Origin of the sequence: Haloferax sp. Q22, from assembly GCF_001482285.1 — an archaeon.
GTDB lineage: Archaea > Halobacteriota > Halobacteria > Halobacteriales > Haloferacaceae > Haloferax.
Genome location: NZ_LOEP01000023.1, coordinates 56,017 through 112,801 on the forward strand (window position 1 = coordinate 56,017; position 56,785 = coordinate 112,801).

At 66.9% G+C, this 56,785-nt stretch carries 49 protein-coding genes and 1 tRNA gene (2 of these 50 running past the window's edge); 19 read left to right on the forward strand and 31 right to left on the reverse strand.

Annotation, left to right across the window (positions count from 1 at the left end):
• The 6 genes from AM590_RS10435 to AM590_RS10460 form a co-directional block, all read right to left on the reverse strand.
• Positions 1 to 891, reverse strand: the 5' portion of a protein-coding gene (locus tag AM590_RS10435; protein ID WP_058827430.1) for a hypothetical protein. Its footprint begins 51 nt before the window's first position; the window shows 891 of its 942 coding nt (coding positions 1-891); its start codon is at positions 889 to 891; its stop codon lies beyond the left edge, outside the window.
• A gap of 120 nt (positions 892 to 1,011) precedes the next feature.
• On the reverse strand, positions 1,012 to 1,401 hold the full coding sequence (gene fer, locus AM590_RS10440; RefSeq protein WP_004974109.1) for a ferredoxin Fer: 390 nt from the start codon (positions 1,399 to 1,401) through the stop codon (positions 1,012 to 1,014).
• Between the two features lie 140 nt (positions 1,402 to 1,541).
• Positions 1,542 to 2,663: an inorganic phosphate transporter gene (locus tag AM590_RS10445; RefSeq protein WP_172795789.1), complete on the reverse strand. Its 1,122-nt coding sequence runs from the start codon at positions 2,661 to 2,663 to the stop codon at positions 1,542 to 1,544.
• Positions 2,664 to 2,813: 150 nt separating this feature from the next.
• Positions 2,814 to 4,109 (reverse strand): O-acetylhomoserine aminocarboxypropyltransferase/cysteine synthase family protein, encoded by a 1,296-nt coding sequence (locus AM590_RS10450; protein WP_058827432.1) that lies wholly within the window; start codon positions 4,107 to 4,109, stop codon positions 2,814 to 2,816.
• Positions 4,110 to 4,241: 132 nt separating this feature from the next.
• Positions 4,242 to 5,489, reverse strand: coding sequence for a homoserine O-acetyltransferase (metX, locus tag AM590_RS10455; RefSeq protein ID WP_058827433.1), 1,248 nt, complete (start codon positions 5,487 to 5,489; stop codon positions 4,242 to 4,244).
• Positions 5,486 to 6,805 (reverse strand): O-acetylhomoserine aminocarboxypropyltransferase/cysteine synthase family protein, encoded by a 1,320-nt coding sequence (locus AM590_RS10460; RefSeq protein WP_058827434.1) that lies wholly within the window; start codon positions 6,803 to 6,805, stop codon positions 5,486 to 5,488. The genes metX and AM590_RS10460 overlap by 4 nt, the downstream gene beginning before the upstream one ends.
• 178 nt (positions 6,806 to 6,983) lie before the next feature.
• Between AM590_RS10460 and AM590_RS10465 the strand changes: the two genes are divergently transcribed.
• From AM590_RS10465 to ligA, 4 genes are all read left to right on the forward strand, one after another.
• Positions 6,984 to 7,637, forward strand: coding sequence for a helix-turn-helix domain-containing protein (locus AM590_RS10465; protein ID WP_058827435.1), 654 nt, complete (start codon positions 6,984 to 6,986; stop codon positions 7,635 to 7,637).
• Between the two features lie 96 nt (positions 7,638 to 7,733).
• Positions 7,734 to 9,086 carry a cytochrome P450 gene (locus AM590_RS10470; protein WP_058827436.1) on the forward strand — a complete coding sequence of 451 codons (1,353 nt, stop codon included), beginning with the start codon at positions 7,734 to 7,736 and terminating at the stop codon, positions 9,084 to 9,086.
• A gap of 98 nt (positions 9,087 to 9,184) precedes the next feature.
• A complete protein-coding gene (locus tag AM590_RS10475) occupies positions 9,185 to 9,403 on the forward strand; it encodes a hypothetical protein (protein WP_058827437.1) in 219 nt (72 codons plus the stop codon).
• 163 nt (positions 9,404 to 9,566) lie between these two features.
• Positions 9,567 to 11,666 carry an NAD-dependent DNA ligase LigA gene (ligA, locus tag AM590_RS10480; protein WP_058827438.1) on the forward strand — a complete coding sequence of 700 codons (2,100 nt, stop codon included), beginning with the start codon at positions 9,567 to 9,569 and terminating at the stop codon, positions 11,664 to 11,666.
• A gap of 62 nt (positions 11,667 to 11,728) precedes the next feature.
• On the opposite strand, the gene AM590_RS10485 is transcribed toward ligA, so the two are convergent.
• The 4 genes from AM590_RS10485 to AM590_RS10500 form a co-directional block, all read right to left on the reverse strand.
• Positions 11,729 to 12,652, reverse strand: a complete 924-nt coding sequence (locus tag AM590_RS10485; protein ID WP_058827439.1) for an ABC transporter permease — start codon at positions 12,650 to 12,652, stop codon at positions 11,729 to 11,731.
• A complete protein-coding gene (locus AM590_RS10490; RefSeq protein ID WP_058827440.1) occupies positions 12,649 to 13,629 on the reverse strand; it encodes an ABC transporter ATP-binding protein in 981 nt (326 codons plus the stop codon). The genes AM590_RS10485 and AM590_RS10490 overlap by 4 nt, the downstream gene beginning before the upstream one ends.
• 161 nt (positions 13,630 to 13,790) lie before the next feature.
• Entirely contained in the window at positions 13,791 to 14,063 is a 273-nt protein-coding gene (locus AM590_RS10495) for a hypothetical protein (protein ID WP_058827441.1), read from the reverse strand.
• Positions 14,064 to 14,129: 66 nt separating this feature from the next.
• Positions 14,130 to 15,650, reverse strand: coding sequence for a methyl-accepting chemotaxis protein (locus AM590_RS10500; RefSeq protein ID WP_058827442.1), 1,521 nt, complete (start codon positions 15,648 to 15,650; stop codon positions 14,130 to 14,132).
• A 143-nt stretch (positions 15,651 to 15,793) separates the two neighbouring features.
• On the opposite strand from AM590_RS10500, the gene AM590_RS10505 reads away from it, so the two are divergent.
• Positions 15,794 to 17,533: an excinuclease ABC subunit C gene (locus AM590_RS10505; RefSeq protein WP_058827443.1), complete on the forward strand. Its 1,740-nt coding sequence runs from the start codon at positions 15,794 to 15,796 to the stop codon at positions 17,531 to 17,533.
• 9 nt (positions 17,534 to 17,542) lie between these two features.
• Here the strand turns inward: AM590_RS10505 and AM590_RS10510 are convergent, their stop codons facing one another.
• Positions 17,543 to 18,469 (reverse strand): CPBP family intramembrane glutamic endopeptidase, encoded by a 927-nt coding sequence (locus AM590_RS10510; RefSeq protein ID WP_058827444.1) that lies wholly within the window; start codon positions 18,467 to 18,469, stop codon positions 17,543 to 17,545.
• A gap of 111 nt (positions 18,470 to 18,580) precedes the next feature.
• Positions 18,581 to 19,495 carry a malate dehydrogenase gene (mdh, locus tag AM590_RS10515; protein ID WP_058827445.1) on the reverse strand — a complete coding sequence of 305 codons (915 nt, stop codon included), beginning with the start codon at positions 19,493 to 19,495 and terminating at the stop codon, positions 18,581 to 18,583.
• 206 nt (positions 19,496 to 19,701) lie between these two features.
• On the opposite strand from mdh, the gene AM590_RS10520 reads away from it, so the two are divergent.
• On the forward strand, positions 19,702 to 20,394 hold the full coding sequence (locus AM590_RS10520; RefSeq protein WP_058827446.1) for an Sjogren's syndrome/scleroderma autoantigen 1 family protein: 693 nt from the start codon (positions 19,702 to 19,704) through the stop codon (positions 20,392 to 20,394).
• A 92-nt stretch (positions 20,395 to 20,486) separates the two neighbouring features.
• Here the strand turns inward: AM590_RS10520 and AM590_RS10525 are convergent, their stop codons facing one another.
• The 4 genes from AM590_RS10525 to AM590_RS10540 all read right to left on the reverse strand — a co-directional run bounded on the left by AM590_RS10525 (position 20,487) and on the right by AM590_RS10540 (position 25,497).
• Positions 20,487 to 23,066, reverse strand: a complete 2,580-nt coding sequence (locus tag AM590_RS10525) for a DEAD/DEAH box helicase (RefSeq protein WP_058827447.1) — start codon at positions 23,064 to 23,066, stop codon at positions 20,487 to 20,489.
• Between the two features lie 343 nt (positions 23,067 to 23,409).
• Complete coding sequence (locus AM590_RS10530) at positions 23,410 to 24,408, reverse strand: Zn-ribbon containing protein (RefSeq protein ID WP_082677710.1); 999 nt, start codon at positions 24,406 to 24,408, stop codon at positions 23,410 to 23,412.
• 48 nt (positions 24,409 to 24,456) lie between these two features.
• A complete protein-coding gene (locus tag AM590_RS10535; RefSeq protein WP_004044951.1) occupies positions 24,457 to 24,849 on the reverse strand; it encodes a DUF2073 domain-containing protein in 393 nt (130 codons plus the stop codon).
• 6 nt (positions 24,850 to 24,855) lie between these two features.
• On the reverse strand, positions 24,856 to 25,497 hold the full coding sequence (locus AM590_RS10540; protein WP_004974066.1) for an Era-like GTP-binding protein: 642 nt from the start codon (positions 25,495 to 25,497) through the stop codon (positions 24,856 to 24,858).
• A 1,712-nt stretch (positions 25,498 to 27,209) separates the two neighbouring features.
• Here AM590_RS10540 and AM590_RS10545 point away from each other — a divergent pair.
• On the forward strand, positions 27,210 to 28,883 hold the full coding sequence (locus AM590_RS10545) for a Cdc6/Cdc18 family protein (RefSeq protein ID WP_058827449.1): 1,674 nt from the start codon (positions 27,210 to 27,212) through the stop codon (positions 28,881 to 28,883).
• Between the two features lie 41 nt (positions 28,884 to 28,924).
• Here AM590_RS10545 and AM590_RS10550 read toward each other — a convergent pair whose 3' ends face one another.
• Positions 28,925 to 29,803: a S26 family signal peptidase gene (locus tag AM590_RS10550; RefSeq protein WP_172795788.1), complete on the reverse strand. Its 879-nt coding sequence runs from the start codon at positions 29,801 to 29,803 to the stop codon at positions 28,925 to 28,927.
• Between the two features lie 78 nt (positions 29,804 to 29,881).
• On the opposite strand from AM590_RS10550, the gene AM590_RS10555 reads away from it, so the two are divergent.
• Both AM590_RS10555 and AM590_RS10560 read left to right on the forward strand, forming a co-directional pair.
• Complete coding sequence (locus AM590_RS10555) at positions 29,882 to 31,474, forward strand: DNA-directed DNA polymerase II small subunit (RefSeq protein ID WP_058827450.1); 1,593 nt, start codon at positions 29,882 to 29,884, stop codon at positions 31,472 to 31,474.
• A gap of 143 nt (positions 31,475 to 31,617) precedes the next feature.
• The gene (locus AM590_RS10560; RefSeq protein ID WP_058827451.1) at positions 31,618 to 32,745 is read left to right on the forward strand and encodes an NADH:flavin oxidoreductase; all 1,128 of its coding nucleotides are present in this window, start codon (positions 31,618 to 31,620) and stop codon (positions 32,743 to 32,745) included.
• A gap of 124 nt (positions 32,746 to 32,869) precedes the next feature.
• Here AM590_RS10560 and AM590_RS10565 read toward each other — a convergent pair whose 3' ends face one another.
• Both AM590_RS10565 and AM590_RS10570 read right to left on the reverse strand, forming a co-directional pair.
• On the reverse strand, positions 32,870 to 33,679 hold the full coding sequence (locus AM590_RS10565; RefSeq protein WP_058827479.1) for a ZIP family metal transporter: 810 nt from the start codon (positions 33,677 to 33,679) through the stop codon (positions 32,870 to 32,872).
• Positions 33,680 to 33,832: 153 nt separating this feature from the next.
• Positions 33,833 to 34,261, reverse strand: a complete 429-nt coding sequence (locus tag AM590_RS10570) for a hypothetical protein (protein ID WP_058827452.1) — start codon at positions 34,259 to 34,261, stop codon at positions 33,833 to 33,835.
• A gap of 187 nt (positions 34,262 to 34,448) precedes the next feature.
• On the opposite strand from AM590_RS10570, the gene AM590_RS10575 reads away from it, so the two are divergent.
• The gene (locus tag AM590_RS10575) at positions 34,449 to 35,627 is read left to right on the forward strand and encodes an aspartate kinase (protein WP_058827453.1); all 1,179 of its coding nucleotides are present in this window, start codon (positions 34,449 to 34,451) and stop codon (positions 35,625 to 35,627) included.
• A 222-nt stretch (positions 35,628 to 35,849) separates the two neighbouring features.
• Positions 35,850 to 37,196: a tryptophanase gene (locus AM590_RS10580; RefSeq protein ID WP_058827454.1), complete on the forward strand. Its 1,347-nt coding sequence runs from the start codon at positions 35,850 to 35,852 to the stop codon at positions 37,194 to 37,196.
• 1,222 nt (positions 37,197 to 38,418) lie between these two features.
• Here AM590_RS10580 and AM590_RS10585 read toward each other — a convergent pair.
• Both AM590_RS10585 and AM590_RS10590 read right to left on the reverse strand, forming a co-directional pair.
• Positions 38,419 to 39,078: a metallophosphoesterase gene (locus tag AM590_RS10585; protein ID WP_058827455.1), complete on the reverse strand. Its 660-nt coding sequence runs from the start codon at positions 39,076 to 39,078 to the stop codon at positions 38,419 to 38,421.
• Between the two features lie 91 nt (positions 39,079 to 39,169).
• Entirely contained in the window at positions 39,170 to 39,742 is a 573-nt protein-coding gene (locus tag AM590_RS10590) for an IMP cyclohydrolase (protein WP_058827456.1), read from the reverse strand.
• 132 nt (positions 39,743 to 39,874) lie between these two features.
• Here AM590_RS10590 and AM590_RS10595 point away from each other — a divergent pair.
• Positions 39,875 to 39,947 (forward strand) — tRNA-Gln (locus tag AM590_RS10595).
• A 161-nt stretch (positions 39,948 to 40,108) separates the two neighbouring features.
• Here AM590_RS10595 and cgi121 read toward each other — a convergent pair.
• Positions 40,109 to 40,603 (reverse strand): KEOPS complex subunit Cgi121, encoded by a 495-nt coding sequence (gene cgi121, locus AM590_RS10600; RefSeq protein WP_058827457.1) that lies wholly within the window; start codon positions 40,601 to 40,603, stop codon positions 40,109 to 40,111.
• Entirely contained in the window at positions 40,600 to 43,065 is a 2,466-nt protein-coding gene (locus AM590_RS10605; RefSeq protein WP_058827458.1) for an ATP-dependent DNA helicase, read from the reverse strand. The genes cgi121 and AM590_RS10605 overlap by 4 nt, the downstream gene beginning before the upstream one ends.
• A gap of 161 nt (positions 43,066 to 43,226) precedes the next feature.
• Between AM590_RS10605 and AM590_RS10610 the strand changes: the two genes are divergently transcribed.
• Both AM590_RS10610 and AM590_RS10615 read left to right on the forward strand, forming a co-directional pair.
• A complete protein-coding gene (locus AM590_RS10610; RefSeq protein ID WP_058827459.1) occupies positions 43,227 to 43,472 on the forward strand; it encodes a ferredoxin in 246 nt (81 codons plus the stop codon).
• A 253-nt stretch (positions 43,473 to 43,725) separates the two neighbouring features.
• Positions 43,726 to 44,580, forward strand: a complete 855-nt coding sequence (locus tag AM590_RS10615; protein ID WP_058827460.1) for a hypothetical protein — start codon at positions 43,726 to 43,728, stop codon at positions 44,578 to 44,580.
• A 31-nt stretch (positions 44,581 to 44,611) separates the two neighbouring features.
• On the opposite strand, the gene AM590_RS10620 is transcribed toward AM590_RS10615, so the two are convergent.
• The gene (locus AM590_RS10620) at positions 44,612 to 45,190 is read right to left on the reverse strand and encodes an ATPase involved in flagella biogenesis (protein WP_042665303.1); all 579 of its coding nucleotides are present in this window, start codon (positions 45,188 to 45,190) and stop codon (positions 44,612 to 44,614) included.
• Positions 45,191 to 45,285: 95 nt separating this feature from the next.
• Positions 45,286 to 45,744 (reverse strand): DUF2391 family protein, encoded by a 459-nt coding sequence (locus AM590_RS10625; RefSeq protein WP_058827461.1) that lies wholly within the window; start codon positions 45,742 to 45,744, stop codon positions 45,286 to 45,288.
• A gap of 124 nt (positions 45,745 to 45,868) precedes the next feature.
• Between AM590_RS10625 and AM590_RS10630 the strand changes: the two genes are divergently transcribed.
• Positions 45,869 to 46,549, forward strand: a complete 681-nt coding sequence (locus AM590_RS10630; RefSeq protein WP_058827462.1) for a class I SAM-dependent methyltransferase — start codon at positions 45,869 to 45,871, stop codon at positions 46,547 to 46,549.
• 45 nt (positions 46,550 to 46,594) lie between these two features.
• Here the strand turns inward: AM590_RS10630 and AM590_RS10635 are convergent, their stop codons facing one another.
• The 3 genes from AM590_RS10635 to AM590_RS10645 all read right to left on the reverse strand — a co-directional run bounded on the left by AM590_RS10635 (position 46,595) and on the right by AM590_RS10645 (position 50,696).
• Positions 46,595 to 47,731, reverse strand: a complete 1,137-nt coding sequence (locus AM590_RS10635) for an ABC transporter ATP-binding protein (protein ID WP_058827463.1) — start codon at positions 47,729 to 47,731, stop codon at positions 46,595 to 46,597.
• Between the two features lie 94 nt (positions 47,732 to 47,825).
• On the reverse strand, positions 47,826 to 49,541 hold the full coding sequence (locus tag AM590_RS10640) for an iron ABC transporter permease (protein WP_058827464.1): 1,716 nt from the start codon (positions 49,539 to 49,541) through the stop codon (positions 47,826 to 47,828).
• 9 nt (positions 49,542 to 49,550) lie between these two features.
• Positions 49,551 to 50,696, reverse strand: coding sequence for a thiamine ABC transporter substrate binding subunit (locus AM590_RS10645; RefSeq protein ID WP_058827465.1), 1,146 nt, complete (start codon positions 50,694 to 50,696; stop codon positions 49,551 to 49,553).
• A 130-nt stretch (positions 50,697 to 50,826) separates the two neighbouring features.
• Here AM590_RS10645 and AM590_RS10650 point away from each other — a divergent pair, with 130 nt between their 5' ends.
• Complete coding sequence (locus AM590_RS10650; RefSeq protein ID WP_058827466.1) at positions 50,827 to 51,882, forward strand: AI-2E family transporter; 1,056 nt, start codon at positions 50,827 to 50,829, stop codon at positions 51,880 to 51,882.
• A gap of 9 nt (positions 51,883 to 51,891) precedes the next feature.
• Here the strand turns inward: AM590_RS10650 and AM590_RS10655 are convergent, their stop codons facing one another.
• Positions 51,892 to 52,668, reverse strand: a complete 777-nt coding sequence (locus AM590_RS10655) for a sulfurtransferase (protein ID WP_058827467.1) — start codon at positions 52,666 to 52,668, stop codon at positions 51,892 to 51,894.
• A 251-nt stretch (positions 52,669 to 52,919) separates the two neighbouring features.
• Here AM590_RS10655 and AM590_RS10660 point away from each other — a divergent pair, with 251 nt between their 5' ends.
• Positions 52,920 to 53,780, forward strand: coding sequence for a sulfurtransferase (locus AM590_RS10660; RefSeq protein WP_058827468.1), 861 nt, complete (start codon positions 52,920 to 52,922; stop codon positions 53,778 to 53,780).
• A 53-nt stretch (positions 53,781 to 53,833) separates the two neighbouring features.
• On the opposite strand, the gene AM590_RS10665 is transcribed toward AM590_RS10660, so the two are convergent.
• Positions 53,834 to 55,276, reverse strand: a complete 1,443-nt coding sequence (locus tag AM590_RS10665; RefSeq protein ID WP_058827469.1) for a short-chain fatty acid transporter — start codon at positions 55,274 to 55,276, stop codon at positions 53,834 to 53,836.
• 209 nt (positions 55,277 to 55,485) lie between these two features.
• On the opposite strand from AM590_RS10665, the gene AM590_RS10670 reads away from it, so the two are divergent.
• Complete coding sequence (locus AM590_RS10670) at positions 55,486 to 56,085, forward strand: hypothetical protein (RefSeq protein ID WP_058827470.1); 600 nt, start codon at positions 55,486 to 55,488, stop codon at positions 56,083 to 56,085.
• A gap of 144 nt (positions 56,086 to 56,229) precedes the next feature.
• Here the strand turns inward: AM590_RS10670 and AM590_RS10675 are convergent, their stop codons facing one another.
• Positions 56,230 to 56,499, reverse strand: coding sequence for a hypothetical protein (locus AM590_RS10675; RefSeq protein WP_042665326.1), 270 nt, complete (start codon positions 56,497 to 56,499; stop codon positions 56,230 to 56,232).
• 88 nt (positions 56,500 to 56,587) lie between these two features.
• On the opposite strand from AM590_RS10675, the gene uvrB reads away from it, so the two are divergent.
• A protein-coding gene (gene uvrB / locus AM590_RS10680; protein WP_042665329.1) for an excinuclease ABC subunit UvrB crosses the window boundary here: on the forward strand, positions 56,588 to 56,785 show its start. 1,905 nt of this gene lie beyond the right edge of the window; the window shows 198 of its 2,103 coding nt (coding positions 1-198); its start codon is at positions 56,588 to 56,590; its stop codon lies off the right edge, out of view.

The following is a 56,785-nucleotide window of genomic DNA, read 5'->3' on the forward strand; positions in this document are numbered from 1 at the left end:
CAGCGCCATCGCGGCCACGGGAACCCACACTGATTTCGAGCGGTGGTAGCCGAAGGCGGCGAATCCGAACGCGAGCACCCACAGGACGTGCTTGACGCCGCCGGGAACGTCGTCGAAGACGGTGCCGAACGCGACCAAGCCGAGCAGTCCGAAGGCGAACACGGGGGCGAGCGCCGGGCGCGAGAGGGGTCGAAGCGACCGCTCGACTGCACTTCGGTACGTCACGCCGACCGCGACACAGCCGCAGACCGTCGCGACGAGGAGAAGGCCGAGAATAGTGACACGCCACGGTTTCGGGAAGACGACGAGCGTGAACGCGGCGTCCCGAAGCACCGAGTGAAAGAACGCCGCGAGCGCGGTCGCAGCGACGACCGCGCGAGCGGGCGCGAGACCGACCCGCGACGAGGCGAGGTCGAACGCGACCGCGACGAGGAGACCGAACCCGACCCCGGTGAGCACCACGTCTTCGGCGGCCTGAACTGCCGCCGTCACGACCGACGCCTCGGGGTGGTACGTCCACCCGAGAAGCGCGGCGAGCGAGGCGTCGAACCCGACCGCGAAGAGGACGCTCAGTGCGACGACGGCGAACGCGGGAGCGAGAACCGTCGCCGCCGCGTCGGCGAGGCGGGCGCGCTCGGGAAGCCCGAACGACGGCGGGACACCGCGATAGCGCGCGTAGACGAGCGTCGGGACCGCGAGGCCGGCGACGTTCGGCGACGCGAGCGTACCCGCCACCGGGACGCCGAGGAGTCTGAGCGCGGCCCAGTAGCTGACAGCGCTCGTAACCGTGAGACAGGCGAGAAAGAGCCCGAGCCGACCGAGTTCGGTCGCTTCGCTCGGGAGCGAGTCGTCGGGGCGGAGTTTTCGGACGACGGTCGTGACTCTCGACACGGCTGGAGCGACCGGTCGGCGGGACAAATCGCTATCGGCCGCTCGGCTCGGACGGGAGAGAAAACGGCACACCTACCGGTCACGGGCCGGTGCGTCGAAAGAAATGTTCGGATGAGCGCCTTAGATGACGCGGTTCTGCAGGTAGTCGAGGTGCTTCGCGTTGTAGACGATCTTGACCTCGTCCTCGACCGGCGAACCGATGCAGGTGAGACGGACGTTCTTGTCGTTGACTTCCTCGTCGGAGAGAATCTGCTGCATGTCCATCTCGATTTCGCCCTCCTTCAGGATGGACGCACAGTTCGCACAGGCACCTGCGCGGCAGCTGAAGGGCCAGTCGTAGCCCTGCGCCTCTGCGGCTTCGAGGATGTACTCGCCCTGATTAACTTCCATCTCACCGTAGTCTTCGGCGTCGAGACCGGCGTCGGCGGCCTGTTCGAAGAGGTCGTCGTCGTCGAGGTCCCAGCCGTTGTCGTCGAGAACTTCGTAGTTGAGGTAGGTTACCGTGGGCATCGACAGAGGATTCGAAGGCCACCCCATTAGACTTTGCTGTTCCGTGCGCCGAATTCGACCCGCGCCGCGGCGGCGACCGCCCGTTTGTTACATTGTTGACCGTGATAGTTCTGGATTAACAGACGCGGCGATTGAACGCTTCAGATAACGCCAGCGGAGAACAGCGCGTACGATGCGATGGCCGAAAGCGAGGGCGTGAGCATCCAGAAGAAGATGACTCGCCCGGTCGTGCCGGGGTCGAACAGGTCCTGCGCGGAGAGTTCGTCGGGGGCTTCCTCGCCCATCTTCGGCACCTCGTCCTCGCGCTCGGCGGTGAGCGCGTTGACCGATACCTGCGGGGCCTCCCCGCCGCTCAGGGCCTCGCCGAGCGTGACGGTTCGGGTCGCCCGTCCCCAGCCGAGGCCGACGATGCACATCGTCGCGCTCACGGCGAGGCTGGCGGGGATACCGATGGCCGACAGGAAGGAGATGAGTGACGCGCTCACCGTCTCGACGATGAGCGCCGCGAGGATGGGCAACTGCGTGAGGTCGTTTCCGACCGTGTCGAGCGTCCGGCGGGCGATGGTGAACGCGCCGAGGCCGATGGCGCCGCCGGCGACGAGGATGCCCGTGTTCATCTCGAGCGCGCCGTTGCCGACGAGCGGGGCGACCGCGTTGGCGACGTTCGACGCGCCCGCGGAGAACGCCATGTAACAGGCGACGACGACGACGAGGATGGTGCTCCCGAACTCGCGGTACGTCGTGTTCGGCCCGAGTCGCAGCCGCGGGATGCCGCCGTCGCGATCGAGCGTGACGAGCGCACCGGGGCTCTGGTCGAGTTTGAGCCACGCGTCGAGATACGGGTAGATGTACCGCCCGATGACCGCGCAGATCCAGAAAGCGATGACGGGCGCGACGATCCACCACGAGATGATTTCGAGCATCACGCCGGAGTCGAGCGACCCGTTGGCGAGGCCGAGGCCCGCGATGGCCCCGACCGCCGTCATCGACGTGGAGGCGGGGACGCCGAAGGTGTTAGAGACCAACAGCGCGAGGCCGACAAAGAAGAGGACGGCGACGCTCGCCGCGAGCGTGAACTCGCTTTGCGGGACGATTTCGCCGCCCATCTTGGCGACGACCTCTCTCCCGATCGTCCACCCGCCGAGGAGCGCGAACCCCGTCATCAGGGCCGCAGCGGCGAGTTTCCCGAGCACACCGCTCCCGACCGCGGGACCGAAGGCGACCCCCGTGGACGAGCCGCCGATGTTGAACCCGACGAACACTGCCACCAGGAGACCGACGAAGAGGAGTGCTTCTACCACGCAGTCACCTACTGACGCGGGAATAAAAGGGACGGCGGTCGGTGGCCGACCATCCTGCTGACACCGACGCCGACGCGGCGGCCGGAACCGACCCGTCCGCGGCGAGCGCGCTCAGTTCGACGCGGTGCGAATGGCCTGGTCGAGGTCGTCGATGATGTCGTCGACGTCCTCGATACCGACCGACAGGCGGACCATGTCGGGCGTGACGCCCGCGGCGGCCTGTTCGTCCTCGGTGAGTTGCTGGTGCGTTGTGGACGCCGGGTGGATGACGAGCGTCTTCGCGTCGCCGACGTTGGCGAGGAGCGACGCGAGTTCGACGTTGTTGACGGTGCCCTTGGCGGCCTCGTAGCCGTCGGTGAGGCCGAAGGTAATCATGCCGCCGTAGCCGCCGTCGAGGTACTTCGACGCTTCCTCGTGGGTCTCGTGGGATTCGAGGCCGGGGTAGTTCACCCACGACACCTTCTCGTGGTCGTCTAAGAACTCCGCGACGGCCTGCGCGTTCTCGCAGTGCGCGCGCATCCGAAGCGGGAGCGATTCGAGCTTTTCGAGCGTCTGCCACGCGTCGAACGGCGACTGGGCGTTGCCGAGGTCGCGCAGACCGCGGGCGATACCTGCGTAGGTGAAGCCGGCGGGGCCGAACGTCTCGTCGAAGTTGACGCCGTGGTACGCCGGGTTCGGCTTCGCGATTTCGGGGTAGTCGTCGGCGTACTCGTCCCACGGGAAGGTGCCGCCGTCGACGAGGATGCCGCCGATGGTCGTGCCCGCCCCGTGAATCCACTTCGTCGTGGACTGCCAGACGAGGTCCGCGCCGTGCTCGATGGGGTTGCAGAGGTACGGCGTGGCGAACGTGTTGTCCACGAACAGCGGCGTCCCGTGGTCGTGGGCAATCTCGGCGATGGCCTCGATGTCGGGCGTCACGAGCGCCGGGTTGCCGATGGTTTCGAGGTGGACGAACGCGGTGTCGTCGTCGATGGCCTCCTCGTAGGCGTCCACGTCGAGGGTGTCCACGAACCGGGTCGTGACGCCGCGGCGCTCGACGGTGTGAGTGAGGTAGGTGTAGGTCCCGCCGTACAGCGACGACGCGGAGACGATGTTGTCGCCGGCCGAGGCGAGCAGGAAGGTCGCGAGGTCGAACGCGGCCATCCCGGACGAGGTCGCGACCGCGCCCACGCCGCCTTCGAGCGAGGCGAGACGCTCTTGGAGCATCCCGACGGTCGGGTTCATCAGCCGCGAGTAGATGTGGCCCGGCTTTTCGAGGGCGAACTGCGCGGCCGCGTCGGCGGCGTCCTCGAAGACGTACGAGGTGGTCTGGTACAGCGGCGGGGCGCGCGCGCCCGTCGCGGAGTCGGGGCTCTGTCCGGCGTGGAGGCTCCGAGTGTGGAAGCCCGGGCTGTCGTCGTCGCTCATACTCGAACGTCGAATCGAACGGGCGTAAAGCGCGGTGGCGGTCGCAATTCCCGCCGGCTTCTGCGACGCGATAGCAATTGACAAGAAACCCCTGAGAATCGAGGGGAGGGTCTCGAAGCGACCGGCTGCGCCTCAGCGCGAGAACAGCGAGGAGTGGACCGGTGCGAAGTCCTTCTCCTCGTCGGGTTCGCCACCGTCGGTCGCGGTGTCGGTCACCGCGCGACCCGCGACGCCCTCGTCGACGAAGTCGCCGAGCGGCGGCCCGACCTTCTCGGGTTCGACGAGGAAGGCGTCGTGGCCGTGGTCGGACTCGACGACGTGGTGGGCGACCGGCGCGTCGACACGGCGGAACGCGCCCGCCAGCGACTCCGACTGCTCGGTTGTGAAGTGCCAGTCGCCGGTGAACGAGACGAGAAGCGACTCGCCCTCGAAGGCGGCGAGCGCGGCCGCGTCGGACTCGTAGCCCTCCGAGAGGTCGAAGTCGTCCATGGCGCGCGTGAGGTACAGATACGCGTTGGCGTCGAAGCGCTCGGCGAACTTCTCGGCCTGATAGTCGAGGTAGGACTCGACCTCGCGGTACGGGAAGAACGCGGCCGCGGGGTCCGACGGGAAGGCGTCGCCGCGCTCGCCGCGGCCCGCCGAGCGCCGACCGAACTTGCGCTCCATCGAGTCCTTCGAGAGGTACATCAGGTGGCCGAGTTGGCGGGCGAGTCCGAGGCCCGCGTCGGGCGACGGGCGGTCCTCGCCGTAGTAGTCGCCGCCGTTCCAGTTCGGGTCCGAGGTGATGGCGCGGCGGGCGACGGCGTCGATGCCGAGACACTGCGAATCGAGGCGGGCCGCCGAGGCGACGACGACGAGGCGTTCCACGTCGTCGGGGAACTGCACGGCCCAGTCGAGGGCGTTCATGCCGCCGACGGAGCCGCCGACGACGGCGTGCAAGCGACCGACCCCGAGGTGGTCGAGCAGGCGGCGCTGCGCGCGGGTCCAGTCGTGGACCGTGACCGGCGGGAAGTCCGTGCCCCACGGCTCGCCGTCCGGTCCCTCGCTGGCCGGGCCGCTCGTGCCGTAACACGACCCCGGGACGTTCACGCAGATGACGTAGTAGTCGTTGGTGTCGAGCGCCTTACCCGGGCCGACGATGTCGCCCCACCACGCGCGGGCCTGCCCGGAGACGCCCGACTCGGTACCGTGACCGGCGACGTGCTGGCTCCCGGTGAGACCGTGACAGACGAGGACCGCGTTCTGCCCGTCGAACTCGCCGTAGGCCTCGTAGGCGACCTTCAGGTTGGGCAGTATCTCTCCCGACTCGAACTCGTGTTCGCCGATGTCGACGACGTCGGATTCGACCCGGCGACCGGGCGTGGTTCGCGTTCGGCTCATCGCTCCTCCGCGTCCTCGGCCGCCTGCTGACGCAGAGCGTGTTCGATTGCCTGGTCGAGGTCGGCGATGATGTCGTCGGCGTCCTCGATGCCGACAGACAGCCGGAGCATGTCGGGCGCGACGCCCGCGGCGCGCTGTTCGTCCATCGAGAGCTGAGCGTGCGTGGTCGATGCGGGGTGGATGAGAAGCGTCTTCGCGTCGCCGATGTTGGCGAGGAAGCTCACGAGGTCGACCGACTCGCAGACGGTCTTGGCGGCCCCGTAGGCCGCCTCGTCGTCCGCGCCGTCGAGGCCGAACGTGACCATGCCGGCGTAGCCGCCCTGTAGGTACTCGGTCGCAAGGTCGTGGGTTTCGTGGTCCTCGAAGCCGGGGTAGGTGACCCACGCAACGCCGTCGCGGTCGCGGAGGAACTCGGCGACTTGCCGGGCGTTCTCGCAGTGGGCGCGCATTCGGAGCGCGAGCGTCTCGACGCCCTGAAGCGTCTGCCACGCGTCGAACGGCGACTGGCAACTGCCGGTGCTCCTGACGGCGCGCTGGCGGACGGCCTCGGCGAAGGCGCGCTCGCCGAACCGCTCGACGAAGTCGACGCCGAAGGCGGGATTTTCGCCGGAGAGTTCGTCGTAGTCGGCCGCGTCCCACGGGAAGGTGCCGCCGTCGACGACGACGCCACCGACGGTCGTGCCGGAGCCGTGGAGCCACTTCGTCGTCGACTCCCAGACGATGTCCGCGCCGTGTTCGATGGGTCGGCAGAGCGCGGGCGTGGCGAACGTGTTGTCCACGACGAGCGGGACGCGGTGCTCGTGGGCGACCTCCGCGATGGCCTCGAAGTCGGGCGTCTTCAGCGAGGGGTTCGCCACCGTCTCGACGTGGACGAAGGCGGTGTCGTCGTCGATGGCTTCCTCGTAGGCGTCCACGTCGAGCGTCTCGACGGTCCGGGATTCGATGCCGCGTCTGACGGCGGTCTTCGAGAAGTACGAGGCCGTGCCGCCGTACATATCCTCCGAGAGGACGACGTTGTCGCCGACCGACGCGAGGACGGTCGTGAGCGCGTCGAGCGCGCCCATCCCGGAGGCGGTGGCGACCGCGTCGACGCCCGATTCGAGGGCGGCGAGGCGGCGTTCGAGGATGCGGGTCGTCGGGTTGGAGATGCGGGAGTAGACGTCGCCGTCGGCTTCGAGGGCGTACAGGTCCGCGGCGTGGTCCGCGTCGTCGAAGACGTACGACGTGGTCTGGTAGAGTGGCGGGGCGCGGGCCCCTGTCGCCGGGTCCGGGTCCTGTCCGGCGTGGAGGCCGAGCGTGCGGAAGCCTCGGTTCATGTATGAGGTGCATAATCTTCGACAGAGGAATAACCGTCAGTTACGGCAAGCGTTGCCCGTGGTTTGGGGTGAAAAGCGGCGGCCGGTTCGGAGGGGTCGGAGGAGACGAGACACGACGAGATGGTCCGTGCCGGAGGGGAACTTGCATACCTCGGCGGCGCGAGAGTCGGAGTAACCCATGAAGTGTCTCCGGGCTCACTTCGACGCCGACGAGAACCCGTTCGGGAGCCCGTACGACGTGTTCGCGGTCGACGGCCGCCACCCGTGCGGGGAGCTTCGCGACCTGCGGCTCCGTCCCGACGGAACCGTGGTCGAACTCTGCGTCCTCGAGGACGCACCGCCGGACATCGAGGCGCGGCTGGCCGACCACCCCGATATCGTCGATTTCGACGTGGGCGAGACGGCCGACGGCGGCGTCGTCTGCCACGTTCATCTCGTCCCCGACGACGACGTGCGACGGCTGCTCGAACTCGTGGACGAACACGACCTGCTTCTCGACACGCCGATTCGGCTCACCCGCGAGGGCGTCGTCGTCAACGTCCTCGGGAGCCACGCGCAGCTCACGGGCGCGGTCACGTCGCTCCCCGACTCGCTCACCGACGCGTTCTGCGTGGACGGCCTCTCGGACTACGAACCGGTTCGCGGCGGCGTCCGCGCGGACCTCACCGCCCGCCAGCGCGAAGTGCTCGACACCGCCGTCGAGCGCGGCTACTACGACATCCCGCGGCGGGTGTCGGTCGAGGAACTCGCCGCCGAACTCGACTGCTCGCAGAGCACCGCCTCGGAACACCTTCGAAAGGTCGAATCGCGCGTGATGAACCGCCTCGGGTGACCCCCGCCGTCGCGTCGCCGACTTGGTGGGCCACTATATAAAGGGCCGGCCGGCATCGGCAGTAGCGCCATCCCGGTTCCGCCCGTAGTTTCAGCTATGTCAGAAGCGACGCAACCCGGTCGAGAACGACCGCCGAGTCCCCCGTCGAAACCCGTGGTCCACCACACTCTCCGGTACGCGGACGACCCGCTCGCGTTCGTCACCGAAGTCGCTCGCGAGTACGGTCCGGTCGCCGAGTACGACATCGGCGGCATCTCGTTTTACCAGCTGAGCGACCCCGAACTCGTCGAACACGTCCTCGTGCAGGAGAACCAGCGGTATATCAAAGGCGAGCTGTTTCAGGAATCGCTCGGGACGGTCCTCGGCGACGGCCTGCTCACGAGCGAAGGCGAGTTTTGGCGGCAGCAACGCCACCTGATGCAGCCGGCGTTCCTCCCGCAGATGCTGCAGCGCTACAGCGAGGTGATGGTCGACTATACGGAGCGAATGCTGTCGTCGTGGGAGGACGGCGAGACGCGCGACATCCACGAGGACATGATGAGCCTCACCGTCGAAATCGCCGCGAAGACGCTGTTCGACGTGGACATCCGCGAGGAGGAGTCCGCCGTCGGCGACGCCCTCGAAACCGTCATGGACTACTCGTCAACCTCGATGAAGCGACCGGTGGACGTTCCGCGGTGGGTCCCCACCCCGCGTAACCGCCGGTATCAGCAGGCGCTGGACGACCTCACCGAGGTCGTCGGCCGCATCGTGACGGAACACCGCGACGACGACCCCGACCCCGAGGCCAACGACGTCGTCTCGCTCCTGTTGACGTTCCGCGACGACGACGGCGAACCCCTGCCGGACGAGCAGATACGCGACGAACTCGTCACCATCCTCCTCGCCGGCCACGAGACCACCGCGCTGGCGCTCACCTACACGCTCCACCTCCTCGGGACGAACCCCGAACAGGCGGCGACGCTCCGCGAGGAACTCGACGCCGTCCTCGACAGCGATCGCCCCGGCTTCGGCGACCTCGACGACCTGACCTACACCGAGCAGGTCGTCAAGGAGGGGATGCGCGTCTACCCGCCGGTGTGGGAACTCATCCGCGAGGCCGCCGAACCCGACACGGTCGGCGGCTACCGCGTCGAACCCGGACAGACCGTCGCGGTCCAGCAGTGGGTCCTCCACCGCGACCCGCGGTTCTACGACGACCCCCTCGAATTCCGGCCGAGTCGGTGGACGAAGGCGTTCGAACGCGACCTTCCGAAGTACGCGTACTTCCCGTTCGGCGGCGGCCCGCGCCGGTGTATTGGTGACCGCTTCGCCATGCTCGAAGCGCGCCTCGCGCTGGCGACGATTGCCCAGTCATGGACGGTCGACCCGACTCACGACCTGTCGTTCGACCCCTCGATTACGCTCCGGCCCGAAGGGTCGGTCGAGATGGTCGTGAACCGCCGGTAAGCGCCGGTGGAAATCGCGGCGGCGGCGCGTAGTCTCACCCCGTTTTCACCCGCCGTCGTCGCCAACACGCTTATTCGCCGAGGCCGTGGACCGGTTCCATGGCCGGAGACTTCCTCCTCGTCGCCGCCGTCTTTCTCGCCGTCGGCCTCCCGGCGGCGGCGTTCCCCTACCGGGTGTCGAAGCTCGGCGAACAGGTCGACGCCATCGGGAGCAAGACATCCAAAGACGAGGTCGAACCCGCCGAGTGGAACGTGACGCTCACGCGGTTCGTCGGCGTCTTCATGTCCGCGCTCGGGGTCGCCTACCTGTTCGCGTGACGCGGGTCGGCAAGGACCGTCGCCGCCGGCCTGCCACACCCGGCACAGTAGAGGTTTCCTGTTCGCGTGACGCGGGTCGGCAAGGACCGTCGCCGCTGGTCGCACCGGCCCACACGCCGTCACCCCGGAGCGTTTACCCGCCGTCCGGCCGACACCCGAACCAATGAGCGACGCCGACGTCGACGCCGAGTCGAACCCGTACCTCCGCGACCCGCCGACCGAGTTCGAACCCGCCGAGTCGCTCGCGCGCGAGGCGGCCGAGGAGCAGGCCGCGCTCCTCCGCGAGGCCGTCCGCGAGCACGACCACCGCTACTACGTCGAGGCCGACCCACTCATCTCCGACGCGGCCTACGACGCGCTGTTCTCCCGCCTTGTGGCGCTCGAAGGCGCGTTCGACCTCGACACGACCAACAGCCCGACGAACCGCGTCGGCGGCGAGCCAATCGACGCGCTGGAGACGGTCGAACACGTCGCGCCCATGCTCTCGATCGACCAGAGCACCGAGGCCGACGACCTCCGGGAGTTCGACGAGCGCGTCCGCCGCGAAGTCGGCGAAGTCGACTACGTCTGCGAACCCAAGTTCGACGGCCTCTCGGTCGAAGTCGTCTACGAGGACGGTGAGTTCGTGCGCGCGGCCACCCGCGGCGACGGCCGACGCGGCGACGACGTGAGCGCACAGGTGAAGACGATTCCGACCGTGCCGCTGTCGCTCCGCGGCGATCACCCCGACCGACTCGCCGTCCGCGGCGAGATTTACATGCCGAAATCCGACTTCAGCGACCTCAACGCCCGGCGCGTCGAGGCCGGCGAGGACGCCTTCGCCAACCCCCGGAACGCGGCCGCCGGGACGCTCCGTAACCTCGACCCCTCGGTCGTCGCCGACCGCCCGCTCGCGGTGTTCTTCTACGACATCCTCGACGCGAGCGCGCGGCCCGACAGCCAGTGGGCCGCCCTCGACCGCCTACGCGAGTGGGGCCTCCGCGTCGCCGACAGAATCGAACGCGTCGAGGACGTGGCGGGAGCCATCGACTACCGGAACCGGATGCAGGCCGCCCGCGACGACCTCGACTACGAAATCGACGGGACGGTCATCAAGGTGGACTCGCGGGACGCCCGCGAGCGCTTGGGCGAAAAGAGCCGCTCGGTCCGCTGGGCGTTCGCCTACAAGTTCCCCGCGCGCCACGAGGTGACGACCGTCCGCGACATCGTCGTGCAGGTCGGACGGACGGGTCGGCTCACGCCGGTCGCCATCCTCGACCCGGTAGACGTGGGCGGCGTCACCGTCTCGCGGGCGACCCTCCACAACCCCGACGAGATAGCCGCTCTCGGCGTCGCGGTCGGCGACCGCGTCCGCGTCAAGCGCGCCGGCGACGTGATTCCGCAGGTGGTCGAAGTCACGGAGGACGGCGGTGGGAGCTACGAGTTCCCCGACGAGTGCCCGGTCTGCGGGAGCGCCGTGGACCGCGACGGCCCGCTGGCGTTCTGTTCGGGCGGGCTGTCGTGTCCGGCCCAGCGCGAGGCCTCTATCGGCCACTTCGCAGTCAAGGGCGCGATGGACATCGACGGCCTCGGCGAAGAGCGCGTCTCCCAACTCGTCGACGCCGGCCTCGTCGAGACGGTCGCCGACCTCTACGACCTGACGGCCGATGACCTCGCCGAGTTAGAAGGGTGGGGCGAGACGAGCGCCGAGAACCTCGTGGCCGCCGTCGAGAACTCGACGAATCCCGCTCTCGACTCGTTCCTCGTCGGCCTGAGCATCCCCGAGGTAGGCGAGGCGACCGCCCGCGGTCTCGCCCGCGAGTTCGGGTCAATCGAGGCGTTTCCCATCGAGGCCGACGCAGAGGACGGCGAGTTCGACGCGTTCGAAGAACGCCTGACGACGGTGCCCGACGTGGGCGAGACGGTGGCGCGTCGCGTCCGCGACTTCTTCGAGAACGAGGACAACCGCGCGGTGATTCGCGCGCTCCTCGACCGCGGTGTCGATCCCGAACCCGTCGAATCCGGCGGCGACGAACTCGACGGCCTGACGTTCGTCGTGACCGGGACGCTCGCCGCGAGCCGGGGCGACGTGAAGGACCTCGTCGAAACGCACGGTGGCAGCGTCACGGGCTCCGTTTCGGGCAACACCGACTACCTCGTCGTCGGCGAGAACCCCGGCCAGTCGAAGCGCGACGACGCGGAGGCGAACGACGTGCCGACGCTCACGGAAACCGAGTTCGAGGAACTGCTCGCGGAGCGCGGCGTGGCGTATCCGCCGGAATAGAACAGTCGGAGGTCGGCGTCGCCGAGGCGGGCGCGCCCACCTCAGGAGTCAGTAGTTCCGCCTCAGAGGTCCGTCTTCTCGAACGCCCGGTAGCCGAGCAGCGGCGGGACGACGATCCACGCGAGGAGGATGGCGAGGATGAACGGCCCGGTGAAGTAGAACGGAAGCGACTCCGCGAACGTCGACTCGATGGCGAACCGCTCGGCGAGGCCGGCCTTGAACAGGCGGGCGGCGACGGCGGGGCCGTACAGTTCCGCGACCAGCGTCTCGTAGGCCCGAAGCGGGTTCAGGTACTTAATGAAAAGACGCATCTGGACGATTTGCGGCGCGGTCAGCGCGGTGAGACCGAGCTGTTCGATGACCCAGTTGACGAGCCGCGGGACGCCCGTAGCGACCGTCGACCAGAGGACGGCGAAAATGAAGTACAGCCCGACGGTGCCGAACAGCGCCTGTCGCTGGGAGGCCGACGTCGCCGAGAGCCAGACGCCGATGGAGACGAACGCCGTGGCGAGGAGTCCCGAGAGGGCCACCTGCCCCGCGTAGGAGACGAACATGACCTGCCCGCCGGTGAACAGCATCGCGAAGAGGGCGACGATGAAGCCGACGAGCATCGAGATGATGACGACGAGCGTGCGGCCGACGAGCTTTCCGAACACCACGTCGCGCCGGGAGTTCGGCAGCGACAGCAGGAGCTTGATGGTCCCCGACTCGCGCTCGTCGATAAGCGAGCCGTGGGCCGTCACGAGCGCGATGAGCGCGAGGACGAACCCGAGCATGCCCGCGTAGGAGAAGTTGAACAGCCCGCCCGGTGCGGTGGTGAGGCCGAACAGCGTCTCGGAGTTCGCGCCCGCACCGGAGAGCAAGACGCCGTAGAACAGCGCCGCCGACCCGCCGATGAGGAGGGCGAAAAACAGCGTCAGGCCGAGGAGCCACCGCGACCGGAGGGCGTCGCGGAAGTCCTTGCGCGCGACCGATTCGAGCGTCATGCTGTCACCTCCGGTTCGTCGGCCGAGTCGTCGCCCTCGGTGTACGCGAGGAAGATATCCTCCAGCGACGCGGAGTCGGTCTCGAAGTCGGCGACGGTCGCGCCGCCGGCCTCGACGGCCTCGATGACGCGCGACTTGGCGTCGTCGGTACAGCCGACGACGAGTCGCCCACCGTCCGATTCGACCGACGAGACGCCGGCGAGCGCGCGGACCGCGTCGAGGTCGGCGTCGCCGTCGACGTCGATTCGGAGAACCGAGTCGGTCTCGATTCGGCTACGGAGCCCTCGGATACTGTCCTCGGCGATGAGTCGGCCGTCGCGCATGATTCCGACGCGGTCGCAGACCGCTTCGACCTGTCCGAGCACGTGGCTGGAGAAGAACACCGTCGCGCCGCGGTCGGCCTCGGTGCGGACGATATCGCGCATCTCGCGCGCGCCGGCGGGGTCGAGACCGGAGGAGGGCTCGTCGAGGACGAGGAGGTCTGGACTCCCGGCGAGCGCCATCGCGAGCGCGAGGCGCTGGGACATCCCCTTGGAGTAGCCGCCGACGCGGCGGTCCGCCTCGTCGGGGTCGAGGCCGACGCGGGAGAGCAGTTCGTCGGGGTCGTCGTCGGCTTCCTTCGACTCGATGGCGAACTCGACGTGTTCGCGCCCGGTGAGTCGGTCGTACACGTCGTACCCTTCGGGGAGCACGCCGGTCCGACGCCGGACGGCCACGCTCTCGGCCTGTGCGTCGTGTCCGAGCACGCGGACGGACCCGCTCGTCGGGCGCACGAAGTCGAGGAGCATGTTGATTGTCGTCGATTTTCCGGCACCGTTGGGACCGAGGAACCCGAACACCTCTCCCTCCGCGACGGAGAACGAGAGGTTGTCGACGGCGGTGACGGCGTCGGCATCGGACGACGGGAGGAGAGAATCGAACAGTCCCTCGTCGTCCTCAAACCGTTTCGTCACTCCGTTCAGTTCGATGGCGGCCATGGGCGGGCCTGCGTCGCACTGGGTTAAAGGGTTTTAGGTGCAAAAATCACGGGCGATAACATTCCCGCGCAAAGCGGGGAGTCAGACGGAGGAGTCACATCGTCGTAGTCGTTCGATTCGGTCGGTATCGACGGTCGGTGTCGACGGCCGACGGGGCCGCTTCAGACCTCTTCGTCGGGGTCGTGGGAGTCGGCCATCTTCGTCGCTTCCGCCGCGTACCGCTCGCGCAGGTCGTCGTCGTCCACGGGTTCAAGGTTCTCGGTCGGCGCGTCGATGGCGGCGGTGACGGTCATCCGACGCTGGTGCATCACGGCCGCGGCGAGCTCCTTCCGGAGTTCGTACTCGCCGTCGGGCGTCGCGTAGATGAGGATGATGAGGTCTCGGTCGTCGTAGGACCGCTCGACCAACCAGAGTCGCGTCGTGTCGTCGCTCATGGCCCGTGGTTCGGACGGGGTTCCCTTACGCGTGCCGGCATCGACGCCGACCGTTCGGAACCCGGCTCAGGAGCGATTGCCCGTCAGTTCCTCGACTTCCATGGCGAGCGCCGACAGCGCCTGCGTGCTCTCGTCGGTCGCGCTGACGATGCTGTCGACCGCGCCCTCGGTCTCGACGGTCCGGTCGCGCACGTCCTCGATGGTCGCGGTCAGTTCCTCGACCGCCTCGGCCTGCTCGTCGGTCGCGCGGGAGACCTCCGCGACGCCGTCTGCGGCGGTGTCGATGGAGGTGGCGATTTCCTCGAACGCCGCCAGCATCTCGGAGATACGGTCGTCGGCGTGCTCGATGCGGTCGTTCGACTCCGTCGCCGCGTGGACCGCCTCGCCGGTCTGCGACTGGATGTCCTCTATCTGCGCGGTGATGTCCTCGGTGTGCTGGCGCGTCTCGTCGGCGAGCGACTTGACCTCCTCTGCGACGACGGCGAACCCGTCGCCGTCCTCGCCGGCGCGGGCGGCCTCGATGTTCGCGTTGAGCGCGAGCAGGTTCGTCTGTTCGGCCACCTCGGAGATAACCTCCACGACCGCCTCAATGTCGTCCATGCGGCCGCCGAGTTCGGTCACGCGGTCGACGAGTTCGTCGCCCATCGTGACGACGCTCTCGGTCGCCTCTCGCGCCTCGCTGTTGGCCTCGCGGCCCTCGGCGGTCGCCTGCCGCGCCTCCGTGGCCGCCGCGTCGACCTCGTCAGCGGTCGCGGCGACCTCCTCCATCGTCGCGCTGAACTGCTGCATCTGGGTCGCGCCCTCGTCGAGGAGGTCGCGCTGTTCCTCGACGTTATCGACGATGGCGTCGGCCGCCGAGGCGGCCCGCGTGACCGCCGCGGTCGCCGTCTCCGTCTCGTCTTCGACGTTCGACGCCAGCGTCGAGAGATTCCGCGCCGTCTCGTTGACCGCGTCGACGACGAGGTAGAGTTGGTCGTCGACGGCCCCGCTTTCGTCGATCGTCGCCCGCGCGCCCAGATTGCCCCGACTCAACTGGGTCAGCGTCGACTCGACCTCGGAGACGAGCGCGGCGACCTCGCGGTGGCGCTCGACTTCAGTCGTCCGGTTGCGGACGGTCTGGAGGACGCCGACGAGGTCGTCACCCTCGTAGAGCGGCATCGCCGTGTGCCGGACGTGGCAGTCGTCGCCGTTCACGTCCGCAAACGTCTCCTCCGCGGCGTAGAGCAGGCGGTCGGAGTCGTCGAGTTCCACGCCGTCGAGTGTCGCCGCGTCGCGGGGGTTGTCGAGGACCTGCCCCGCGAGCACGCTGGCCGCGGAGTCGCCGTAGAAGGCATCACCGAGGTCGCGGCGGCCGAGCGCGGCGTCCGCGGACGTGCCGGTCAACGACTCGACGCCGGCGTTCCACGCCGCGATACGACCCTGCTCGTCGAGGACGAACGCCGGGAGACCGACGCCGTCGAGCAGTACGTCGTCGTCGACGTTCAGGTCCGGCGCGTCGGTGGCGGAACCGGCGACGATTCCGCCGTCTGGTAACGGAGTCTCCTCACCGAACCACGAACGGACGCGTGAGAGTATACCAAGTGACATTAGAGGCCACGTTTTAGAGCATCACAGGAGTATCTTTCGAGCAGATTATCAATTTGGATAACTCCATGGCGGATGGGATGGCCGAGTCGGCCGCCCCGCTCGACGCGTCAGCCTCAAGCCCTTCGCGCGGTAAGCCACCTCAGATGGACCCTGCCGCGGTCAGCGAACGAGCCAGCGCGCTTCCGTCGGACCCCGGCGTGTACCAGTTCGTCGCCGGCGACGCGGTGCTGTACGTCGGGAAGGCGGTCGATATCCGCGCCCGCGTCCGGTCGTACGCGGACCCTCGCTCGGAGCGCATCTCCCGGATGGTCGACCGCGCGGAGCACATCGACTTCGCCGTTACCGACACCGAGACGCAGGCGCTCCTCCTCGAAGCCAACCTCATCAAGCGCCACCAACCGCGCTACAACGTCCGCCTGAAAGACGACAAGTCCTACCCGCTCGTCCAACTGACGGCCCACGCGGTCCCGCGCATCGAAGTCACCCGCGACCCCGAGGACTCCGCGACCGTCTTCGGGCCGTACACCGACAAGGGCCGCGTCGAGACGGTTGTGAAGGCCATCCGCGAGACCTACGGCCTCCGCGGCTGTTCGGACCACAAGTATTCGAACCGCTCGCGGCCGTGTCTCGACTACGAGATGGGCCTCTGTACGGCCCCCTGTACCGGCGAGATATCGGAACGAGACTACCGCGAGGACGTTGAATCGGCAGTTCGCTTTTTCGAGGGCGAGACGGGCGTCCTCGCCGACCCGCTCCGCCGGGAGATGGAAGCCGCCTCACAGGACGCGGAGTTCGAACGCGCCGCCAACCTCCGCGACCGACTGGAGGTCGTCGAGTCGTTTCACGGCGCGGGTGAGGACGCCGTCTCGTCGCAGTCCGACGAGCGCGCCATCGACGTGCTCGGCGTCTCGCTCCGCGGCGACTCGGCGACCGTCGCCCGGCTCCACGCCGAGCGCGGCCAACTGGTCGACCGGACCCGCCACCACCTCGACGCCCCGGAGGGCGAAGACCGCACGGCCGCCGTCCTCTCGGCGTTCCTCGCGCAGTTCTACGCCGAGCGCGAACTCCCCGACGCGGTCGTCCTCTCGGAGCATCCCGACGACGAGGACGTGGTCGCGTGGCTCGAATCGGAGGGTGTGGGCGTCCGCGTCCCCGGCGCGGGCCGCGAGGCGAAACTGGTCGAACTCGCCCTGAAGAACGCCCGCCGGCGCGCCGGCCGCGACGACGGACTCGCCACGCTCGCCCGCGAACTCGACCTCGACGTGCGCCGCGTCTCCCGTATTGAGGGCTTCGACGTGAGCCACGCACAGGGCAAGGCCGTGGTCGGCAGCGACGTGTGCTTCGTCGACGGGAGCGCCGAAACGTCGGACTACCGCCGGCGGCGACTCCCCGAGCGCAACGACGACTACGCGAACATGCGCGAACTCGTCCGCTGGCGGGCGACTCGCGCGCTGGAGGGCCGCGACGACCGCCCGGACCCCGATTTACTCCTCATCGACGGCGGCAAGGGGCAGTTGAACGCCGCACTCGACGCCCTCGACGAGACCGGCTGGGACGTGCCCGCCGTCGGCATCGCCAAGGACCGCGAACTGGTCGTCACGCCCGACCGGACGTTCGACTGGCCGGACGACGCGCCGCACCTGCACGTCCTCCAGCGCGTCCGCGACGAGGCCCACCGCTTCGCCGTCCAGTACCACCAGACGCTCCGCGACGAGGTGAAGACCGTCCTCGACGACGTGCCCGGCGTCGGCGAGAAGACCCGCCGGGCGCTCCTCACGCGGTTCGGGAGCGTCGAAGGGGTTCGCGAGGCGTCCGTGGAGGACCTGACCGACGTGCCCGGCGTCGGCGAGAAGACGGCCGCGGAGCTGAAGCGGCGGCTCTGAAACGAGGGGCTACGCCTCGAACACCGGCGAACGAAACACGAGCGCCGCGGCGACGAAGACCCACGGAACGACAGTGACGACGCCGACGGCGGTCGGACCAAGTAACGATGGCGCGCCGGTCGTCGCGAAGACGACCCCGAGGCTCCCGAAGGCGTTGAACATGCCGTGACCGAGCGTCGCGGGCCACACCGAGTCGGCGCGGAGCGCGACCCACGCGAGGAACACCCCGACCATCGTCGTCATCCAGACCATCGCCAGAAAGCCGGTCCACGGCGCGACGGGGTAGTCGAACCCGTAGTTGTAGCCGAGCGCGATGAGCGGCCAGTGCCACGCGCCCCAGACGACGCCCAGAAGGAGGATCGCCCGGCGGGGACCGAGCGGGAGGAGCTTCTGCAGGAGGTACCCCCGCCAGCCGAACTCCTCGCCGAAGGCGAAGGCGGTGTTCACCGTCGCACCGAGGACGAGCGCCTGTACGACCTGTGCGACCAAGACGAGTTCGAACGACGTGCCCGCCGGGAGAACTCCGCGGAGCGCCGTCGCGTCGGGGTCGAAGTACGCCGGAAAGAGCGCGAAGAACAGCGCCGCACCGACGGCGATGAACAGACCGGGGACGAGCCACGCGAGGAGGTAGGTTCCGACGTTCGACCGAACCGCAGGGCGAATCTGCAGGTCGGCCCATCCCTCCCCGGTGACGAGTCGGGTGACGACGTTCGCGACCGACGGCGAGAACATGTAGAACGTGCTGACGAGCACGAGCCACAGCGGGAGTCCGAGGGCGACCGGCGGCGAATTCGTCAAGCCGCCGGTGAGAGACACGGCCAGCGCGGTCGCGCCCGCGAGGCCGAAGGCGACGAGGAGAAAGACGGAGACGCGACGGGGCTCAAACGACTCGGCGCGCGCGTTCGGTTCCGTCCGACCGTCCCCAACTGTAGACATACGAGAACTATCGACCGGCGACGGGATAACGGTTGACCCCGCGGAGACACGCGTGTCGGCGGGGAAGCCGCGGCGACCGCAAAAAGTCGGTGTGTTACGAGCCGAAGCGGCTTACGCGATTTTGTTGTACTGGTCGCGGAGCTTCTCGGCCGCGTCGTCCATGAGGTCGGCCTCGTAGTCGTCGAGGTCCCACTCGACGACCTCCTCGATGCCGTTCGAGCCGAGTTTGACGGGGACGCCGAAAGCGGTGTCCTCGTAGCCGAACTCGCCGTCGAGAACGAGCGAACCGGGGAGCACTTCGCCGGTGTCGTGCAGGACGGCCTCGACCATGTGGGCGACGCCGGTCGCCGGGCCCCACTGGGTCGCGCCCTTGCGCTCGATGACGTCCATGGCGGACTCTTGGAGATCGCCGAGAATCTCTTCTTTCTCGTCGCCGGAGAACTCGGGGTCGTTGCCGTCGACACGGACCTTCGAGAAGACGGGCACCTGCGCGTCGCCGTGCTCGCCGAGGATGGTCGCGTCAACGTTCTTGACCGGCACGTCGAAGCGCTGGCTCAGGACGTAGCGGAAGCGGGCGGAGTCGAGGCGGCCGCCGAAGCCGATGACTTTGTGGCGGTCACGGTCGCCCGTCTCGTAGAGGTGGCGGTTGAGCAGGTCGACGGGGTTCGACGTGGTGATGGAGACGAAGTCGTCGTTGTGCTCCGCGAGCGAGGAGCCGATGTCGTCCATGATGGGGGCGTTGTCGCCCGCGAGGTCGATGCGGGTCTGTCCCGGCTGCCGCGGGATGCCCGCCGTGATGACGACCACGTCGGAGCCGGCGGTGTCCTCGTAGCCGCCCTGCGTCACGACCGTGTTGGAGTCGTACGCGATGCCGTGGTTCGTGTCCGCCGCCTGTCCGACCGTCTTGTCTTCCATCTTCGGGATGTCGACGAACACGAGTTCGTCACAGACATCGCGAAGCGCGAGGTTGTACCCAGCCGCGGCGCCGACCGTCCCGGCCGCACCAATCACGCTAACTTTCGTCATACCACATTAACCAGGCTGTGGATTCCGAGTAAACGTTTCGAAACGGGCACCGAAGCGCCGTCTGTCGATTATCTATTCGTCAGTCGTCGAATTTCGACCGACAGCGGCGGGGTGTCGTCGGCCGCGAGAGCCGGTGAAACCGCCGGTGACGGAACCACCCGAACGACGCCGTGGGGTTTTTCGACACACGTCGCGTCCACACGCACATGAGCGACTTCGACAAGGAAGCAGAGCGCCAGCGACTTCGGGAGAAGTACGAGCGAGACGAGAAGAAGCGCCGTTCGACCCAGCGCATGAGCGAGTTGCTCCTCAAGGGCGCGACGATGACGAACAAGCACTGCGACAACTGCGGCGACCCGCTGTTCCGCTACGAGGGGCAGGTGTTCTGTCCGACCTGTCAGGGCGAAGGGCAGGCCGCGGCGAGCGCGGACCAAGATGCCGAGCAGGCAGCCGAGGCGGCCGTCGAAGCCGATGCGGCGGAGAGAGAGGTCGAGGCCTCGTCTGGCGGGGCATCCGAGTCCGTAGAGAGCGCCGAGGCGGCGACCGGCGCTGCGGCCGTCAACGCCGAGGCGTCGGACTCCGAGCGACCGCAGGCCGGAGCGCGACAACCGGCGCAGGCTCGGGAGAACCGCGTCGCCGACGAGGTGCGCCATGACCCTACCGGCGCGAACGGGCGCGCCGCGACACCGACGCGCGCGAGAAGTGCAGGCGAGCAGGGGGCCGGGCGGCGTGCGCCCCGTGAGGTCGCCGGCGACGTGACCGACGCGCGGGAGTCGCTCGTGCGGACGCTGACGTGGGCCGCCGAGCGCGCCGAGTCGACCGACGACCCGCGGCGGGCGACCGAGTATCTGACCGCCGCGCGCGAAGCCGCCGAGGCTATCTCCGCGCTCGACCGATAAGCGACCGGCGCACCGTCATCGCTCTCGGCGGTTGAGATCGCCATACTGCAGTCCCTCTGTTTCGGGGCCGCGCACTCATTCTCGTCGGCGCTTCAGCGGTACTCCGAGCCGACGACCTCGCGGATTCGCTCGGCGGTGACTTGACCGACGCCGCGGACCGCTTTGAGGTCGTCCTCGTTGGCGGTCATCACCGCCTCGACGCTCCCGAACGCTTCGAGCAGGGTCCGCGCCGTGACCGGACCGATGTCGGCGATGGCGGAGACGACGTACTCCTGTTGTTCGTCGAGCGTCTTCGCGCTCTTGCCGCCGTGGACGCTCACGGTGCGCTCGCGGTCCGTCTGCTCGCGGGTGGCGATGGTCGCCAGCATCTCCGCGGTGTCGTCTTCGTCCTCGGTGAACAGCACGCTCACGTTGAAGTCGACCGCGACCGACGACAGCGCCCCGCGAATCGCGCCGGGGTGGATGTTGCGCTCCTCGTAGAGGTCGCGGCCCTCGATGATGAGAAGCGGCCGGGCGTAGTGGCGCGTGAGGTCCGCTACCTGTTCGAATATCGACCGGTCGCCGCCCGTGAGCGTGTCGAGGAAGTCCGAGACGCTCTTTCGCTCGACCGCGACCCGGTCCGAGAGGACGTAATCGCCGACAGCGAGCGTCTCCAGTCGGGTCGTCAGGTCCTCGCGCTTCGAGAGGGTTCGGGCGATGTTGGAGTCGAGTTCGCGCTGGTCGACGACGATTTCGACGGTCTCCTCGTCGTCCGTTCCCGCCGTAGCGACGGTGGCCGGTTCGTCCGACTCGTCGGCTTCGGACTCCGGCGAGGGGTCGGTATCCGAGTCGGCCGGGTCGCCGTCCCCATCAGCGGACTCCTCGTCGCCGTCCTCCGCCCGCGCCAACTCCTCGTCAGAGGGACCGAAGTCGGCGAGGCCGGACTGCCCGTCCGAGTCGGTCGTCGCGGCGGCCGCGGTCTGTCCGTTCGAGGCGGACGACGCGGCGGCCGACGCCCCGTTTGCACCGTTCTCGGTCGCGTCGTCGACCCCCCCGTTTCCGGTGGAACTCCCCGCGTTGCCGCCGGAGTTTCCGTCGTCTCCCGCGAACGCCGAGAGGTCGCGCTGGGAGGGGTCGAGTTCCGCCTCGAGGTCGTCGGCCGCGCCCTTGAGGTCGCGAAGCTCGTTTTGCATCGTCTTCTCGCGGCGGCGCGATATCCAGAAGTACGCCTCGTCGCGGGTGTCCTCCGCGAGGAGGACGACCACGCGGCCGTCGGCCTGCCGGCCGGTCCGACCCTTCCGCTGGATGGACCGGATGGCCGTCGGCACAGGTTCGAAAAAGAGCACGAGGTCGACCTCGGGCACGTCGAGGCCCTCCTCCGCGACGGAGGTCGAGACCAGCACCTCGAACTCGCCGTTTCGGAACTTGTCGAGGGTCTCCTGCTGTTCGTTCTGCGTCATCCCGTCGGAGCCCTCGCGGTCGCCCTGTCCGACGAACCGCCGGACAGAGAAACTCTCCGAGAGGAACTCCGTGAGCGCCTCGGCCGTGTCGCGGGACTCGGTGAAGACGATGACGCGCTCGCCATCCTGAATGCCGAGCGTCTCCGCGAGGAGGATGCGCGTCTTCCTGAACTTCGGGTGGAGGCCGTCGAACGACTCGGCTTTCCGCATCGCCTCGCGGACCTTCGGTTCGGCGACGAGTCGCTGGCTGGCCTTCGACGCGCCCGACGACCGGGCCGCGTTACGCTGGCGCTCGAAGTACCGCCGGACCGACTCGACCGATTGGGTCTCCACGAGTTCGACAGCCCGGCGGAGCTTCATCACCTCCGCGTGCGTGGACATCCCCTTGTAGCCCTCCGACTTGTCCGCGTTCATCAGCCGCTGTAGCTCCGCGCGCATCCGGTTGAGCTTCTTCTGCGAGATATCGGGCTTCGTCGACTTGGTGACGCCCAACTGCTTGAGCTTCTCCAGTCGGTCGGTGATGACCTCGTTGAGGGCGTCGCGTATCTCCAGAATCTCGTCGGGGAGTTGGATACGGTTCCACTCCACGTCCGTGTCGTGGGTGTACTCCGACACGTCGGCGTCCTCCTCGGTCATCACCTCCACGTCGACGATACCGAGGTTCTCACAGACTTCGAGGATGGCCTCCTCGTCGCCACCGGGCGAGGCGCTCATCCCCGTGACGAGCGGGTCTTCGGCATCGGCGTGGTAGCGCTCTGCGATATAGACGTAGGCGTAGTCGCCGCTCGCGCGGTGGCACTCGTCGAAGGTGAGGTGCGTCACGTCCCGAAGCGAGATGCGGTTGCCGATGAGGTCGTTTTCGATGACCTGCGGCGTGGCGATGACGATCTGGGCCTCCTGCCAGAGCGCGGCTCGGTCGTCGGGCCGAACGTCGCCGGTGAAGACGACGATTTCGTCGTCCGGGACGTTCAGCGCCTCGCGGTAGAAGTCGGCGTGCTGCTGGACGAGCGGCTTCGTCGGCGCGAGAAACAGCGACTTCCCGCCGACGTCGTAGAGCCGTTGGGCCGTGACGAGCAGACTGACGGTCGTCTTCCCGAGACCGGTGGGGAGACAGACCAGCGTGTGGCCGTTGCGCGCGGTACCGGCGAGGCGAATCTGATAGAGCCGTCGCTCGATGAACGACGGCGCGAGTAGCGGGTGGTCCACGTACGCAACGTCCTCGGAGGCCGGCATCGGTGACGATTACTCGTCCTTGCCGATAAGGGTTCGCAGAGCGGGGTGAAAGTAAAGCAGTCCGCCGGTGGAAACCGCGGCGGTCGTTACCCCGCGCTGTCGGCGGTGTCGAGGTCGGGGTCGTCTGGTCGCGCGGACGGGAGCGACGCCCCGAGGAGCGACGCCCACTCGGCGACCTTTTCGTTGTGCGGATTGGACATAGCGCTTCCCCAAGGAGATATACTCTCAACTATCGTATATAACGATTGTGCCGATTCGACGGACGGACTCGTACGCGAGACTGGGGGTCGGCGTTCCACCGGAAACAACGGGGTCAAAAAATCAGGTCGCGCGAGGAACGCGCTCAGTCTTCGCGGTTGCCGGGGCCCCAAGTGTCCGGGACTTCGATGACGTAGCGGCCGTCCTCGCGAAGCGAGATGATGTACTCGTCGCGGTCGTACAGCTCCATGAGATTGAGCTCGTACTGCCCGGGATTGACGATTTTGATGCTCTCGAACTGGTCGTTGAGCTCCTCGCGGAGCTGGTCTAGGTTGGGTCGGTCGTCGGACGACGGCTCGATGACCGTGCCGTCCGCGTCCGTGGGCGCGTCCTCGGCCGGCTGACCGGCCGCCGCGTCGGGGTCTGGGGGCGCTTCGGACGGCGTCTCGGCCGCCGGGCCGCGTCGGTTCGCGTCGGCGGCCGCGAGTTCTTCGGGCGTGACGACGTCGCTTCGAGCGCTCTTCTGGGAGTTATCCTCGTCCGTTTCGCGCGCGTTGATTTTACCGGGTGCGCGGTCCGGAGGAGAAGCCGAGTCCGCCGAGCTACTGGGTCGCTCCGTCGCGGACTCACCTCGGGATTCGTTCCGCGACGCTGGGGGCTCCTGCGGATCTGCTCCCGGAGACTCACCGGGCGCGGACGGCCACTCGCCCCAACCGCGGGGTTTGTCTTCGGGTTCACTACCCGCGTCGGCCGCGCCAGCCGCGTCACTTGCGCCGGCCGCGTCGGTCGGCGATGGCTCGTTCTGGATCGAGTCGGCGGTGTCGCCGGTCTCGGTTCGCTGTGGGGCGTCCGGGTTCGCATTCGCGTTTGCCCAGTCGCTGACGGTCATCGACTCCTCGTCGGTCGCGTCGGGGTGGGACTGCTGCTGCGCGCGGTCTCGGACGGCGTCCGCCGCCGAGGAGGTAAGGTCCCGCGTTCCGGCGCCGCCCGTCGACGGCGTGTCGTCGCTGGCGCTCGCGGGAGCGCTCCCGCTCGACGCGGGCTTGAACTGAAACTTGTTGCCGCCGCAGCTCGGGCACCCCGAGAGCATCTCCTTCGAGCCGTCGGGGAACACCTTACCGCACGTGGTGCATTGATGTGGCATTGATGGATGTTGGCGCCGGATGGCGCGTGAGGGCGTTCGTGGTGCCCCCTACTTTCGCGAGACGAGCGCGCTGATGAGATTCTCGTCCTTGTGAAGCGTCTGAATCTGGTTCGCGGGACCAATGACGGTGAGCTTCTGGGTCGACTGTCGGCCCATGAGTCGGTCGAGGAAGCTCTGGTCTGCAGTCTGCGAACGCGGATACGTCTCGATCTCGATTCCGTTGAACTCGTCGGGGCTTATCTCGGCCATCGTGACCTCGATGAGCTTCGACTCCTCATCGGGCGAAAGGCCCTCCTCGAGGATGACGATGTTGCCGTCGCGGACGCCGTCGAGGATGAGCCGAATCTTCTCCATGCTCGTGAGGTTTGCCATCCGATTCCCGCTGAAGAGGTCTATCTGGACCCCGTCGGAGCCGTTGTCGGAGGCGGTTGCTTCAGGCATGGTGAATCACGCGAAGTACTCCGCGATTTTGGCGTACACTTCGTCCATGTTCTCCCCTTCGAGCGCCGACAACTCGACTGTTTCGTGCTGTGGGTACGCGTTCGCGATGCGCTCGACGTTCGAATCTTCGAGGTCGATCTTGTTCGCGAAGATGAGCACGGGCAGGTCCTGGCTCTCGATGATGCCGATGAGCATCGTGTTGACCTGCGATATCGGGTCCTTCGTGCTGTCGAGCACGTAGATGACGCCGTCGACGTCCTCGCGGAGCCAGTGCATGGCCTCCGCGACGCCCTCGGTCGCCTCACGGGACCGGCGGACGGCGTCGTCTTTCTCCATGTCGTGTTCGAGGAACTCTTTGTAATCGACCTTCGTCGTGACACCCGGCGTGTCGACGATGTCGATGGTGACTTTCTTGCCGTTCCGCTCGATTTCGACGTTCTCCTTCCGCCTGGCGCGGCGAGTCTCGTGAGGGATGTGGCTCTCGGGACCGATGGCGTCACCAGTCCAGTCACGGGCGATACGGTTTGCGAGAGTCGTCTTCCCGGCGTTGGGCGGGCCATATATACCGATCCGCTTCGGCTCGCTCTCCGAAAAGAGCCGGTCGACGACTCGTGAGATGCTGTCTCTTAAATCTGTGAGCAGTCCCATCCTGGGCCTCCCGCACCTCCCGAACGCGTCGTGGAGGGCGTATGGAGGTATCACCCAACCGGACTCACTTAAGCACTACGTCAGACACCAGTCACGTGGGAGACAGGACGACAGAAAGGAACGTCGTGGACAGCGGTCGCGACGGACTGACGCGAGCGGTCCAGAGACGAACGACGAATGAGCGTTCAGCCGCAGCGTACCGAGCGGTCGAACGCGGCCGACCGACCGCCGACAGGGTTCACACGCCGGGACACCCGCTCTTCCAATTGCTACTTCGGGCGTACACGTGTGCGTGCTGAAGAGGTTCCTACCGGGAAGTCCACCTGTCTCGCGAAGTCCGTGCCTCGTAACCCCGTCCGTTTCGTCTGCGGGCCGATCCGTGGATATCAGTCGGTCAGTTGGTCAGTCGGGTGAGCACGGACCGAACAGGACGAACCACCCAACGGACCAACAGTATGGGCCGATTGACACGACTGTAACCACGTCGGTTCGGGATTAGACTCGCGTCGGGGTCGTAGTGGGCCCGCTTCGACGGAGGTGAACATCTCGTCTCGGGACACCCCCACCCCTTCGTTTCGGGTGGAACGGCCCGAAGGGGTGGGTGGGGGGAGACCGCTAGACGGCGGTCGGACGTTAATTCTATTCTAGGGGAGTACAATAATATCTCCTTTTGCCCCAGTACGGTTACGGTATGCGAATATGCGTGATAAAACTATCCCTATCTAAAGGCCACTGAGACCCCCTCCCCACCTTCTCACGGCTCCACCCGAAACGAAGGGGTGTGGGGCATTCGAGGCCCAGGGGTTTCCCGTCGAACTGGAGATCGACCACTTAATTGCATAGGAAACGGAGGGGTTAGACCGGCCGCAAAATAGCTCTCGCCTCAGATTTCACCGAAATCGCGTTTCGGCCGTCTCCACACGAAACAAGGGGGTCACCAGCACCAATTTTTCTCGTCGGACACCTACTCGACTCCGACTTCCACTCCATCGACGCGGACCGGTGGGGCTCGTGCCGACTGGAGATTCGGTGCAGAGTCGACCGGGAGTCCAGTGTACGACTGTCGTTCGTCCAAACTTACCGCCGCCGTTCGGAGTCGCGACACGGCCCGCGGTTCGACTCGACAGAGCGCGATTGTTCGAACCGACGCGTTTCAATTCGACGGGACCGTTGCTAGTCCTCACCGTCCAGCCGTCCGATCGTCCAACAGTCCAATCGTCCAACAGCTCGACCGACTCTGTCCGCTGACTGCTCACCGACTCTGTCCGATTGCGCTCTCCGATCGACTCGAACTACTCCCCTTCATCCGAACCTCCTCTCACCTGTCTCTGACTCCCGCCCCTGGTTTCGACTCCGAGACGTTCAACTCCCGGTGTCGATACGACCGCCGACCCCATGATGACGATCCACGATGACGACCCCAATCGACCGACTACTCCAGTCCCGCTTTCGAACTGCAGTTACGGAGTCTTCGCTTCCGATCGAGTCGGAGTCGTTCGTGTTGAAACGGTCCCGTCCGGCCGAGTTCGGGTCGAACGACGGTAGACAAGTCGGAGAAGTAAGATTTTTGTACCGACTGTTCGTTTGGTTCCTTTGCATCATCTGGAATCGCCTTTTTCGGCGTGATGCGTAGATGCCGGCTATCACCGGCTTCACGCACCTTATGCGCCGCTGCGGGCGACTATTCCACTTGAAACAAAGGGGTATTCACGATGGACGAGGAAGAGAATCCGCGAGGCGGAACACGAGGGGAAGTCGGGAACAGCACGTCGGACGACAGCGCCATCGACGACGACTCCGGCGATGCATCCAGTACCGACGCGTCCGCTGACGATGCGTCCACCGGAGCATCGACAGCCGCCGCCGAGGACGACGTCTCCCCCGAAGACATCGACATTCAGGCGAGCATCGGTCCCGACGCCGACGCCCCCGACGAAGATCTCGACCAGCACAAAGACCCCGACGTCGGTCTCGACAAGGTCGTTCTCAACGACGACGAGGAGTCCAAGGGCCTGTTCGACGACCTCCTCGCCGGCGAGCCGATTTTCGAGAACAAGGAAGTCCTTCGCCCGTCGTACACGCCGCACGAACTCCCCCACCGGACCGACCAGATAAACCAGATGGCGACGATTCTCGTCTCCGCCCTGCGCGGGGAGACGCCGTCGAACATCCTCATCTACGGGAAGACGGGAACCGGGAAGACCGCGAGCGCGAAGTTCGTCAGCCAGGAACTCGAATCCACCTCCCAGAAGTACGACGTACCTTGCGAGGTCGAGTACATCAACTGCGAGGTGACGGACACGCAGTACCGCGTGCTCGCGCAGTTGGCGAACAAGTTCATCGAGAAGAACGTCGAGCGCATCGAGGCCGAACAGGAACGCCTCGACGGGATGCGCACGCGGGCGACGGAAGACCCCAACGCCCTCGAAGACACGCCCTACGACTCCATCGCCGAGATAGACGAGCGCGCGGCGGAACTCGACGACGACTCCGACGAGATGGAGACGGTACCGATGACCGGGTGGCCGACCGACCGCGTCTACACGACCTTTTTCGACGCCGTCGACTACAAGGAGCGTGTGGTCGTCATCATGCTCGACGAGATCGACAAACTGGTCGAAAAGTCGGGCGACGACACGCTCTACAACCTCTCGCGGATGAACTCCGAACTCGACAACTCCCGCATCTCCATCATGGGTATCTCGAACGACCTGAAGTTCACCGACTTCCTCGACCCCCGGGTCAAATCGAGCCTCGGTGAGGAGGAAATCGTCTTCCCGCCGTACGACGCGAACCAGCTCCGCGACATCCTCCAGCACCGCGCCGACGTGGCGTTCAAGCCCGGCGCGCTCACCGACGACGTGATTCCGCTGTGCGCCGCGTTCGCCGCGCAGGAACACGGCGACGCCCGGCGCGCACTCGACCTACTCCGCACGGCCGGCGAACTCGCGGAGCGCGGGCAGGCCGACACCGTCGAGGAGGCCCACGTCCGGCAGGCGCAGGACAAAATCGAACTCGACCGCGTGGTCGAGGTCGTCCGTACCCTCCCCACGCAGTCGAAAATTGTCCTCTTCGCCATCATCCTCCTGGAGAAAAACGGCGTCCGCAACATCAACACCGGCGAGGTGTTCAACATCTACAAGCGCCTCTGCGAGGAGATTGATGCCGACGTACTGACTCAGCGCCGCGTCACCGACCTCATCTCGGAACTCGACATGCTCGGCATCGTCAACGCCGTCGTCGTCTCGAAGGGTCGCTACGGCCGGACCAAGGAAATCAGCCTCTCTGTCCCCATCGACGAGACCGAGGCCGTCCTGCTGACGGACTCCCGACTCGGCGACATCGAGAGCGCACAGCCGTTCGTGCAGGCGCGGTTCGACAACTGAAGAACGAAATTCGAAATTCCGACTCTGTTACTGCACTCACGTCACGCCGCGAGCGCGCCGGCTCGCATCGGTGTCTCCGATGGTTCCGATAGCTCCGATGGCTCGACCTGAAGCGGTGCCGTCGGTGCGTCGGCAGCCGTCGCCTCAATCGTCGTCACGTCGTCGGTCGCCGTGTCGTCAGGCATCACGTCAACAGACTCGACAGGCTCGACGGAGTCGAAAGAGACGGGCGCGACCGGCGTCGTCGTCGCCATCGAGTTGGCGAGCGTCAGGCGGACCCAGCCGAGAAGCGGGATGCGGACCCGCGCGACGCCTTGAATCCACTCGGGTCGGACCGGGTCGGCGATGCCGCTCACCTGGTCGTACCGCGGGTTGTTGTCGCCTTTCGTGATGAAGCCGGCGTAGTCGGCGGGGCAGTTGGCGAGCTCCCGGCAGTTGTTGGCGGACATGTACTCGGGGTTCGCCCGGTCGTACCAGTTCTCTCCTTCGTCGACCCAGAACATCGCCCGGTGGATAATCGGGGGCCCTGCCGATCCGGGGTCGTCGTAGACGATGACGCTACCTGGCCCGCCGAACTTCCGGTAGTCGACTTCGGCACCGGTCTCAGCCGTGACGACAGCGGTTCCCTCGACGGACGCGTCCGGGGCGAATCGTTCCGGTCCCGTGATGAACACGAGGTCGCCTTTGTGCATGTGCGGTTCCATGCTCCCGCTTTCGACGGCGACCATCGGTGGCCACACGCCGCTCACCGCGAACAGGAGCAACCCGACGGCCAACACGGCGAGCGCGCTCGTCAGGACTTCGCGGACGAACAGAAGCGGCCCCTCCTCTGCCGTCCGGAGCCGAGTTAGTACGCCTTCGTCGGAGGCGGGACCGCGCCGCGGGTCGGGGGAGGGCGGGCGACCGTCGTCGTCACTCATCACTCCCAGTTTACCCGGACTGGGTTTCAACGTTCTGGGTTTCGGCATCCTTTTTGCCGCGTGTCGCACACTCCGGGTGTGCCACTGGAGACGCCGGCGCGCATCGTCCGGGCGCTCGTCGGTCGCGGCTACAACGCCGAACGCGAGGCCGTGACCCTCATCGCCGGCTCCGACGACCCCGCCAGCACCCTCGCCCGCGTCGTCGAAGCCGTTCCGGACGACGCGCTTCGCATCACCGCCGACCACGTCCGCGAGGTGCTCGCGTCCGCCCCCGCCGCGGACCCACCGGGAACGGAATCGACCGGCCCGGCCGCCGCGCAGGCTGTCGACGCCGACGCGTCTGCCACCGCCGAGCCAGACCCCCCTGTTTCCGCTGCAACATCGCACGACAACGCGGACCACACCGCTCAATCGGCTCCAGCCGAAGCCGAGGGTGGGCCGACCGGACGGAACGTCGACCCGGCGCTTCGGTCCCTCGAAATCGCCAACGACATGACCGGCCAGTCGACGGGCACCGGCGAGTACGACGACTTCGTGAAGGTGTTCCGCGACCGCTACGAGAAGCTCTCGAAGATGCTTCGCGGGCGCGTCAACCACCGTCCCGCGAAGGCCATCTCGAAGATGTCCGGCGGCGAGGACGCGGAACTCATCGGCCTCGTCGACGACGTTCGCTCCACCAAGAGCGGTCACTGGATTATCGACCTCGAGGACACGACGGGAACGTTCCCCTGTCTCGTGATGAAGGACAAAGACATCGCGAGCTACGTCGACGAACTCCTCATGGACGAGTGCATCGCGGTACAGGGGACGCTTTCGGGCGACGCGGGTATCCTCTTCGTCGACTCGATGCACTTCCCCGACGTGCCGCGGAGCCACCGCGCCAACACCGCCGACAGAGACGTGCAGGCGGCGCTCATCTCGGACGTACACGTCGGCAGTCAGGAGTTCATGGCCGGCGCGTGGAATCGATTCGCCGACTGGCTCCACACCGAGGAGGCAGAGCGCATCGAGTACCTCCTCATCGCCGGCGACATGGTCGAGGGCGTCGGCGTCTACCCGAATCAGGACGAGGAACTCGACGTCATCGACATCTACGAGCAGTACGAGGCATTCTCGGAGCACCTCAAATCAGTGCCCGGCGACCTCGACATCGTGATGATTCCGGGCAACCACGACGCGGTCCGACTCGCGGAGCCCCAGCCCGGCTTCGACGACGAACTCCGCGACATCATGTCGGCCCACGACGCTCGTATTACGAGCAATCCCTCGATGGTCACGCTCGAAGGCGTCAACGTCCTCATGTACCACGGCGTCTCACTTGACGAGGTCATCGCCGAGCTACCGGCCGATAAGGCGAGCTACGACGAGCCACACAAGGCGATGTACCAGCTCCTGAAGAAGCGCCACGTCGCGCCGCAGTTCGGGGGTCACACCCGCCTCGCGCCCGAGGAACTCGACTACCTCGTCATGGAGGACGTGCCCGACATCTTCCACACCGGCCACGTCCACAAGCTCGGCTGGGGCAAGTACCACAACGTCCTCGCGGTCAACTCCGGTTGCTGGCAGGCCCAGACCGACTTCCAGAAGTCCGTCAACATCGACCCCGACGCCGGGTACGCCCCCATCGTCGACCTCGACACGCTGAACATGACCGTCCGGAAGTTCTCCTGAGTCGGCGACCGTTTCGCTCCTGACGACCGTCCGACCCGGCGACCGTTCTCCCGCCCAGGATGTACCCTGATAGCACGCCGGATGTGCGGCGGTCGGGACCATTCCGCCGTCGCTTTTTATCCGCGACGTGCGCAGAATCGGTGATGACTGACGACGCGCTGTTCGACGCGACGAGCCCGAACGACCTGTCGCTCGCTAACCGGACCGGGTTGGCACCGATGACGCGTATCAGCGCCACCGACGAGGGGTTGGCGACGAACGAGATGGCCCACTACTACCGGAAGTTCGCCGACGGCGGCTTCGGCTTTCTCGTCACCGAGGGCGTCTACACGGACGACGCGTACAGTCAGGGCTATCTGAACCAGCCGGGGCTCGTCACCGACGACCACGTCGAGGCGTGGACGAACGTCACGGACGCCGTCCACGAGGTCGACACGCCGATTTTCGCGCAGTTGATGCACGCCGGGGCGCAGTCGCAGGGGAACCCCCATCTCGACGGCGATCGGACGCTCGCGCCTTCCGCGGTCCAGCCCGACGGCCAGAAGGCCGAAGCCTACGGCGGCAGCGGCGAGTTCGCCGTCCCGAAGTCGGCTGACGAGGCGGACCTCGAAACCGTCCGGGAGGGCTTCGTCCGGGCGGCGAGGAACGCGGTCGAAGCCGGCTTCGACGGCGTGGAACTCCACGGCGCGAACGGCTACCTACTCAACGAGTTCCTCGCGGCGGACGCGAACCGGCGTGACGACGAGTACGGCGGCGGTCCCGAGTCTCGGGTCAAATACCCCGCGGAGGTCCTTTCGGCAGTCGCCGACGCGGTCCCCGAGGAGTTCGTCGTCGGTATCCGCGTCTCACAGGAGAAAGTGACCGACGGCGACTACGAGTGGCCAGAAGGCGAGGACGCGGCCGCGGTCTTCTTCGAGGAGCTGTCGGCGGTCGGAGCCGACTACGTCCACACGACCGAGACCGACGCGACCAGCCCGACCTTCGGCGCGGACGGCCCGTCGCTCGCCGAAGCCGCCGCCGAGTACGTCACGGACGACACGGTCGTTATCGCTAACGGCGGTCTCGGCGACCCCGACGCGGCGCGTACCGCCGTCGACGCCGGCGCGGACCTGTTCACGTTGGGGACGAGCGCGCTCGCCAACCCGGACTGGCCGGCGCGCGTGGCCGCCGGAGACGACCTCGACGCGTTCGACCCGGCGAAGTTCCTCGCGCCGACCGCCGGGCTCTCGGACCACGAGATCCCGTCTGAACTGCCGCTCGCGGACGACTGACGCGCCCTCGACACGGGGCTCTCTGACGCCGAACCGGCGGCTGAACCCCTTCGCTTCCACTCGAACTCCTGTTTTTGCGGCGTCCCGGAGCGCCCTGTTTTCGAACTCCGCGACGCCGATTCGACTACCCGAGGGTCACGTCGAGGTAGAGCATCACGATGACGCCGACCATCGTCCCGAACGTCGCCACGCGCTCGTGGCCGTTCGAGTGCGTCTCGGGGACGATTTCGTCGGAGATGACGAACAGCATCGCGCCGGCGGCAAAGCCCATCGCGTAGGGAAGCAGCGCCGAGGCGTACTGGATGGCCCACGCGCCGAAGACGGCGAGCGGAATCTCCACGAGGCCGGCGCGGATGCCCGCGAACGTCGCGTAGGTCGTGTTTCGGAGGCCGGCGTTGACGGCGGCGATGGAGACTGCCAGCCCCTCGGGAATGTTCTGGATGCCGATGGCGAGCATCAGCGGGATTGCCGTCCCGAGGTCGCCGGAGCCGAAGCCGACCCCGACGGCGAGGCCCTCGGGCATGTTGTGGATGGTGATGGCGATGATAAAGAGGACGACCGAAGCCATCTTCTTCTCCGTTTCAGGGGCGTCAAGCCGTGTCTTCCCGGTCACGAGGATGTGGACGTGCGGAATCCACAGGTCCGCTTGGTCGAGGACGACGACCCCGATGACGAAACCGACGAGGACGGGAATCGGATTCCCGCCCGCCGCCTCGATACCGGGGAGGATGAGACTCGTGAAACTCGCGGCGAGCATCACACCAGCCGCGAAGCCGAGGAGCGTGTCGAGCGAGCGCTTCGACGGGTCGCGCCAGATGAGAATGAGAAGTGCGCCCAGCATGTTCATGCCGGCGATGACGATGCCGCCGAGGAGACCCTGCATCACCGGACTCGACCCGGCGAGTGAGACGAACAGCTCTTCCACCGCGGTCACGGTCGTCTCACTCCCGGCGGTCGGTTTCCGTGTCGGTCGATCATGGGCCACCAAACGAGAGGGAGGTATGTATGCCCTCCGTCGGCTCTCGCCGACCGCTCCCTCGTTGCGCGCGACGGGAGCGAACTGGGTGGCCGCGACCCGCGGGCAGGACTATTCCGTCTCGTCGAGAACGTACCGGACCGTCGGCGACCCCTCGAACCGCGGGCCGTGACCGACCCGGTCGAAGCCGACGTGCTCGACCGCCTCGCACAGCGGGGCCTCGGATTCGAGGACGAGCACCTCCACCGGCAGGTCCTCGGCGCTGGCGAAGCGGAGCGGCTCTTCGAGCAGCCGCCGCACCGCCGGCTCGGTGCCGCCGAGTCGAGTGACGTGGACGACGCCGTCGCGGACGTCGAAGCCAACGAACCCGAGCACCGGCTCGTCGTCCGCCGGCGCGTCGACGTTCGGGTCAGAGCCCGTGTCGGCGGTGGCGAGGCGAACCGTCCGGTCGCGTATCAGCCGACGCATCGCCCGTATCGGCGCGTCGGCGACGGCGGCGAGCGCCTCGGCGTCGGTGTCCACGGCGTCTCTGACATCCATACCTGAACGTACCGCGGCTTCGGTGATAAATCTCCGCACGCGAGGCGGCGGTACGAGCCGTCTCGTCCCCGGATTCGCGGGTGACGGCAACGGTTGAACCGGAGGACATAGTTATACGTCCCCCCGCGTTAGCCCCTCGCATGTTTACCAACGAAGCCCCGAAGCGACGCGACGCACCGGAGGGACGATGCGCGTAGTCGCGAAGTTCGGCGGCACCTCGCTCGGTAGCGGCGACCGAATCAATCGCGCCGCCGACTCCATCGCCGCGGCCGTCGAACACGGCCACGAAATCGCCGTCGTCGCCTCCGCGATGGGCTCGACGACCGACGACCTCCTCGACGAAATCAAGTTCGAGGCCGACGACCGCGACCGCGCGGAAATCGTCTCGATGGGCGAGCGGACCAGCGTGCGCATGCTCAAGGCGGCGCTGGCCGCCCGCGGCGTCAACGCCCTGTTCGTCGAACCCGGCACCGACGAGTGGCCGGTCATCACGAACGACCTCGGTGAGGTCGACGTCGAGGCGACCCGCGAGCGGGCCGCGAAGCTCGCCGCCGAACTCGACGGCGTCGTCCCGGTCATCACCGGCTTCCTCGCGCAGAACCACGACGGCGAAATCACGACGCTCGGCCGCGGCGGCTCCGACACCTCCGCCGTGATGCTCGGCAACTACATGGACGCCGACGAGGTCGTCATCGTGACCGACGTGGAGGGCGTCATGACCGGCGACCCGCGCGTCGTCGAGGGCGCGCGCAACGTCGGTCGCATCACCGTCGACGAGCTCCGGAATCTCTCGTTCCGCGGAGCAGAAGTCGTCGCGCCGTCCGCGCTCTCGTACAAGGACGCGGCGCTCGACGTTCGCGTCGTCCACTACCAGCACGGCGACCTGCTCACCGGCGGGACGCTCATCGAAGGGGAGTTCCACAACCTCATCGACATGCAGGAAGAGCCCCTCGCGTGTCTCACCGTCGCCGGGCGGGCGATTCGTAACCGACCGGGCATCCTCGCGGACCTCTCGACGGCGCTCCGAGACGAGGACATCAACGTCGACTCGGTCGCCTCCGGGATGGACTCTATCACGTTCTACATCCTCGAAGAGGACTCAGACCGGGCCGAGGCCGTCCTCCACGACCGCGTCGTCGCCGACGACGCGCTGTCGTCGGTCACCGTCGAAGACGACATCGCCGTCATCCGCGTCACCGGCGGCGAACTTCCGAACCGCCCCGGAGTCATCTTCGACATCGTCCAACCGCTGTCCGAGGCCGGCATCAACATCCACGACGCCATCACCTCCGCGACCTCCGTCGCCATCTTCGTGGCGTGGGACGACCGCGAAGAGACGCTCGGCATCATCCAAGACGAGTTCTGAGTTCGGTTTCAGTTCCTCTCGACGCTGTTTTCACGCGCTCGCGTCCCCGCCAGCGACGCCGAACAGCCGGTGGTACGCGACGGTCGCCGAGGTCGCTTCGTGGCGAGAGCGGAACAGCTGGCGACACCGATGTACACTCCCGTCCACGAGCGCCGAAAACCGGCCGTCGTCCCTCGATTTTCCGCCTGCAGATTACTTCACATTCGCGGGCCTATTGCGGGCATGAAATCGTACAAGGCGAAGATGGTCGAGCCCATCGAACTCCCCTCGCGCGAGGAGCGCGAGGCCGCCCTCGAACGGGCCGGCTACAACGCGTTCAACCTCGACGCCCGCGACGTGTATATCGACCTCCTGACCGATTCGGGGACGGGCACCATGTCCGCAGAGCAGTGGGCGGCGATGATTCGCGGCGACGAGGCCTACGCCGGAAGCGAGTCGTTCGCCCGACTCGCGGCGTCGGTCCGCGACGTGATGGGCTTCGAGCACGTCGTGCCGACCCATCAGGGTCGCGGGGCGGAGAACGTCCTCTACGGCGTCCTCTTGGAGGACGGCGACGTGGTACCGAACAACTCGCACTTCGATACGACCCGCGCCCACATCGTCAATCAGGGTGCGGAACCGGTCGACTGCCCGTCGCCAGCCTCTCGGGACCCCAACTCGACGGAGACGTTCAAGGGTAACTTCGACATCGACGCGGGCTACGCGCTCGTCGAGGAGGTCGGCGCCGACGCGATTCCCGTCGTCGTCCTCACCATCACGAACAACTCCGTCGCCGGCCAGCCTGTCTCGATGGCGAACATCCGGGCCACCGCCGAGTTCGCCCGCGACATCGACGCCATGTTCGTCATCGACGCCTGCCGGTTCGCCGAGAACGCCCACTTCATCAAGACCCACGAGGCGGGCTACGAGAACCACTCGGTCGCCGAAATCGCCCGCGCGCAGTTCGAACACGCCGACGCCATCACGATGTCCGGCAAGAAGGACGCGCTCGTCAATATCGGCGGCTTCGCCGCGATGCGCGACGAGACGGTGTTCGAACACGCGAAACAGCGAGCCATCCTCTACGAGGGCTTTCCCACCTACGGCGGCCTCTCGGGCCGCGACATCGAGGCGATGGCCGTCGGCCTCCGCGAGGCCGTCACGCCGCCGTACGTGTCCGACCGCGTCGAGCAGGTGGCCGAACTGGGCGACCTCCTCGTCGAGGCTGGCGTCCCCGTCTACCAGCCGACCGGCGGGCACGCGGTCTATCTCGACGCCGGCGAGGTGTTCCCGCACATCCCGAAAGACGAGTTCCCCGGACAGGAACTCGTCTGTGCGCTCTACCTCGAAGGCGGCGTCCGCGGCGTCGAACTCGGCGGCTTCGCGTTCCCCGGCACCGACCGCCCGGACCTCGTGCGCCTCGCGCTCCCGCGGCGTACGTACAGCCGCGAACACCTCGAACACGTCGCCGAGACGGCCGCGAAGGTGATGGACTCCGCCGGCGAGTACGGCGGCCTCGAAATCGTCGAGGAGCCACCGATGAAGGAGCTTCGCCACTTCTCGGCGCGGCTCGAACCGGTGTCGAACTGACGGCCTCAGGATAGCTACTCGATTTTTCCGGATCTGTTGAAATACTCGGATTTTTGACAGAATCCGCGTGACACATACAGAGCGTGAGTTCAGCACGAGCCAACTCAATGTCTCTCAAGATTTCCCCAAAAGTCGATAAGGATACAGTCACTCTTAGTGACATGGTTCCGCCCTCCACAACACCCGATTTCATACTCGCCGGAATCGCGCTTACCGGTTCGTCATTTTGGCTGTTGTGGACTCGAAAGAACTCACTGAACAAGACGCTTCAGACCCCCGTTACTGTGTTCGCATTAGCTGGCGTAGTCGCGTTGTTGTTCATGACGCTTCATCGATTTGGCTACTTTGATGCAGTCTTGTATCCGAGGTCTGGGTTCTCTGAACCGACTCCACTGTGGCGCGTTCTCCCTGCTATCGGGGCAGAAATAGCGAGTATTCTCGCTCTTTCGTTCGTCTTCATCCGGCGCAAGTTAGGTCAGAACAACAGGAATACAGCATCAAACTGAGGCGCCCTGAGTTCAGCACGCCCACAGAGACCTCCCCAAATCCTGTCAGAAGCAGCGTGCTGAACTCAGAGGATGAGTCTCGCAAATAGATAGTCAATTCAATATTCTAACAATATTTATTTGCAAAGCATACCAATTGAGATGAGTTACAGAAAATGAAAAAGTCCCACACGTTGGTTCTCTTCATTGGCATACTATTTCTGGCTACATTTTTCATCCCTGACTCCCCGTACAGCCCTTCTGTACACAGTGAAGCGTCTCCATCCGCTCCCGACCGCCCAACTCAATTAACCGAGTCGAGCGTCCAGACTTATGCAGTCAAATACGAGGAGCGGTTGCTTCACAACGAACTTATTCAGTCACGTGGGCTGACCCGCGATAGGGGCGATAAGATAATCAGCGAATGTACTGTGACTGAGTTAGAAAGACAGTCGTCCTCAGAGTTTGCCGTCAACATGAGTTGCCACGGAGAAATAAAAGACATCTACAGAATCATCCAACCAACTGACTTCAGTTACGAGGTTACATATCTTATTACACCGGAGTCAACTGAGGAACTTTCAATTCGGGGGTATCCTCTTGAAGGGAGTCGATATCTCAGAGAGCCATATTGATTTTTGTAATGTTGTGTCACTCAATGACCGACTTGCGCCCTCTATGCAGTACGGCCTCAACAAGCTATCAGTGACTGAGGATTTCAACAGAGCCATTTTTCCCTACTTCCCCTCGTACAGCCGACTCGCTAACCGCTCCGGCAGGCCGACCTCGCGCACGCGCTCTGCGACGCGGTCGATGTCGTAGTTGACGCGCTCGGCTTTGATTTCCATCGCGTCGAGGTCGGCGACCGCGTAGGCCGCCCGCGGGTCGCCGTCGCGGGGCTGGCCGACGCTTCCGGGATTCAGGACGATTCCGTCGTCGTAGATACGGTGGCCCTGCACGTGGGTGTGACCCAACACCAGCAGGTCCTCGCCGTCGAGGAGCGACGGCGAGAAGTCGTCGGGATAGGTGTAGCGGTCGGGGTGGTCGGGGTGACCGTGGGCGAGTTTGACCCGGCCGTCGGCAAGGGTGCGTGTCTTCGGAAGCCCGGAGAGCCACTCCATCGACGCCGGCGACAGCGCGTCGCGGGCGTAGTCGACTCCCGCGGCCGCCATGCTGTTGAAGCGGAAGCCGGTCCCCGACGTGACCGCACGGTCGTGGTTCCCCGAGACCGTCGGCACGTCCCGCTCGATGAGTTCGGACACGCACTCGTCGGGCCAGGGGTTGTAGCCGACCACGTCGCCGGCGCAGACCAGCCCGTCGACCGGCGGCATCGATTCGAGCACCGCGTCGAGTGCCGGGAGGTTCCCGTGCACGTCCGAGATGACGCCCAGACGCATGGCTCCGTGTACGGTGTCGCGGCTGAAAAATCTCGGGCCGAGGTGGCTCGTACGACAGCGCGTCCGCCCGCGGCGAGACGCCGAAGTCGCGTTATTCGCCGTTGTAGAAGGCGGTCTCGACCGCGTCGCCGACGGTCGCGGCGGCGGCGCAGACGGCGTGTTCGAACTCGTGATCGTACAGTTCGCGGGCCGCGTCGGCCGCGGTCTCGGCGTCGAGGTCGAACGCGCGCGGGTCGTCTTCCTCGTAGGTCGCCACGAGTGTGGGTTCGGTGACGGCTTCCACGACGAGCGCGTCCTTGCGGACGATTCCGATGAACGCCTCGTCGTCGCCGACGACGCCCGCGATTCGAGGCGTGTCGTAGTCGTCTTTCTCGTAGTCGAGCGCGAGCAGAATCTCGGCGAGGGCGTCGCGGGGTGGGTAGCCGAGGTCGAGTTTCTCCGCGATGGGGTCGACCTGCGAGCCGTTGCCGACGACGACGTAATCGCCGCCCTCGCGGACGCAGTTGTAGGCGATGTAGGGGTTGTCGGTCTCGGGGGCGTTGGGCGTCGGCCCGACGGTCAGGGTGCCGTCCCGGTCGACGACCTGTCGGTTCGGGAAGGACCGAGAGGAGACGCGATACGCACCGATTCCGGGGCCAACGACGACGAAACGTCCGACGTACATACACGGGAGTGGATAGAATAGGGGCAAATAGTTGGCGGTTTATGCACGTCTGTCCGTCACCATGGCATAAAATCGCACGGCGGAATCGACACGCAACGTTTACAAATACCCGCGAAGTACGAACTGATGCGAAGTCCCATGGGGTAGTGGCCAATCCTGTTGCCTTCTGGGGGCAACGACCCAGGTTCGAATCCTGGTGGGACTACTTCTCCGATTCTCACGCTCTTTGAGGCCGCGCCGTCCCCTGTTCTCCAGTTGAAACGAAGGGGTAGGTTTCAGAAACCAAAGGGGTCCGTTTCGAGTGGAATTCTCCAGCACGTGGTTCTCAAACCCTCGAATTCGGACGATACAGGCCGCGAAAACTGATTAGCGTTCGACCGCGAGGAGCGCCACTCGTTCTTTGACCAGCACCGGGAGGTCGCCGTCGGCGACGTTCAACTCCGTCTCGCCCACGCCGAACACGTCGCGTACGAGGCTCTCGTCGTAGTCGCCGAGAGTCTCTGCGGGTTCGAGGTCGAGCCGGTCGAACAGCGCGGCCTCGGCGTCGGCCTCGTCGCCGCCGTCGACGAGAATCACGACGGGGAGCGTCCCCTCCGAGACGCCGATTTCGAACGCGCGGTTGATCTGCCGGCGGCCGCTGGCGTAGAGGAGGATTTCGACGGCCCGGTCGCGGGCGATTTCGTTGCCGCGGCCGATGGCTCGGTCGGCGAGTGCGGTCGCCCGTTCGAGGTGCTCGCGGTCCACGATGTACCGAGCGTCGAACGCCTGCACCGTCGCGCCCGTCTCGTCGGCTACCTCGCCGACGACCGCGATGAACGAATCGAGGTCCGAGACGGTCGCCTCGGCTTCGACGAGCCTCATTCGAAATCACCCAGACTGGCCTGCTGGTCGGCGCGCTCTTTGGCCGTCTCGAAGCCGGCGTCGTCGGGGACGGCGTCGTCCGGCGCGTCGCCTTCGTCCACCTCGTCCATCGACGGGTCCTTTCGACCTGCGGCTTCGAGGATGTTCTGGGCCGTCTTCCTGCGACCACGGAGAGCGGCGAGGATGCGCGACTTGTCGGCCTCGCGGAGGTCGGCCCGACTCTCGACGCCGGCCTCGAACAGCCGACGGGCGCGCTTTCGGCCGACGCCGCGGACGCCGGCGAGGTCGAGCAGTTCCTCGCGGACGCCGTACTCGACGCGCTTTTTCGCCTCGCGGACCGCGTACACCGAATCGAGGTCGAGTTCGGAGGCGAGTCGCTCGGCCGCACCGAGGAGCCACTCGGCGGTCTCGACCTTCCCGCGGATGTCGCCGGGGCCGACGCCGTAGCGCTCGGTGATGCGGTCCTCGTCCACCTCGCCGACCCAGTCTTCGAGGAGTTTCGCGGTCTTCAGCGCCGACAGCCAGTCTTCGAACGCCACGTCCTCGTACTCCGAGGGAACGCGCCCGAGGAACTCGGGTTCGCGCTCGTAGCACAGTTCGGTGTACGTCTCGCGGTCGCCGGACTTCAGGTAGAGCTGATACATGTCCGGCGTCCGGCAGACGAGGTGGTAGAGGCCGAGCGGCGTCGGATACGTCCGGTCCGTCTCGAACTCGTCGGCGTCGCCGTCGCCGCCGTCCGCACCGCCTCCACCGCCGGCGTCGTCGGCGACCATCTCGCTCGCCCGCTGGAAGCCACCGGGCTCATCGTCCGACTCGCTCCGGTCTCGTTTCGGCTTCTCCGGCGTCTCACCCGCGAGGGCCCGGAGCTTCTCGTTCCGGTGGTCCGCGGCCCATTCGAGGCCGTCGATGATTTCCGCGGCGCTCATCGGGTCGAGGTAGAGCCGCGAGACGGTGTGGCCGACGGGCGTCGCCCGAATCGTCTCTCCGTCGAACTCGACGAACCCGTTCACTTCGAGGTAGTCGAGCACGCGGTCTGTCACCTGTCCGAGTCGCTCGGGGTCGTCGGTCTGGGTCGCGTAAAGCGTCTGGTCGAGGAATTCGAGCAGTCCCTCGCGGGTGTGGGCGAAGCCGGAGGCGACCGTCGCGAGCAGATGCGTCCGCAGGGCGGGCTCGGCCGCGAGCTTCGACCGCACGTCCTCGGCGTCGGCCCAGATGTACCGCTCGAACAGCTCGTCGCGGGCGTCCGCGTCCTTCGCGAGCAGGACCGCCTCGCCGTAGGGGTCGAGGCCGGGGCGGCCGGCCCGACCCATCATCTGGTGGACTTCGAGCACGTCCAGCGGCTTCATGCCGCCGTAGTCGCCGTCGTAGCGCTGCCAGTCGCGGACGACGACGCGGCGGCTCGGGGTGTTGACGCCGGCCGCGAGCGTCGGTGTCGCGCAGATACATTTGATGAGCCGGTCGCGGAAGGCATCTTCCACGAGGGTTCGGTGCTCCGCGGCGAGCCCCGCGTGGTGGAACGCCGCGCCCTTGGCGACCGCCGCGGCGAGGTCCTCGGAGGTCTCGGTGTCGGACACGTCGCGTATCTCGGCGGCGAGTTCCGCGAGGTCGCTCCGCTCGTCGCCGGTGATGTACCGCTCCGTCACGTCGGCCATGCGGCGGGCCGCGGACTCCGCGTTGCGCCGCGAGTTCACGAAGACGAGCGAGGAGCCTTGGTCGCCGTCGCCGTCGCCCTCCAACGCGTCGGCGACGAGCGCGGGCGTCTGTCGTTCCCCGCGGCCGACCGGCACCTCGCGTTGGCTCCCGTCGGCGAAGGAGACGGCGTTGCCGTAGTGGACGCCCATCTTGAGGTCGATGGGTCGCCAGTCGGACTTGACGAGTTTCGCGTCGAGCCAGTCGGCGACGACGCCCGCGTTGCCGACGGTCGCCGAGAGCGCGACGACCTGCAGGTTCGGGTTGAGCCGGCGGAGCTTCGCCAGCGTGACCTCCAGGGTCGGCCCCCGATGGCGGTCGTCGACGAGGTGGACCTCGTCGGCGACGACGCAGGTGAGTTGGTCCATCCACGCCGCGTTGTTCCGGACGAGCGAGTCGACCTTCTCGGAGGTGGCGACGATGATGTCGCGCGAGGAGAGCCACTCGCCGTCGGACTCGTAGTTGCCGGTCGAGACGCCCACGTCGATGCCGTACTCCTCCCAGCGCTCGAACTCGGCTTTCTTCTCGGAGGCGAGCGCCCGGAGCGGGACGATGTACAGCGCCTTCCCGCCGCGCGCGACGCTCGACAGCATCGCCAGTTCGGCGATGAGCGTCTTCCCGCTCGCCGTCGGGACGGCGGCCACGAGGCTCTCGCCGTCTGTCAGGCCGGCCTCGACGGCCTCGGCCTGCGGCGGGTACAGCTCCTCGATACCCTCGTCGCGGAGGGCCTCGGGAATTCCCGTCGGCAGGCCCGTCAGGTCCGCAGTTCGCATTGCATCTCCCTTGGACCGTCCCCCGGTTTAAGCCATCGGGTCGGGTCGGACGCGGGTGCGTCGCCGCCCGCGACGTCGGTCGCACGACCGCGACGCGAGGCGACGCCGACCCACGCCCCCGCGTCGGCAGGGCTTTGTACGGCCCGGCGGTACGATGGCACATGAAAGTCGAGTACGACCGCGACACCTGCATCGGCATGTTCCAGTGTGTCGACGAGTGGGAGGGCTTCGAGAAGAACGTCGACGACGGCAAGGCCGACCTCGTCGACGGCGAGGAGACCGACGACGGCGTCTTCGTCCGCGAGGTTCCGGCGGACGCCGAGTTCGACGCGAAGTTCGCCGCCCGCGTCTGCCCTGTCGAGGCCATCCGAATCCTCGACGACGACGGCGAACAGCTCGTTCCCTGACTGCGACACCGACGACGCCACCGATCTCTCTCGCTTTTCCGGCGCGACCGAACCGTGTGACCGACGACCGTGGGGCGCGTCCTCGAACCCCTCCGTTTCGACTGGAGATTCGGGCGACGATAGAGTGTAAAGGTTAAGCGGCGGGCCCCTAATCGTGCCACTATGAGCCAAGCGACGAAAATCGTGCTCGGTACCGTCGGCGTGTCGGCCCTGCTGGCCGTCGTGTTCGTCGGGATGAGCATCGCCTGAGCGGATGTTCGAGACGCGCACCCTGCCGTCGGACCTCGAATCGGTCCGCGACGAGTACGCCCCCGGCGCGCTCGTCTTGGACGTGGCCGGCGACTTCGACACCATTCCCCCGGAGGCCGCGGAGAACCTCGGGCTGGTGGTCGAGTCGCTCTCTCCGGCGGCGTACCCCGCGGAGTGGCTACCAGACGACGCGCCCCAACAGCTCCGGCGCTACGCGTCGTCCGATTTCACCATCGGGATGCCCGGCGACGGCACCGTGACGTGGTCCCGGCAGACCGACCCACCGGTCGTGCTAGTCAAGTACCGCGCGAAGGGCACGCCCGACGACTTCCTTGATTTCCTCATCGCCGAGGCGTTCGTGCAGGCCGGGAACGACGAGATTCCGGAACACTTCCTCCCCTTCTTCGGCGAACGCTACCGCGACCTCGCCGCGGCAACACCCCTCGGCCCGAGCGAGACATATCAGGTCGCCGCCGCCCTCTACGAGGGCTGGGTCGGTCTCCACACCCGCGAGGCGTTCGTGTCGTGGGAGGGCGACCACGAGCGCCTCCACGACGCGTGGGTCGACGCCGGCGGCCGACTCGACGACCGACTCGAAAATCTCTCGCGACTCGTCGCGCTCGGCAGACTCTCGTTCGCCGAGGCGACCGAGTTCGCGTGTTCGGCCGTCAAACACGGCCGGGACCTCCCCGCGCCGTTTTCGGCGCTGGACACCGCGGCGTACCGCGACCACGGGCCGAGCTACGCGGTCAAGTGGGCCGAAAAGACGTTCGCGCAACTCGCGGCGGACGACGACACGGCGTCGGACGGCGACGATGCGGCCACCGACGACTCGGACGACGACGCCGACTCGGCGTAGTCGGTCGCGCCCGAGCGCGTCGCGTGCCGTCTCAGAACTCGGTCGTGACGGTGCCGTCCTCGTCGAGGTCGACGACGCCGTCGAACAGCTCGCGGAAGCGGTCGAGCGTCTCCTGGTCGTGGACCTCCTTCGAGAGGTGGAACAGTCCCACCGCGTCGAACTCGTCGAGGAGTTCGAGAATCTGCTTCGTCGCCTCGAAGGCGCGGTCCTCGTCGGCGTAGTAGGCCATCTCGGTGACCGAATCGACGCTGAGCCGGAGCTTTCCGTCGTGGCGTTCGAGGAACTGCCGGGTCTTCTCGACGATGGCGTCGAGGTCGTCGGGGGCCGCGACGTAGTAGATGTTGTCCGAACTGCGCCGGGAGTAGCCCCGCTCGATAGAGAGTGTGTCGAGGATAGTAGCGCTGGACTCGTCGACCTCGTAGTGTTCCAGCTTCTGTTCGACTTCGCGCGCGGTCGTCCGCGTCGAGATGACGAGGAAGCGGTCGGTGTCGACCTTGAAGAAGTCCGTGTCGATGCGGTCGGTCTCGCCGATGCTCGGATGAAGGAGCAAGATACCTGTGCCGCCCGGAATCGTCTCGGGCGCGTCTTCGATGGCGAGCTCGTAATCCATACCCCAAGCAGTTACCCTGCCGACTTAATCCTTCATGCCGCTCGGGCGGCGGCGTCCCCGAATCGTGGCGTGTGTTCACACCAGACGAATCTGGGTCAGAACAGCGAGTCGGCCGTGGCCGCGCCGATGACGCTGAACACCGCGCCGACGCTCGTCGCCTTGAGCGTGATGCGGAGCACCAGTAGGTCGAGTTCGTACCCAAGCACGGAGACGAAGACCTGCCCCGACACGTCCGAGAGGAAGGTCCCCGGGGCGTCGAACGCGAGTGCGAGAATGAACACGGAGAGGTAGGAGACGGAGATGAGCGAGATGAACCGGACGGGAATCCCGCCGACCTCGCGCTCCCGGTCGGGGTCGCGGTCGTCGGCCTTGTAGAGCGCGCCGTAGCCCACCGCGAGCACGATAAAGAGCGTGAGAACCGCCTGCGCGAACGACATGCTCCGCGCGAGCACCCACACCTCCTCGGTGACGACGAACGGTCCCGCGAGGAGGAACCCGCCGACGACCTGCTGGGCGGTGTCGGCGAGCGCGAACCGGCGGCGGACTCCGACCATACCTCGTCGTCGTGACGGCGGTAATTAAAAGGCGCGACGGGTGTGTGGCCGAGTCGTTGCTGGATTCGCCGCCTCCGTGCCCCCGGTCCGAACGCATTTTCACCCCGGCGCGCGAGGCTCCGGTATGAGCGTCCGCGACGAGTTCGACGCCTGGGCGGCCGACGGCCGCGACAAGGGCATGGAGGACCGACACTGGCACACCGCGAAGCACGCACTCGCACGGATGCCCGTCGAGGAAGGCGACACCGTCGTCGACCTCGGAACCGGAAGTGGCTACGCCCTGCGCGCGCTCCACGACACGAAGGGCATCGGCCGCGGCTTCGGCCTCGACGGCTCGCCGGAGATGGTTCAGAACGCCCGCGAGTACACCGACACCAACGACCTCTCGTTTCTCGTCGGCGACTTCGACGACCTCCCGTTCGAGGACGACAGCGTCGACCACGTCTGGTCGATGGAGGCGTTCTACTACGCCGCCGACCCGCACCACACCCTCGAAGAAATCGCCCGTATCCTCAAGCCCGGCGGCACGTTCTACTGCGCGGTGAACTACTACGAGGAGAACGTCCACTCCCACGAGTGGCAGGAACTCATCTCCATCGACATGACCCGCTGGTCCCACGCGGAGTACCGCGAGGCGTTCCGCGACGCCGGCCTCTACGTCGCCGAACAGGACTCCATCGCCGACCTCGACATCGACATCCCGGCGGCCGCCGAGTTCCCGACGGACGACTGGGAGACCCGCGAGGAGATGGTCGAGCGCTACCGGACGTTCGGAACGCTTCTGACCGTCGGCGTCGCGCCCTGACGCGGCGCGAAACTGGCACGGAACCGTCCGACTCGCGTTTCCGACCTACTCGACGATGTGAGCCGACGCCGGGGCGAATCCGACCTCCAGCGTCGTCCCGACCTCGAACGCCGCGTCCGACTTCTCGCCGCCGTCTTCGACCGCCACGACGAGTTCCGTCCCGCCCCAGTCGAGCCTGACCCGCGTCGTCGCCCCCTGAAACTCGGTGTCGACGACGGTCCCGCGAATTTGGTTCGTCTCCGCGCCGACCCGGAGTTGTTCGGGTCGGACGCAGAAGGTGAGTTCGTCGCCGGGCGCGGGACGCGCGGGTCGGTCGCCGTCTCTCCCGTCGCTTTCAGCGCGTTCGCCGGATACCGGATCACCGCGCCCGAGGACGCGTCGCCCCTCGGCCAGCGTGAACACCGCGTCGCCGACGCCGACGCGAATCCCCCCCGTTTCCGGTCGAGACTCGACGACCGCGTCGAGGACGTTGTTCTCGCCGAGGAACTCCGCGACGAACCGCGTCCGCGGGCGGTGGTAGAGTTCGCGGGGCCGACCGACCTGCTCGACGCGGCCGCGGTTGAGGACGGCCACCCGGTCTGAGACCGCGAGCGCCTCCGACTGGTCGTGGGTGACGTAGACGGTCGTCACGCCGAGTTCCGACTGGATGCGCTTTACCTGTCGGCGGAGGCGGTCGCGGAGTCGGGCGTCCAGCGCCGACATCGGCTCATCGAGGAGGAGGAGGTCCGGGCCGGGTGCGAGGGCCCGGGCGAGCGCGACCCGCTGTTGTTGCCCGCCCGAAAGCGAGTCGGGGTCGCGGTCTTCGAACCCCGCGAGGTCGACGAGGTCCAGCAGTTCCGCGACGCGCTCGTCGCGGGAGCCGCCGCCCGGCGGGTCGGTAAAGCGGAGACCGTAGGCGACGTTCTCGCCGACGCTGAGGTGCGGGAACAGCGCGTAGTTCTGGAACACGACCCCGACGCCTCGCGACTCGGGCGCGACGCCGGCCATCGACTCACCGTCGAAGCGGACGGTCCCCTCGGTCGGGGCTTCGAAGCCGGCGATACAGCGGAGCGTGGTCGTCTTGCCGCAGCCAGAGGGGCCGACGAGCGTGAAGAACTCGCCGTCGTCGACCGACAGCGAGACGGAATCGAGCGCCGTCGCCGACCCGTAGCGCTTGGACACCGCGTCGAGTTCGAGTCTCACGGGTTCGCCTCCGAAGTCACGTGCTTCCCTCGCCGGCGGACGGTCATAATTCTCACTTCCCGCGGCTCGCCCTCGTCTTGTTCTCCGGGCTCCCTCATAGCTCGCCCCACCGGCCGCCGAAGCGGTCCACGACGAGGAAGCTGGCGGACGTGACGAGAAGCAGGAGACAGCCCATCGCCGTCGCGGGGCCGAGCCGTCGCCCGAGGAACCGCTCGACTGCGATGGGCATCGTGTAGCTCCCCGCGCCCTCCGCGAGGATGATTGTCGAATCGAACTCGCCGATGCTGATGGCGACGGCGAACGCCGCGCCCGCGACGACGCCGGTCCAGACGAGCGGCAGTTCGATGTCAACGAGCGCGCGGGTTCTGGTCGCGCCGAGCGACCGCGCGGACTCCACGAGCCGGCCGTCGAGCCGGGCGAAAAGCGGCGCGACGTTCCGGGTGACGAACGGGTACGCGCCGACGGCGTGGGCCGCGACGATGGCGAGCGCGCCGGTGACGCGGATTCGCGTCCCAAGCACGTCGACGCCGAACACCAGCCCGCGGAGCAGGCCGAGGCCGACGACGATGCCCGAGACGGCGAAGGGAGCCATCGAGAGCACGTCGATGAGCCCGCGCCCGCGGTACCGGCGGGTCGTGAGGACGGCCATCGTCACGCCCATCGGGACGGCCACGACGAGCGTCCCCGCGGCGAAGGCCAGCGAGTTCAGGATGGCCGGGAGGGGCTTGACCTGAAAGCTCGCGCCGGTCGCCTGCCGCTCGGCGAGGAAGGCGTAGTTGGCGAGGGTGAAGCCGCCGTCGCCGCCGGTGACGCTCGCCAGAATCATGCTGGCGATGGGGACGACGAACACCAGTCCGACGACGAGGGCGTAGCCGGCGATACCGGCCGTTCGGAGCGTCGATTTCGGCGTCCAGTCGGTGGGGAGAACGGACCGGCGAGGAAGCGGATTTGCCGCGCCGCCGGCCGACCGCTGGCTCGCCTCGTACCGGAGGTAGACGGCGGTCAGCGTGATGGAGATGACCGTCTCGATGACCGCGAGGCTGGCGGCCTCGGCGTACGCGAGGTCTCGCACCCGCGAGTAGATGAACACCTCGATGGTCGCCAGTTGGAAGCCGCCGAGCGCGAGGACGATGGGGAACGACGCGAAGGTGAAGATGAACGTCAGGGTCGCGCCGACGCCGATAGAAGGCAGGAGCTGTGGGAGGACCACGTCGCGGAAGGCCCGCCGCGGACTTGCGCCGAGCGAGCGGGCGGTTTCGATGGTCCGGGCGTCCACGCTCTCCCACGCGGCGGTGACGACGCGGGCGACGAGCGGGGCGTTGTAGAACGCGTGGGCGACGATGATGGCTTCAAGCGTGAACAGCAGTTCGACCGGCGGGAGGCCGACGGCGGAGAGCGCGCGGTTCAACGTCCCGTTGCGGCCGAACGTCGCCACGAAGCCGATGGCGACCATGATGGAGGGCATGACGAACGGGAGGATGGTAAGCGAGCGGAGCGTCTCGCGGCCGCGGAACTCGAAGCGCGAGAACAGCCACGCGGCGGGGAGGCCGAGCGCGAGGCTGGCGAGTGTCGAGTAGAATGCCTGTTTCGCGGTGAACCAGATGATGTCGACGAGGTAGAACTCGCTCGTCAGAATCGCCGTGATGGGTTCGATAGTGAGCCGGCCGTCGGCGAGGACGGCGTCGGCGAAGACGGTGGCGACGGGGTAGTAAAACAGGACGAGGAGGACGACGGCGGTGAGCGCCGCGACGAGGGTGAGCAGCCGCTGTTCGAGGGCGCGGGCGACCCGGCGAACCGACACGCGGCTCACCGACTCACCTCACTTTCTGGCGAACTCGCGGGCCCACGCGTCGGTCCAGTCACTCAGGTTGTCCTGAAGCCGGTCGTAGGAGAACGTGACGGCTTCCGGCGGCTCTTGGGCGTACTGCGCGAAGTCCTCGGGCAGTTCCGCGGTGGTCGTCGCCGGGAACTGGACGTTGCGGACGGCGATTTCGGCCTGCACTTCGGGTCGGAGCATGAAGTCCATGAACTCGGCCGCGAGGTCGGGGTTCGACGCGTCGGCGAAGGGAGCCATCCCTTCGGGGTTGGCGTAGCCCTGGTCGTTCAGGAAGCGAATCTGGTGTTTCGCCATGTCCTCGCCGGACTCGGCGGCGTACACCTGGTCGGTCGAGTACGAGACGACCATCGGGGCCTCCCCGTTCGAGTAGGCGTTGTAGGAGTCCTCCCAGTTGCCGAGGACGCGGACGTCGTTTTCCTTCAGGCTCGCCCAGTAGTCGAGGTAGCCGTCTTCGCCCTTGGCGTCGATGGTGTGGAGCAAGAACGCCTGTCCCGTCGCCGACGACGTGGGGTTCTGCGCGAGGAGCGCGCCCGCGTACTCGGACTCCAGTAGGCCGTCGAACGTCTCGGGGGCGACGAAGTCGCCGTCGCCGTCGGTCTCGTTGTAGACGAGCGAGATGTAGCCCGTGTCGTAGGGGACCGCGCGGCCCTGCGGGTCGAAGTTCAGTTGCTCGTTCACGTCACCGAGTCGGGATATCCCCTCAGCGGGCGAAAACAGCGCCTCGTCGAGGTTCTCGTCGATGCGGACGAGCATCTGCGCGTCGAGGCCGACGTAGAGGTCCGCGCCGGACTCGACGCCCTGGAGGGCGCGCTCGATGTAGTAGTTCACGCCCGAGTCGGGCGTCTGCCACTCCAGCGTCGCGTCGAATTCGGACTCGAACGTCTCTTTCAGCCACGGGCCGGGGCTCGAACTCGGCGCGTCGACGAACGAGCCGTAGGTGCCGACGGTGAGCGTCGGCGACTCGCCGCCCGCGGTCGTCCCCTCGGTCGTCGTCGCGGTCGCGGTCGTCTCGGTCGTGTCACCCGAGGCCTCGGTCGTCGTCTGTTCGCCGCCGGTCCCGGTACAGCCGGCGAGGAGCGCGGAGACTCCCCCCGCCCCGGCGGCCTTCAGGAAGGTGCGTCGTCTCATTACTCGGTTGTTGCACTCTGTGGTACTTAACGGGAGTGATGTTCGTGAGGGCGAGTAAACGGCCGAATCCGTCGATTTCGAGGCTCGTCACGGGAGAACGACTTTACACTCGGCGGGAGTATCATCGGAGATGACTGGTTCTCGTCCGTACGTCCTCGGCGGTGTGCTCGCCCTGTTCGCGCTTCTCGCGGCGGTCATGCTCGCGGACGTGTTGGCGACGGTGTTTTTCGCTATTACTGTCGCCTATCTGCTCGTCCCCCTCAGGCGACGCCTCGAAGCGCGCGGGGCTTCCCGATGGGTCGCCAGCCTCGCCGCAACCGTCGTCGCGGCGGTCGGCGTCGGCGTCGTGCTCGCGCCGCTCGTCGTCATCGTCTTCCTCCGCCTGAGCGACATCCTCGAACTCGCGGCGCTCCTGCCCGACGTGGTGACCGTCGAGTTCCTCGGAATGGTCGAGACGGTGACGCTCGACGACGTGGTTGCTGTCGGTCTCAACCTGCTCCAGTCGCTCGGCCGCGCCGCCGCAACCGCCGCGCCCGTGGTCCTCATCAAACTCACGCTGTTCGGCTTCCTCGTGTTCTCGCTGCTCCTCAGCGGCGACGCCGTCGGGCGGACGCTCCTCGCGCTGGTCCCCGCCGACTACCGGGATGCGGCGACGGCGCTCAACGAGCAGGCCCGCGAGACGCTGTTCGCCATCTACGTCCTGCAGGCAGCGACCGCCGTCGGCACGTTCGCCATCGGCCTCGTTGTCTTCTGGGCGCTCGGCTACGACTACGTCGTCACGCTCGCCACGGTCGCGGCCGTCCTCCAGTTCATCCCCATCGTCGGGCCGAGCGTCCTGCTCGCGGCGATGGCCGTCTACCACGTCGCGGTCGGCGACCTCGTCGCCGCTGCGCTCGTCGTCACGGTCGGCGGGTTCGCGATCGCGTGGCTCCCGGACATCCTGATTCGCCCGCGACTCGCGAAGGAGACCGCCGACCTGCCGGGGAGCCTCTACTTCGTCGGCTTCGTCGGCGGCCTGCTCAGCCTCGGCCCGGTCGGCATCATCGCCGGTCCGCTCGTCGTCGCCCTCCTCGCGGAGTCCGTGGACCTGCTCGGCGCGGAGTTACGCGTCGACGACGGCGGAGGCGACGAGACCACGGACGGCGACGGCACCGGCGACGACGCGGCCGAGCCGAACTCCCCGTAATCTCGCCTGTCAGCCCTCGACGACCGCGCCGTCGCGTTCCTCCCACTCGGTGAGACTGCCCTCGTAGAACGCCACGTCGTCGTAGCCGAGGTGCGAGAGGACGACGTAGGTGTGGCTGATGCGCCGGGCGGTGTTGCAGTAGAGGACGACCCGCTGGTCCGGGGTGACCCCCGCGGCGTCCAGAATCGAGTCGAGTTCGTCCCGTGGCTTCAGCCCGCGCGTCTCGTCGTCGACGAGTTCGCGCCAGTCGAGGTTGACCGCGCCGGGGAGGTGACCCTCGTCGTACTCCGCGGGGTCGCGGGTGTCCACGATGACGGTCTCCGGGTCGTCGAGCGCGGCCTCGACGGCCTCGAAGTCCACGAGCGGCGTCTCGGCCGGGTCCGTTATCTCGTAGACCGTTCCTTCGATTTGGGTCGCCTCGCTCGTCGTCTCGTGCTCGCGGTTCCACGCGCTGAAGTCGCCGTCGAGGAGGTGGAGTCGCTCGGGGTCGTGCCCGTACAGGAGCGCGGTCACGAGAAAGCGGGCCGCAAAGACGCCGTGGGTATCGTCGTAGGCGACCACGTCGTCGTCGGCCGCGACGCCAGCGCCCGACAGGAGGTCGGTCCACGCGTCGCGGCCGGGGAGCATTCCCACGTCGCCGTCGGCGCTCCGGAACTTGTCAAACGGTATCGACACCGCGCCGGGGAGGTGCCCGATGCCGTCGAACTCCCAGCCGTCGCGCACGTCCACCACGCGCACGTCGCCGAGTCGGTCCGCGAGCCACGTCGAAGAGACCACGTCTACCATGTCCCCACGTTTCCGGGCCGCGGATTTAGGTCCGCCCCTCTTCGCACCCCTCGCCACGTGTCCGGGGTAGCGGATGTTGTTGCTGGTTCCGTCGGATACCGGGTTGAAATCGCCCGAGGCGGCCGTTCTCCGAGCCACTTTCGCCGTCTCCCCTACGATATTTGGGATAATATTGCCGCATCACCCGAGGTCAGGCCGTACATGCCGTCGCTGTGAGAGTTATGGGCCTCCCTGTTGTACAGAGAAACGCGATGTCAAACTCCGATTACGCGAAGGACGTACTCGTCTCTGCGGACTGGGTGGAGAGCCACCTCGACGAGTTCCAGAGTGACGACCCGGCGTACCGACTCGTCGAAGTGGACGTGGACACCGAGGCGTACGACGAGAGTCACGCCCCCGGTGCCATCGGGTTCAACTGGGAGTCCCAGCTGCAGGACCAGACGACCCGCGACGTGCTGACCAAGGAGGACTTCGAGGACCTCCTCGGCTCGCACGGTATCTCCGAGGACTCCACGGTCGTTCTCTACGGCGACAACTCCAACTGGTTCGCCGCCTACACCTATTGGCAGTTCAAGTACTACGGCCACGAGAACGTTCACCTGATGAACGGCGGCCGCGACTACTGGGTCGACAACGACTATCCGACGACCGACGAAGTCCCGTCCTTCCCGGAGCAAGACTACACCGCCAAGGGTCCCTTCGAGGACATCCGCGCGTACCGTGACGACGTCGAGAAGGCGGTCGACAAGGGCCTTCCCCTCGTCGACGTTCGCTCGCCCGAAGAGTTCTCCGGCGAGATTCTCGCGCCCCCGGGACTGCAGGAGACCGCCCAGCGCGGCGGCCACATCCCCGGCGCGAGCAACATCTCGTGGGCCGCGACCGTCAATGACGACGGCACCTTCAAGTCCGCCGACGAACTCCGCGACCTCTACGCGGACCAGGGCATCGAAGGCGACGAGTCCACCATCGCCTACTGCCGCATCGGCGAGCGCTCGTCCATCGCGTGGTTCGCCCTTCACGAACTCCTCGGCTACGAGAACGTCACCAACTACGACGGCTCGTGGACGGAGTGGGGCAACCTCGTCGGCGCGCCCGTCGAGAAGGGTAACTGAGCCGCCTCGGCCTCAGTTCGATTCGAATCCGACTGTACGGTTCTTTTTGTGGTTTACATCGGCAGGACGCTGATACCGACGGCGACGAGCACGCCCGCGCCGAGAAGCACCATCACGCAGTAGCCCATGATGTCGCGGACGGACAGGCCGCTGATGGAGAGCAGCGGGATGGCCCAGAAGGGCTGAATCATGTTGGTCCACGCGTCGCCCCACGAGGCGGCGACGGCGACCCGCGGGATGGACTCGCCGGACGCCTTCGCGGCCGTGACGAGCGTCTCGCCGATGACGGCCCACTCGCCCCCGCCGGAGGGGACGAAGAAGTTCACGAGACCGGCGGTGAAGAAGGCGAAGGCCGGGAGCGTCCCGTCGGGCGCGACGGCGACCATGCCCTGTGCGATTTGCGTGGCGAGGCTGACAGAGCCCTCCGGCGCGTAGGCCATGATGCCCATGATGCCCGCGTAGAAGGGGAACTGGAGGATGATGCCCCAGACGTTCTCGACGGCCTCGACGATGGCCTCGATGTACGCCTTGGGTGTCCCGTGGAACAGCAGGCCGAGGAAGAGGAAACCGAAGTTGACGATGTTCAGGTTGAGGTTGTTCCACGGCATCGTCCCGTTCTGGATTCCCTCGAAGAAGTACAGGCCGACCGCGAGCAGGCCGACGAGGCCGATTGCCACGCCGATGCCGAGCGAGTGCTCGATGCGCGTCGCGAGCGAGGCGTCCTCGGGGACGGCGGTGGAGGCCCACCCGCCCGTCGCCTGCTCGCCGCCGTCGGTCGCCGTCTCGAACTCCGCGGGGTCGATGGGCGTCTTCTTCGCGTCGTCACTCGGGTACATGAGCGCGAACAGCGCCGGCAGGAAGAGGAAGCCGACCGCGACGACCAACACGAGGTTGGCGACCGTGAAGATGGTCCCGCCGGTACCGAACGTCGTGTCGAGGATGCCCGCCTCGATGAGGAAGTTCCCCTCGGTGTTCAACAACAGTGGAATCGACCCCGCGAGGCCGCCGTGCCAGACGACGAACCCGGAGTACGCCCCGGCGACGACGATGGGGAAGTCGATGCCGCGCATCTCGGTCGCTATCTTCCGGGCGAACAGCGCCCCGACGACGAGGCCGAGGCCCCAGTGAACGAACGACGCTCCGGCGGCGACGACCGGTACCATCGCGGCCGCGCCCCGTTCCGTGTTCGGGACGCCCGCGAGTCGCGTCAGGAGCCAGTCCACGGGCTTCGTCTGCGCGAGCGCGTAGCCCGTCATCAGGATGAGCGTCATCTGCATCCCGAACGAAAGCAGGTTCCAGAAGCCACCGTACCAGCCGTCGATGAGGAGGTTCCCGGCGTGTCCGACCACGCCGACCCCCTCGGCCGGTGCGACCGACACCAGCGCCAGCACGAACGCCACTCCGGTCAGGATGATGGCGAACAGGAACGCGTCGGGGAGGTACTGTTCGACCAGTTTCGAACTGCGCTCCGCCGCCTGCCTGATAGCGTTTGTCATAGTCCGGATTACTTCATGATAATACAATATATAATGTTTAATATTCGGACGAGTTCGGATCGGTCAAATGTCGGGTGAGGCCCGACTCATCGGCTGTCGAGGCTCCGGCCGGAACCGACGGTCACGGTCACCGTGGAGGGCCGTCGCGGACCCGCGCCGGACTCGCCGCCGCCGATGGGTACAAACCCGAGACGAACATACGGGGGCGTATGTCCGAACTCCTCGACACCCTCCGCGACGACCACGAGACGCCGCTTTCCCGACTGGGCTCCTCGAAGGCGCTGTACGCCGTCACCGACGGCGAGATGGACGGCGACGCGGTCCGCGCGGCCGCCGCGTCCGAGGCCGCGGCCGCCGCCGACCTGTTCGACTGGTGGGCGGACGACGAACCGAACGACGAGGCTGCCGCGCTCTTTTCTGACCTCGCCGACACTGCCCGCGAGCACGCCGACGCCGTCGATGCGGAGCCCGACGGCTCGAAGCCGAACGTCTACGACGTGCTCGCCGAGTTCGAGACGACTGACGGCCGCCTCGGCGGCGCGCTCGCCCGCGCGCTCGTGTCGCTGAAGACCGTCGAGCAGATGGTCGGCTTCTTCGTCGGCGACGCGGACCCGATGGCCGCCAACGACTTCCGCACGCTCAAGTCCGACCTCAACGACCAACTCGACACGCTCGAAGCCGCCATCGACGACCTCGTCGAAGACGACGCCGTCGCCCGCGAGGCCGCCGACGCGGTGGTCGAAGCCGCCTACGACGAGTACGTCGAGACGCTGGAAGGCATGGGCGTCAAGCCGAAGAACGTCTGCTAACTCACTCGCTCTTTCGCATCTCCGGGTCGCGGAGCGACCCACTCGCCGTAAAATCTGAGCCCTCAGTCCCCGAGTGCCGACAGCGCCGACGCGCGGCGTAACGGGTGAGTTCCAGTAGAAACGAGGGGGTTTGTCAGACGGTCGTCAGACGCCGGGGACGCCCTTGCGGTATTCGAGGACCTCGCTTCGAGCCTCGCGGACCGTCTCGGCGACGTCGCCGTCGAGGTTCTCGGCGAGTTCGTGGAGGACCGTCATGTGGCGGGCGAGTCGCCCGTGGTCCGGTCCCTGCTCGCGCGTCGCCAGCTTCGCGAGCTGGTCGGACTGTTCGTAGAGTCGCTCCTGCACGTCGCCCTCGGTCGCCTCGGCGGCTTCCTTGAGCAGGTTGCTCGCGCGTTCGAGTTCGGCTCGCGTCATACTGGATTATTCGATAGCCCGGCCCAAAACCGTTCCTCCGGCGACAAGCACCGCCTCGCTCAAGTACGCCGCGACCCAAGGACGGGCAATGAGCGAGTCCGGTCCCCTGTCCGCCGACAGACCCGACGCAGACCGTGAATTCCGCGTCGACGCCCCCTTCGACCCCGCGGGCGACCAACCCGAGGCAATCGAGGCGCTGGCCCGCGGCTTCCGCGAGGGCGCCGACGTGCAGACCCTGCTCGGTGTCACCGGTTCCGGCAAGACCAACACCGTCTCGTGGGTGGTC

What these genes read in the sequence shown, in the direction of transcription:
- fer (WP_004974109.1), bottom strand. Translation starts at nt 1,401, where the DNA reads ATGCCCACGGTAACCTACCTCAACTACGAAGTTCTCGACGACAACGGC.
- AM590_RS10450 (WP_058827432.1), bottom strand. Translation starts at nt 4,109, where the DNA reads ATGAGCGACGACGACAGCCCGGGCTTCCACACTCGGAGCCTCCACGCC.
- metX (WP_058827433.1), bottom strand. Translation starts at nt 5,489, where the DNA reads ATGAGCCGAACGCGAACCACGCCCGGTCGCCGGGTCGAATCCGACGTC.
- AM590_RS10460 (WP_058827434.1), bottom strand. Translation starts at nt 6,805, where the DNA reads ATGAACCGAGGCTTCCGCACGCTCGGCCTCCACGCCGGACAGGACCCG.
- AM590_RS10465 (WP_058827435.1), top strand. Translation starts at nt 6,984, where the DNA reads ATGAAGTGTCTCCGGGCTCACTTCGACGCCGACGAGAACCCGTTCGGG.
- AM590_RS10470 (WP_058827436.1), top strand. Translation starts at nt 7,734, where the DNA reads ATGTCAGAAGCGACGCAACCCGGTCGAGAACGACCGCCGAGTCCCCCG.
- AM590_RS10475 (WP_058827437.1), top strand. Translation starts at nt 9,185, where the DNA reads ATGGCCGGAGACTTCCTCCTCGTCGCCGCCGTCTTTCTCGCCGTCGGC.
- ligA (WP_058827438.1), top strand. Translation starts at nt 9,567, where the DNA reads ATGAGCGACGCCGACGTCGACGCCGAGTCGAACCCGTACCTCCGCGAC.
- AM590_RS10485 (WP_058827439.1), bottom strand. Translation starts at nt 12,652, where the DNA reads ATGACGCTCGAATCGGTCGCGCGCAAGGACTTCCGCGACGCCCTCCGG.
- AM590_RS10490 (WP_058827440.1), bottom strand. Translation starts at nt 13,629, where the DNA reads ATGGCCGCCATCGAACTGAACGGAGTGACGAAACGGTTTGAGGACGAC.
- AM590_RS10495 (WP_058827441.1), bottom strand. Translation starts at nt 14,063, where the DNA reads ATGAGCGACGACACGACGCGACTCTGGTTGGTCGAGCGGTCCTACGAC.
- AM590_RS10500 (WP_058827442.1), bottom strand. Translation starts at nt 15,650, where the DNA reads ATGTCACTTGGTATACTCTCACGCGTCCGTTCGTGGTTCGGTGAGGAG.
- AM590_RS10505 (WP_058827443.1), top strand. Translation starts at nt 15,794, where the DNA reads ATGGACCCTGCCGCGGTCAGCGAACGAGCCAGCGCGCTTCCGTCGGAC.
- AM590_RS10510 (WP_058827444.1), bottom strand. Translation starts at nt 18,469, where the DNA reads ATGTCTACAGTTGGGGACGGTCGGACGGAACCGAACGCGCGCGCCGAG.
- mdh (WP_058827445.1), bottom strand. Translation starts at nt 19,495, where the DNA reads ATGACGAAAGTTAGCGTGATTGGTGCGGCCGGGACGGTCGGCGCCGCG.
- AM590_RS10520 (WP_058827446.1), top strand. Translation starts at nt 19,702, where the DNA reads ATGAGCGACTTCGACAAGGAAGCAGAGCGCCAGCGACTTCGGGAGAAG.
- AM590_RS10525 (WP_058827447.1), bottom strand. Translation starts at nt 23,066, where the DNA reads ATGCCGGCCTCCGAGGACGTTGCGTACGTGGACCACCCGCTACTCGCG.
- AM590_RS10530 (WP_082677710.1), bottom strand. Translation starts at nt 24,408, where the DNA reads ATGCCACATCAATGCACCACGTGCGGTAAGGTGTTCCCCGACGGCTCG.
- AM590_RS10535 (WP_004044951.1), bottom strand. Translation starts at nt 24,849, where the DNA reads ATGCCTGAAGCAACCGCCTCCGACAACGGCTCCGACGGGGTCCAGATA.
- AM590_RS10540 (WP_004974066.1), bottom strand. Translation starts at nt 25,497, where the DNA reads ATGGGACTGCTCACAGATTTAAGAGACAGCATCTCACGAGTCGTCGAC.
- AM590_RS10545 (WP_058827449.1), top strand. Translation starts at nt 27,210, where the DNA reads ATGGACGAGGAAGAGAATCCGCGAGGCGGAACACGAGGGGAAGTCGGG.
- AM590_RS10550 (WP_172795788.1), bottom strand. Translation starts at nt 29,803, where the DNA reads ATGAGTGACGACGACGGTCGCCCGCCCTCCCCCGACCCGCGGCGCGGT.
- AM590_RS10560 (WP_058827451.1), top strand. Translation starts at nt 31,618, where the DNA reads ATGACTGACGACGCGCTGTTCGACGCGACGAGCCCGAACGACCTGTCG.
- AM590_RS10570 (WP_058827452.1), bottom strand. Translation starts at nt 34,261, where the DNA reads ATGGATGTCAGAGACGCCGTGGACACCGACGCCGAGGCGCTCGCCGCC.
- AM590_RS10575 (WP_058827453.1), top strand. Translation starts at nt 34,449, where the DNA reads ATGCGCGTAGTCGCGAAGTTCGGCGGCACCTCGCTCGGTAGCGGCGAC.
- AM590_RS10580 (WP_058827454.1), top strand. Translation starts at nt 35,850, where the DNA reads ATGAAATCGTACAAGGCGAAGATGGTCGAGCCCATCGAACTCCCCTCG.
- AM590_RS10585 (WP_058827455.1), bottom strand. Translation starts at nt 39,078, where the DNA reads ATGCGTCTGGGCGTCATCTCGGACGTGCACGGGAACCTCCCGGCACTC.
- AM590_RS10590 (WP_058827456.1), bottom strand. Translation starts at nt 39,742, where the DNA reads ATGTACGTCGGACGTTTCGTCGTCGTTGGCCCCGGAATCGGTGCGTAT.
- cgi121 (WP_058827457.1), bottom strand. Translation starts at nt 40,603, where the DNA reads ATGAGGCTCGTCGAAGCCGAGGCGACCGTCTCGGACCTCGATTCGTTC.
- AM590_RS10605 (WP_058827458.1), bottom strand. Translation starts at nt 43,065, where the DNA reads ATGCGAACTGCGGACCTGACGGGCCTGCCGACGGGAATTCCCGAGGCC.
- AM590_RS10610 (WP_058827459.1), top strand. Translation starts at nt 43,227, where the DNA reads ATGAAAGTCGAGTACGACCGCGACACCTGCATCGGCATGTTCCAGTGT.
- AM590_RS10615 (WP_058827460.1), top strand. Translation starts at nt 43,726, where the DNA reads ATGTTCGAGACGCGCACCCTGCCGTCGGACCTCGAATCGGTCCGCGAC.
- AM590_RS10620 (WP_042665303.1), bottom strand. Translation starts at nt 45,190, where the DNA reads ATGGATTACGAGCTCGCCATCGAAGACGCGCCCGAGACGATTCCGGGC.
- AM590_RS10625 (WP_058827461.1), bottom strand. Translation starts at nt 45,744, where the DNA reads ATGGTCGGAGTCCGCCGCCGGTTCGCGCTCGCCGACACCGCCCAGCAG.
- AM590_RS10630 (WP_058827462.1), top strand. Translation starts at nt 45,869, where the DNA reads ATGAGCGTCCGCGACGAGTTCGACGCCTGGGCGGCCGACGGCCGCGAC.
- AM590_RS10645 (WP_058827465.1), bottom strand. Translation starts at nt 50,696, where the DNA reads ATGAGACGACGCACCTTCCTGAAGGCCGCCGGGGCGGGGGGAGTCTCC.
- AM590_RS10650 (WP_058827466.1), top strand. Translation starts at nt 50,827, where the DNA reads ATGACTGGTTCTCGTCCGTACGTCCTCGGCGGTGTGCTCGCCCTGTTC.
- AM590_RS10655 (WP_058827467.1), bottom strand. Translation starts at nt 52,668, where the DNA reads ATGGTAGACGTGGTCTCTTCGACGTGGCTCGCGGACCGACTCGGCGAC.
- AM590_RS10660 (WP_058827468.1), top strand. Translation starts at nt 52,920, where the DNA reads ATGTCAAACTCCGATTACGCGAAGGACGTACTCGTCTCTGCGGACTGG.
- AM590_RS10665 (WP_058827469.1), bottom strand. Translation starts at nt 55,276, where the DNA reads ATGACAAACGCTATCAGGCAGGCGGCGGAGCGCAGTTCGAAACTGGTC.
- AM590_RS10670 (WP_058827470.1), top strand. Translation starts at nt 55,486, where the DNA reads ATGTCCGAACTCCTCGACACCCTCCGCGACGACCACGAGACGCCGCTT.
- AM590_RS10675 (WP_042665326.1), bottom strand. Translation starts at nt 56,499, where the DNA reads ATGACGCGAGCCGAACTCGAACGCGCGAGCAACCTGCTCAAGGAAGCC.